Annotated in this window: 54 protein-coding genes (1 of these 54 running past the window's edge); 23 read left to right on the plus strand and 31 right to left on the minus strand. The window is 41.8% G+C overall.

Going from position 1 to position 57,671, the window contains the following annotated elements; all coding sequences use genetic code 11:
• From VIM89_RS00695 to VIM89_RS00715, 5 genes are all read right to left on the minus strand, one after another.
• Positions 1-483: DUF5684 domain-containing protein (locus VIM89_RS00695; protein WP_488154191.1), on the minus strand; the 483-nt coding region annotated here is incomplete at its 3' end.
• 18 nt (positions 484-501) lie between these two features.
• Positions 502-1,254, minus strand: a complete 753-nt coding sequence (gene dapB / locus VIM89_RS00700) for a 4-hydroxy-tetrahydrodipicolinate reductase (RefSeq protein ID WP_488154192.1) — start codon at positions 1,252-1,254, stop codon at positions 502-504.
• An 82-nt stretch (positions 1,255-1,336) separates the two neighbouring features.
• On the minus strand, positions 1,337-1,999 hold the full coding sequence (locus VIM89_RS00705) for a DUF5683 domain-containing protein (protein WP_488154193.1): 663 nt from the start codon (positions 1,997-1,999) through the stop codon (positions 1,337-1,339).
• A 2-nt stretch (positions 2,000-2,001) separates the two neighbouring features.
• Positions 2,002-2,904, minus strand: a complete 903-nt coding sequence (locus tag VIM89_RS00710; RefSeq protein ID WP_488154194.1) for a ParB/RepB/Spo0J family partition protein — start codon at positions 2,902-2,904, stop codon at positions 2,002-2,004.
• A gap of 4 nt (positions 2,905-2,908) precedes the next feature.
• Positions 2,909-3,712 (minus strand): ParA family protein, encoded by an 804-nt coding sequence (locus VIM89_RS00715; protein ID WP_488154195.1) that lies wholly within the window; start codon positions 3,710-3,712, stop codon positions 2,909-2,911.
• A 281-nt stretch (positions 3,713-3,993) separates the two neighbouring features.
• On the opposite strand from VIM89_RS00715, the gene VIM89_RS00720 reads away from it, so the two are divergent.
• The gene (locus tag VIM89_RS00720) at positions 3,994-4,515 is read left to right on the plus strand and encodes an NADPH-dependent FMN reductase (RefSeq protein WP_488154196.1); all 522 of its coding nucleotides are present in this window, start codon (positions 3,994-3,996) and stop codon (positions 4,513-4,515) included.
• A 109-nt stretch (positions 4,516-4,624) separates the two neighbouring features.
• On the opposite strand, the gene VIM89_RS00725 is transcribed toward VIM89_RS00720, so the two are convergent.
• Positions 4,625-5,314 carry a VIT1/CCC1 transporter family protein gene (locus tag VIM89_RS00725; protein WP_488154197.1) on the minus strand — a complete coding sequence of 230 codons (690 nt, stop codon included), beginning with the start codon at positions 5,312-5,314 and terminating at the stop codon, positions 4,625-4,627.
• Between the two features lie 139 nt (positions 5,315-5,453).
• Between VIM89_RS00725 and VIM89_RS00730 the strand changes: the two genes are divergently transcribed.
• Positions 5,454-6,731 carry a hypothetical protein gene (locus VIM89_RS00730; RefSeq protein WP_488154198.1) on the plus strand — a complete coding sequence of 426 codons (1,278 nt, stop codon included), beginning with the start codon at positions 5,454-5,456 and terminating at the stop codon, positions 6,729-6,731.
• Positions 6,732-6,776: 45 nt separating this feature from the next.
• Entirely contained in the window at positions 6,777-8,033 is a 1,257-nt protein-coding gene (locus VIM89_RS00735) for a hypothetical protein (RefSeq protein ID WP_488154199.1), read from the plus strand.
• Between the two features lies 1 nt (position 8,034).
• Here VIM89_RS00735 and VIM89_RS00740 read toward each other — a convergent pair whose 3' ends face one another.
• Positions 8,035-9,933, minus strand: a complete 1,899-nt coding sequence (locus tag VIM89_RS00740) for a T9SS type B sorting domain-containing protein (protein ID WP_488154200.1) — start codon at positions 9,931-9,933, stop codon at positions 8,035-8,037.
• 177 nt (positions 9,934-10,110) lie between these two features.
• On the opposite strand from VIM89_RS00740, the gene VIM89_RS00745 reads away from it, so the two are divergent.
• Complete coding sequence (locus tag VIM89_RS00745; protein ID WP_488154201.1) at positions 10,111-12,171, plus strand: TonB-dependent receptor; 2,061 nt, start codon at positions 10,111-10,113, stop codon at positions 12,169-12,171.
• Between the two features lie 56 nt (positions 12,172-12,227).
• Here the strand turns inward: VIM89_RS00745 and VIM89_RS00750 are convergent, their stop codons facing one another.
• Both VIM89_RS00750 and VIM89_RS00755 read right to left on the minus strand, forming a co-directional pair.
• Positions 12,228-14,765: a family 20 glycosylhydrolase gene (locus VIM89_RS00750; RefSeq protein WP_488154202.1), complete on the minus strand. Its 2,538-nt coding sequence runs from the start codon at positions 14,763-14,765 to the stop codon at positions 12,228-12,230.
• 123 nt (positions 14,766-14,888) lie between these two features.
• A complete protein-coding gene (locus VIM89_RS00755; protein ID WP_488154203.1) occupies positions 14,889-15,812 on the minus strand; it encodes a cobalamin-binding protein in 924 nt (307 codons plus the stop codon).
• Positions 15,813-16,012: 200 nt separating this feature from the next.
• Here VIM89_RS00755 and VIM89_RS00760 point away from each other — a divergent pair, with 200 nt between their 5' ends.
• A complete protein-coding gene (locus VIM89_RS00760) occupies positions 16,013-16,639 on the plus strand; it encodes a LysE family translocator (RefSeq protein WP_488154204.1) in 627 nt (208 codons plus the stop codon).
• Positions 16,640-16,858: 219 nt separating this feature from the next.
• Here VIM89_RS00760 and ribF read toward each other — a convergent pair whose 3' ends face one another.
• From ribF to VIM89_RS00785, 5 genes are all read right to left on the minus strand, one after another.
• On the minus strand, positions 16,859-17,785 hold the full coding sequence (gene ribF / locus VIM89_RS00765) for a riboflavin biosynthesis protein RibF (protein WP_488154205.1): 927 nt from the start codon (positions 17,783-17,785) through the stop codon (positions 16,859-16,861).
• Between the two features lie 78 nt (positions 17,786-17,863).
• Complete coding sequence (gene truB, locus VIM89_RS00770) at positions 17,864-18,574, minus strand: tRNA pseudouridine(55) synthase TruB (protein WP_488154206.1); 711 nt, start codon at positions 18,572-18,574, stop codon at positions 17,864-17,866.
• A 105-nt stretch (positions 18,575-18,679) separates the two neighbouring features.
• Complete coding sequence (locus VIM89_RS00775) at positions 18,680-19,483, minus strand: undecaprenyl-diphosphate phosphatase (RefSeq protein WP_488154207.1); 804 nt, start codon at positions 19,481-19,483, stop codon at positions 18,680-18,682.
• Between the two features lie 103 nt (positions 19,484-19,586).
• Positions 19,587-19,853, minus strand: a complete 267-nt coding sequence (locus tag VIM89_RS00780) for a DUF3098 domain-containing protein (protein ID WP_488154208.1) — start codon at positions 19,851-19,853, stop codon at positions 19,587-19,589.
• Positions 19,854-19,985: 132 nt separating this feature from the next.
• Positions 19,986-20,864 carry a cell division protein FtsX gene (locus tag VIM89_RS00785; RefSeq protein WP_488154209.1) on the minus strand — a complete coding sequence of 293 codons (879 nt, stop codon included), beginning with the start codon at positions 20,862-20,864 and terminating at the stop codon, positions 19,986-19,988.
• Positions 20,865-21,094: 230 nt separating this feature from the next.
• On the opposite strand from VIM89_RS00785, the gene VIM89_RS00790 reads away from it, so the two are divergent.
• From VIM89_RS00790 to VIM89_RS00800, 3 genes are all read left to right on the plus strand, one after another.
• Positions 21,095-21,328: a hypothetical protein gene (locus tag VIM89_RS00790; RefSeq protein WP_488154210.1), complete on the plus strand. Its 234-nt coding sequence runs from the start codon at positions 21,095-21,097 to the stop codon at positions 21,326-21,328.
• A gap of 145 nt (positions 21,329-21,473) precedes the next feature.
• Entirely contained in the window at positions 21,474-22,769 is a 1,296-nt protein-coding gene (locus tag VIM89_RS00795; protein ID WP_488154211.1) for a serine hydrolase domain-containing protein, read from the plus strand.
• A 72-nt stretch (positions 22,770-22,841) separates the two neighbouring features.
• Entirely contained in the window at positions 22,842-23,120 is a 279-nt protein-coding gene (locus tag VIM89_RS00800; protein WP_488154212.1) for a hypothetical protein, read from the plus strand.
• Between the two features lie 163 nt (positions 23,121-23,283).
• Here the strand turns inward: VIM89_RS00800 and VIM89_RS00805 are convergent, their stop codons facing one another.
• On the minus strand, positions 23,284-25,086 hold the full coding sequence (locus VIM89_RS00805) for an ABC transporter ATP-binding protein (RefSeq protein ID WP_488154213.1): 1,803 nt from the start codon (positions 25,084-25,086) through the stop codon (positions 23,284-23,286).
• 115 nt (positions 25,087-25,201) lie between these two features.
• Positions 25,202-25,987, minus strand: coding sequence for a tRNA pseudouridine(38-40) synthase TruA (truA, locus tag VIM89_RS00810; protein ID WP_488154214.1), 786 nt, complete (start codon positions 25,985-25,987; stop codon positions 25,202-25,204).
• A 271-nt stretch (positions 25,988-26,258) separates the two neighbouring features.
• On the opposite strand from truA, the gene VIM89_RS00815 reads away from it, so the two are divergent.
• Both VIM89_RS00815 and lspA read left to right on the plus strand, forming a co-directional pair.
• A complete protein-coding gene (locus tag VIM89_RS00815) occupies positions 26,259-26,726 on the plus strand; it encodes a DUF4293 domain-containing protein (RefSeq protein WP_488154215.1) in 468 nt (155 codons plus the stop codon).
• Between the two features lie 28 nt (positions 26,727-26,754).
• A complete protein-coding gene (gene lspA, locus VIM89_RS00820; protein ID WP_488154216.1) occupies positions 26,755-27,285 on the plus strand; it encodes a signal peptidase II in 531 nt (176 codons plus the stop codon).
• Between the two features lie 8 nt (positions 27,286-27,293).
• Here lspA and VIM89_RS00825 read toward each other — a convergent pair whose 3' ends face one another.
• The 4 genes from VIM89_RS00825 to VIM89_RS00840 form a co-directional block, all read right to left on the minus strand.
• A complete protein-coding gene (locus VIM89_RS00825; protein ID WP_488154217.1) occupies positions 27,294-28,235 on the minus strand; it encodes an NAD(+)/NADH kinase in 942 nt (313 codons plus the stop codon).
• A 2-nt stretch (positions 28,236-28,237) separates the two neighbouring features.
• Positions 28,238-29,254 carry an SPFH domain-containing protein gene (locus tag VIM89_RS00830; protein WP_488154218.1) on the minus strand — a complete coding sequence of 339 codons (1,017 nt, stop codon included), beginning with the start codon at positions 29,252-29,254 and terminating at the stop codon, positions 28,238-28,240.
• Positions 29,255-29,369: 115 nt separating this feature from the next.
• A complete protein-coding gene (locus VIM89_RS00835; RefSeq protein ID WP_488154219.1) occupies positions 29,370-29,666 on the minus strand; it encodes a type II toxin-antitoxin system RelE/ParE family toxin in 297 nt (98 codons plus the stop codon).
• Positions 29,651-29,884 carry a hypothetical protein gene (locus tag VIM89_RS00840; protein WP_488154220.1) on the minus strand — a complete coding sequence of 78 codons (234 nt, stop codon included), beginning with the start codon at positions 29,882-29,884 and terminating at the stop codon, positions 29,651-29,653. The genes VIM89_RS00835 and VIM89_RS00840 overlap by 16 nt, the downstream gene beginning before the upstream one ends.
• A gap of 192 nt (positions 29,885-30,076) precedes the next feature.
• Here VIM89_RS00840 and VIM89_RS00845 point away from each other — a divergent pair, with 192 nt between their 5' ends.
• Positions 30,077-31,912 (plus strand): DEAD/DEAH box helicase, encoded by a 1,836-nt coding sequence (locus tag VIM89_RS00845; protein WP_488154221.1) that lies wholly within the window; start codon positions 30,077-30,079, stop codon positions 31,910-31,912.
• A gap of 143 nt (positions 31,913-32,055) precedes the next feature.
• On the opposite strand, the gene VIM89_RS00850 is transcribed toward VIM89_RS00845, so the two are convergent.
• The 5 genes from VIM89_RS00850 to VIM89_RS00870 all read right to left on the minus strand — a co-directional run bounded on the left by VIM89_RS00850 (position 32,056) and on the right by VIM89_RS00870 (position 36,957).
• Positions 32,056-32,409: a hypothetical protein gene (locus tag VIM89_RS00850; protein ID WP_488154222.1), complete on the minus strand. Its 354-nt coding sequence runs from the start codon at positions 32,407-32,409 to the stop codon at positions 32,056-32,058.
• Between the two features lie 61 nt (positions 32,410-32,470).
• On the minus strand, positions 32,471-32,818 hold the full coding sequence (locus tag VIM89_RS00855) for a hypothetical protein (protein ID WP_488154223.1): 348 nt from the start codon (positions 32,816-32,818) through the stop codon (positions 32,471-32,473).
• 29 nt (positions 32,819-32,847) lie between these two features.
• Entirely contained in the window at positions 32,848-33,846 is a 999-nt protein-coding gene (locus VIM89_RS00860) for an NAD(P)H-dependent glycerol-3-phosphate dehydrogenase (protein WP_488154224.1), read from the minus strand.
• A gap of 201 nt (positions 33,847-34,047) precedes the next feature.
• Complete coding sequence (locus VIM89_RS00865; protein WP_488154225.1) at positions 34,048-35,397, minus strand: efflux RND transporter periplasmic adaptor subunit; 1,350 nt, start codon at positions 35,395-35,397, stop codon at positions 34,048-34,050.
• A 111-nt stretch (positions 35,398-35,508) separates the two neighbouring features.
• Complete coding sequence (locus VIM89_RS00870) at positions 35,509-36,957, minus strand: TolC family protein (RefSeq protein WP_488154226.1); 1,449 nt, start codon at positions 36,955-36,957, stop codon at positions 35,509-35,511.
• A gap of 133 nt (positions 36,958-37,090) precedes the next feature.
• Here VIM89_RS00870 and VIM89_RS00875 point away from each other — a divergent pair, with 133 nt between their 5' ends.
• Both VIM89_RS00875 and VIM89_RS00880 read left to right on the plus strand, forming a co-directional pair.
• Complete coding sequence (locus VIM89_RS00875; protein ID WP_488154227.1) at positions 37,091-37,714, plus strand: polysaccharide deacetylase family protein; 624 nt, start codon at positions 37,091-37,093, stop codon at positions 37,712-37,714.
• 41 nt (positions 37,715-37,755) lie between these two features.
• Positions 37,756-39,252 (plus strand): hypothetical protein, encoded by a 1,497-nt coding sequence (locus tag VIM89_RS00880; protein WP_488154228.1) that lies wholly within the window; start codon positions 37,756-37,758, stop codon positions 39,250-39,252.
• 99 nt (positions 39,253-39,351) lie between these two features.
• Here the strand turns inward: VIM89_RS00880 and VIM89_RS00885 are convergent, their stop codons facing one another.
• From VIM89_RS00885 to VIM89_RS00895, 3 genes are all read right to left on the minus strand, one after another.
• The gene (locus VIM89_RS00885; protein WP_488154229.1) at positions 39,352-41,010 is read right to left on the minus strand and encodes an IPT/TIG domain-containing protein; all 1,659 of its coding nucleotides are present in this window, start codon (positions 41,008-41,010) and stop codon (positions 39,352-39,354) included.
• A gap of 19 nt (positions 41,011-41,029) precedes the next feature.
• Positions 41,030-41,776 carry a hypothetical protein gene (locus tag VIM89_RS00890; protein WP_488154230.1) on the minus strand — a complete coding sequence of 249 codons (747 nt, stop codon included), beginning with the start codon at positions 41,774-41,776 and terminating at the stop codon, positions 41,030-41,032.
• A gap of 118 nt (positions 41,777-41,894) precedes the next feature.
• Complete coding sequence (locus VIM89_RS00895) at positions 41,895-42,497, minus strand: GIN domain-containing protein (protein WP_488154231.1); 603 nt, start codon at positions 42,495-42,497, stop codon at positions 41,895-41,897.
• A 408-nt stretch (positions 42,498-42,905) separates the two neighbouring features.
• Between VIM89_RS00895 and VIM89_RS00900 the strand changes: the two genes are divergently transcribed.
• From VIM89_RS00900 to VIM89_RS00915, 4 genes are all read left to right on the plus strand, one after another.
• Entirely contained in the window at positions 42,906-45,173 is a 2,268-nt protein-coding gene (locus VIM89_RS00900; protein WP_488154232.1) for an aconitate hydratase, read from the plus strand.
• A gap of 231 nt (positions 45,174-45,404) precedes the next feature.
• Positions 45,405-46,067: an outer membrane beta-barrel protein gene (locus VIM89_RS00905; protein WP_488154233.1), complete on the plus strand. Its 663-nt coding sequence runs from the start codon at positions 45,405-45,407 to the stop codon at positions 46,065-46,067.
• Positions 46,068-46,150: 83 nt separating this feature from the next.
• Entirely contained in the window at positions 46,151-46,474 is a 324-nt protein-coding gene (locus VIM89_RS00910; RefSeq protein WP_488154234.1) for a hypothetical protein, read from the plus strand.
• A gap of 325 nt (positions 46,475-46,799) precedes the next feature.
• A complete protein-coding gene (locus VIM89_RS00915; RefSeq protein WP_488154235.1) occupies positions 46,800-47,402 on the plus strand; it encodes a hypothetical protein in 603 nt (200 codons plus the stop codon).
• Positions 47,403-47,495: 93 nt separating this feature from the next.
• Here VIM89_RS00915 and VIM89_RS00920 read toward each other — a convergent pair whose 3' ends face one another.
• On the minus strand, positions 47,496-49,184 hold the full coding sequence (locus VIM89_RS00920; protein WP_488154236.1) for an ABC transporter substrate-binding protein: 1,689 nt from the start codon (positions 49,182-49,184) through the stop codon (positions 47,496-47,498).
• A 146-nt stretch (positions 49,185-49,330) separates the two neighbouring features.
• On the opposite strand from VIM89_RS00920, the gene VIM89_RS00925 reads away from it, so the two are divergent.
• Both VIM89_RS00925 and VIM89_RS00930 read left to right on the plus strand, forming a co-directional pair.
• Positions 49,331-50,482: an NHL repeat-containing protein gene (locus tag VIM89_RS00925; protein ID WP_488154237.1), complete on the plus strand. Its 1,152-nt coding sequence runs from the start codon at positions 49,331-49,333 to the stop codon at positions 50,480-50,482.
• A gap of 169 nt (positions 50,483-50,651) precedes the next feature.
• Positions 50,652-51,200, plus strand: a complete 549-nt coding sequence (locus VIM89_RS00930; RefSeq protein ID WP_488154238.1) for a hypothetical protein — start codon at positions 50,652-50,654, stop codon at positions 51,198-51,200.
• A gap of 466 nt (positions 51,201-51,666) precedes the next feature.
• On the opposite strand, the gene VIM89_RS00935 is transcribed toward VIM89_RS00930, so the two are convergent.
• Both VIM89_RS00935 and VIM89_RS00940 read right to left on the minus strand, forming a co-directional pair.
• Entirely contained in the window at positions 51,667-53,151 is a 1,485-nt protein-coding gene (locus tag VIM89_RS00935) for an MBOAT family O-acyltransferase (protein ID WP_488154239.1), read from the minus strand.
• The gene (locus VIM89_RS00940) at positions 53,141-54,217 is read right to left on the minus strand and encodes a hypothetical protein (RefSeq protein ID WP_488154240.1); all 1,077 of its coding nucleotides are present in this window, start codon (positions 54,215-54,217) and stop codon (positions 53,141-53,143) included. Before VIM89_RS00940 ends, VIM89_RS00935 begins: the two co-directional genes overlap by 11 nt.
• A gap of 321 nt (positions 54,218-54,538) precedes the next feature.
• Between VIM89_RS00940 and VIM89_RS00945 the strand changes: the two genes are divergently transcribed.
• The 4 genes from VIM89_RS00945 to hutU all read left to right on the plus strand — a co-directional run.
• On the plus strand, positions 54,539-54,865 hold the full coding sequence (locus VIM89_RS00945; RefSeq protein ID WP_488154241.1) for a hypothetical protein: 327 nt from the start codon (positions 54,539-54,541) through the stop codon (positions 54,863-54,865).
• Positions 54,866-55,028: 163 nt separating this feature from the next.
• Positions 55,029-55,544, plus strand: a complete 516-nt coding sequence (locus VIM89_RS00950) for a MarR family winged helix-turn-helix transcriptional regulator (protein ID WP_488154242.1) — start codon at positions 55,029-55,031, stop codon at positions 55,542-55,544.
• Positions 55,528-57,090 (plus strand): histidine ammonia-lyase, encoded by a 1,563-nt coding sequence (gene hutH / locus VIM89_RS00955; RefSeq protein ID WP_488154243.1) that lies wholly within the window; start codon positions 55,528-55,530, stop codon positions 57,088-57,090. Before VIM89_RS00950 ends, hutH begins: the two co-directional genes overlap by 17 nt.
• Positions 57,068-57,671 carry the beginning of a urocanate hydratase gene (gene hutU, locus VIM89_RS00960; protein ID WP_488154244.1) on the plus strand. It continues 1,067 nt past the right edge of the window, so the window shows 604 of its 1,671 coding nt (coding positions 1-604); the start codon lies at positions 57,068-57,070; its stop codon lies beyond the right edge, outside the window. The genes hutH and hutU overlap by 23 nt, the downstream gene beginning before the upstream one ends.

Raw genomic sequence — 57,671 nt, forward strand, 5'->3', positions numbered from 1 at the left:
GCTTGGAATAACATAGGCTTCAATAAAGAATGTACGGATTATGGTTGCTGCCAACACCGCAAAAACTATGGCTTCTGTCCACTCGCGGGTTGCTGATTTTTTTAACTGCTTGTTGTATTTTTCTTTGAATTCAGGTGTTTGCGATGGACCGAGGTATTTAGTTGTCTTATCGTTGCCCCATTTGATCAGATAGATAAATGGTAATATCACCCCGGCAAACCAGTCGCGCAGCGAGAACTTACCGAATGATTTTAACAAGTCGATGGTAAGCCCAATAATTGCCAGCACATTGATGCCGGGGATCAGTATTAAAATGATCCACCACTTTGGCTTGCCTGTGAGTTCTATGATTACGTAAGCGTTATAAATCGGGACATAACCCTGCCAACCGGGACGGCCCGCTTTTTCAAACAACTTCGCAAAGCCAACAAATGGTAGTATAATGTATAATACAAGGAAAATGATAAGCTCTATAACACTCACGCTGGTAATTTTTAATGATTAAATATCAAAATTGAACATCTCCTGAACAGAGAAAAAGCCTTTTTTATTGTGAACCCACTCAGCTGCTAATACAGCTCCAAGGGCAAATCCATTGCGGTTATGTGCAGTATGCTTAAACTCGATGGTGTCTACCTCCGAGTCATAGATCACCGTATGGGTACCCGGTACGCTGTCAATACGGAATGATTCGATTAGCACCTGCTCATTTTTCAGGCTGTTGTCGTCGGCGTCATTGCCTTCGGCTGTTAATACGTTTACCCAATCTTTTTTGCGGTCAAGGTTATCGATTATTCCTTCGGCAATGGTAATGGCTGTTCCGCTTGGCGAGTCCAGTTTTTGGGTGTGATGTATTTCCTCTACCTGTACATCATAATAAGGATAGTTATTCATCAGCTTTGCGAGCTTCCTGTTGATGTGGAAGAAAATGTTTACACCAACGCTAAAGTTGGATGCATATAATAAAGTGCTTTCGCTTTCAACGCAATTTTGTTTTACCTGTGCCAGGTGCTCATACCAACCAGTGGTGCCCACAACTACCGGTACGCCAGCGTCAAAGCAATGCTGTATATTGCTTAAAACGGACGCTGGCATGGTAAACTCAATCACAACATCTGCCTTTTTCAGATTTTCAGTAGTAAGCTCCTGTTTGTTATCGTGGTCGATCTTTAAAACGATATTATGTTTACGGTCGGTAGCGATCTTCTCAATGATCTTACCCATTTTACCGTATCCTAATAATGCAATGTTCATTACTTGTGGTTATTGTTAACAGCAGGCGTAAATATATATTTTATTCTATGTAAGTCTTGGTTCGGATAGGATATTTAGCGACTTATTTAAGTGTAAAGGTAATTTTTACAGCCGGAATAAATGCGGTATTGTTGTTTAATGTATACGAAGGCTGTCCTATTGTTCCCGGGCTTATTTTAAAAGATAAATTGTTATCCATTGTGTAACTCCTGATAAACTTGGCATCGATGTAGGCATCAATCATCTGTATGCCCCAGCCGCCGAGAAAACCCAATATGCCCAGGTCACGGTCGCGCCGGTAACTATTGGTGTAAGTAACCACGTCATCATTCGATACATTAACGAGCAGGGAATTATTCTGGCTGGTACCAACTATACCCTTTTCGCGAAGCAGGGCCTCGGTCAAAAAGATCTTGTACCAGTGTTGATTATATACAACCACATCACCCAGCAAACCTAAGCCTCCATAGATAAGCGGCACTTTCCACCAGCGGTGATTATACAATTGTCCCCAGCCGGGTATCATCAGCGAACGCATTACCGCCTTATGCGGATCATGCAAGCTATCAGGGTGATAGATTTTTTCCTTGGTGATTTTAGGATAGTAGCGTTTTGAGGTTACCGAATCCTTCACCCGTTGCAGACTGTCTTTCTTGTTTTTCACAGCAACGGTATCCGGCTGTTGAGCTTTTGCAGCAACAGCCAATCCCAACAGTAACCAGAAAATGAACAAACATTTATACATGCTTACCAATCCAGCATTTCGAGGATGCGGTTAAGATCATCCTCGGATAAGAAAGGGATTTCGATACTGCCCTTTCCCTGGCTGTTTAATTTTAGTTTAACATTTGTGCTGAATTTTGATGCAAGGTCGTCCTGTATCTTTTGTACCTGGAATGACAATGGTTCAGGTTGTTTGCCTTCCTTTTTTACAGGCGCCTTTTGCATTTCGCGCACCATTTCTTCCACCTTGCGAACAGATAGCTCCTGCTGAATGATCAGCTGATGGATATACAATTGCTTTGCAGGGTCTGCAACAGATATCAGCGCCTTAGCATGACCCATGCTGATCTGGTTATCGCGGATAGATGCCTGGATAGTTGGCGGCAATTTTAGCAGACGCAGGTAATTGGTTACTGTCGAACGGTTTTTGCTAACGCGTTCGCCCAATTCCTCCTGCTTCAGGCTGCACTCGTCGATCATCCGCTGAAAGCTCAGGGCAACTTCTATCGCATTCAGGTTTTCGCGCTGAATGTTCTCAATCAGGGCCATTTCCAGCATCTGCTGGTCGTTGGCTGTGCGTACGTAAGCAGGGATTTGTGTCAATCCGGCTAATTTTGACGCACGCAAACGGCGCTCGCCTGATATCAGCTGAAATTTATGGGCATTTACCTTTCTTACAGTAATAGGCTGAATTAAGCCCTGTAATTTTATGGAATCAGCCAGTTCGGTTAAAGCATCCTGGTCAAAATCAGTACGTGGCTGAAATGGATTAACTTCTATCTCGGCTATCTTTATTTCGTTGACAGAGCCCATTGCATTTGCTTCGGTGCTTGTGCCAATCTCATTTTTATTCGGAAGTACGTTTACAGAATCATTCAACAGGGCGCTTAATCCCTTACCCAAAGCATTTCTCTTCTCTGCACTCATTTACTTATATAGTTTCTGTTGTGGCGATGGTTTCGCCTTTTAACATTCCGTTTTTTCGCACAATTTCGCGGGCCAGGTTAAGGTAATTGATGGCGCCTTTGCTGTTGGCGTCGTGCATAATAACCGACATTCCAAAGCTGGGCGCTTCGCTTAAACGCGTATTGCGCTGAATAATTGTTTCAAAAACCATGTCTTCGAAATGATTTTTTACTTCTTCGACCACCTGGTTTGAAAGGCGTAACCTTACATCATACATGGTCAGCAATATGCCTTCAATTTCCAGTGTTGTATTTAAGCGGGTTTGGACAATCTTTATCGTATTCAGGAGTTTGCCTAATCCTTCAAGGGCGAAGTACTCGCATTGTACCGGTACGATCACAGAATCTGCTGCGGTCAGCGCATTAATGGTGATGAGGCCCAATGATGGCGAGCAATCGATAATGATGAAATCATACTCACTGCGCACACTGTCCAGTACTGCTTTCATTTTGTATTCCCGGTCAACCAGGTTGATCATTTCTATCTCGGCGCCTACCAGGTCGATGTGGGCCGGCAGCAGGTCGAGATTTGGTGTTTCGGTTTTCTGAATAGCATCATGCGGATCGATATCATTTATGATACATTCATAAATGCTATTCTTGATGGTGCGCGGGTCAAAGCCTATACCTGATGTTGAATTTGCCTGCGGATCGGCATCAACCAGTAGTGTTTTGTATTCCAGAACTGCCAAACTTGCAGCCAGGTTAATGGAGGATGTAGTTTTTCCTACGCCGCCTTTTTGGTTGGCTAAAGCAATAATTTTACTCATTCGTATGTTCCAATTTTTTTACAGGTGCAGGTTGATACCAACGCGAAATGAAAGCAGAAATTTCTACCTTCGCAAAGGTAATTTACCGGGCTAAAGATACATATTTTAACTATACAGAAATCCACAGCTTATGGCAAATTACAAACAAAAGCAATTAGTGAGTTAGTGAATTAGCGAATGGTTTGAATCGTGATTAGTATGGTTCTGTAAGTTCTTATAATTTAAGCTCGTAGGCATATTAAATCACTCATTCACTAACTCACACATTCACTAATTAAACAATGATCACCGTTATATCATCTACCAATCGCCCCGGAAGTTCAACGCTTAAGGTTGCCCAATATTACCAACGGAAATTAAAGGAGAAAGGCGCGGATGCCGAATTGTTTTCATTGGCGCAATTGCCGCCAAATATTATCGAAACTGACCTTTATGGCAAGCGTAGTAAGGAATTTGAACCTATCCAGGACATAATCGCCAAAACGGATAAATTTCTGTTCATCATCCCTGAATACAATGGCAGTTTTCCGGGTGTGCTTAAAGTATTTATAGATGCCTGTTCTTTTCCTGAAAGCTTTTATGAAAAGAAGGCTGCTCTGGTAGGCGTGTCATCCGGCAGATACGGCAACATCCGCGGGGTTGACCATTTTACCGGCATTTGCAACTATATTCATCTGCATATAATGCCTTTAAAGATCCATATCCCTTCAGTCCACAAAGAACTGGATGCCGAAGGCAATTTCTTTAAAGAAGATACCCTGAAGTTTACCAACGAACAGATTGATAAGTTTGTTCGGTTTTAGTTGTAAAAGTTGAAGTGGTTGTAAAGGTTGCAGTGGTTAATTACCTCAATGATTTTGCAAAAAACATTTTCAACCTTTACAACTATTACAACTTCTACAACCAATACAACTACTTCCCATTAATCACCTTAGCCATGCCAAATGCGGCGGCTGCGGCAAGTGCACCGATGATCAGCACCTTAAATGCTCCGGATAATGGCGGTTGTCCGGTTACTTTGCTTTTGAAGAACCCAAATACAAACAGGCAAACAGAGGTAATAGCACAGGAGTAATACAAAGCCTGCTGTGAATCTTTTATAAAGAAGTAGGGTGATAAAGGGATGATACCCCCAACTATATAAGATAGCCCGATAGTGATAGCGCTTTTAGTGGCCCGGTTTGCTTCGGGTTTCTCGAGGCCGAGTTCATAACGCATCATAAAATCAACCCAGGCATCTTTGTCTTTGGCCATTTCGTTGGCTATTTCGTGTTGTAAATGTTCTGATATACCAAATCCGGCAAATACTTCACGGACCTCCATTTTTTCCTGTTCCGGCACCCTTTCTACTTCATCATATTCTCTTTTCAGTTCAGAGTTATAATGGTCTGATTCTGTTTTCCCCGCCAGGAAACCACCCAAACCCATGGCTATTGATCCGGCTACAATTTCTGCTATGCCCGCGGTGACTACGATGCCCGACGAAGTAATGGCCCCGCTCAACCCTGCGGCCAGGGCAAAGGGCACGGTTAAACCGTCAGACATGCCGATCACAATGTCTTTTATCGTATCGGAGCTTTTTAAATGATGTTCGTGATGCATAGGTTAAAAGTACAAGTATGATTATCGTTTTGAGTATCAAATTGTTATTTATGATTAGTCTGAATTAGCTTTTTTCATGAAAATGATTATTTTTATCCAATAAATTTTTACCGATTAATCAACCTTACCACTTTATTACATGAAATGTTTTTACAAAGTACTGCTCAGTACTGTTCTGCTACCAATCCTGTCTTACGCGCAAAGCAATTACAAACCCGGTTATGTTATAAATCTTAAAGGCGACACGCTAAAGGGATTTATCGATTATCGTGAGTGGGGTACAAACCCTGATGCAATCAGTTTTAAAACAACTGTTTCAGACCGCGACCCGCAAAAATTTACAACTGCTGATATAAGCACATTTAGTATTACAGGGCTTGAAAAATATCAAAGTTACACTGGCGCAATAAGCATGGATAATCCTGACAAGGATCACCTTTCTTCCCAGAGGGATACCAGTTCGCGTGTTGCCACTGTTTTTTTGAGGATATTGCAAAACGGCAAAAATATATCGGTATATTCTTATACTGACGCGCTTAAGCTACGGTTATTCTTTGGAGAAACTCCCGGTTTTAAACCTCAGGAATTGGTTTACAGGTTGTATTACAACACCGGAGGGCAAAGTGGAACAACAGTAACTGAAAATACTTATATGAAGCAATTATACGCTTTAGCCAATAAGTACGGCATTTTGAATAGCAGTTTGCAATGGGATATTGAACACATGGGATATAATGAAAATGATGTACTGAAAATAGCGGGCCGTATCAATAATTTATCAAAGGATGATTTAAAAAAAGCAGGCGGTGATAAAGGCCCGATATTTAATATTTTTGTAGGGGCAGGATTTAATTCCAATCAAATAACTACCAATCAGGCAAGCGCTTTTTATGCGGGTGGTGGGCGGTCTTATACATCGGCGGGTTTTGCAGCAAATGCTGGTTTAAACTTTTTTGTCAACCCGTCTACGCGGCAATTTCAATTCCGTATTGAGGCAGGGGTTGCTCAAAGCCAGTTCAAATCAATGTATCAACTGAAGGTTTCTCCATATGTGCCATTTGAGGCATCATTTAATGAATTGGCCTTAACTATTTCTCCGCAGCTATTGTATAATTTTTATAATGCCGAAAATTTGAAAATATATGGCAGCGTGGGATTGGCATTCAATTTCTTTACATTTTCTAATCCATACCTTGGCTCTCAAAGCAGGCCAAATTCTGCTGCCGACATAGAGGCTAATGAGCCCTATTTATTTAATTCAACCGATAATGGGTTTGTTTTTAAAGTAGGAGCGCAATTCAATAAACATTGGGGTATCTACGGGCAATACCTAACGGGCGCATCATTAACTAACCAGGGTTATTTTATGTTATCATCAACATGCGAACAGGTGGGGGTGAACTATTATTTCTGGTAAAAGCTAATTATTCAATTTATTAATATCTAATCTATAATCCGATCAATGAAATCGATCTATCTTTTTTTGTTTGTTAGTTTGTTATTCCCATCATTAAGTTATTCTCAAAGTAATTACAAAGCCGGGTATGTTGTAAATTCAAAAGGTGATACTACCAAAGGGTATATCAATTATAAAGAGTGGGATAATAGCCCTAAAACCGTTGCTTTTAAAAAAGAGATAAAACAATCTGAAGAGGAGAACTTTTCTGTTAACGATATTACAGCTTTTGGAGTAACGGGGCAATTATATTATCAGCGGTATATTGTGACTGCAAGCCAAGACCCTGTAGAAATAAACAATATGAACACATACCTTGATACAAGTTCCCGTGTTGATACAGTGTTTTTGAGACTGCTGAACAAAGGCCGTTACTTGACTTTGTACTCACTCAAGGACAATTTAAAATCCCGGTATTACATATTGGAGAGTGGGGAAAGCGAACCATATGAACTGCTTTATCATGCCTATTCTGACTTAAATAAGGATAACGTTATACAGCGTGTCAGGAGGTATCGTACACAACTGCAAAATATATTGCAAAAAAATAATATTAATAGTGACCATATCAGCGCTGAAATAGCACAAAGTGACTATTCTGAAAGCGATATGACCAGGGTTGCACAGGATATTAATGGTAAATCTTCTAATGAATTCACTACACCTAATTTATTTGGTATAAGGTTTTTTGCCGGAGCAGGGATAAACTACACGCAATCGAAATTTACAGGAAATATAGATTTTGCAAAATCGCCGGCAAGCAGCAGTACGTCACCGGCTATAAATGCAGGGGTCGATTTTCTGATAAATAAGAATATTCAAAAATTTTATTTACGGGCCGGGGTATCTTTTTCAATTAATGGACAATATAAGTTTGTAACTACAGATATTGGCAACACTTCGGGAACCTCGACTTTGAAGTTTAAGCAATATAATATGTCAATTGCGCCACAGGCAGTTTATAACATATATAATGAAGATAAATTGAAGATATTTATTGATGCCGGTATTGCGTTTAACCTTGCAAGCTACGGAGATTATAAAACCGTAACAGTGTATAATTCGTTCCCTTCTCTTGTTCTGGACAAATCCCCGGAGCTTTCAAAAGCTTATTGGTCATTTCCGTTAAAGGCCGGCATAGTATTGAATAAAAGGATAGAGATTTATGGAGGCTTTACTCCATCTGCGCCGATCTCAGAACTTGTTTATGTAAAAAATGCAGTTACCACCTACCAGGCGGGTGTAAACTACTTATTTAAATAGTTTAACGCAAAATTACCACCCAGCCGGATAATTTAGGTGTATTGTTTTTCAGATCGATAATATAATAATATGTTCCGGCTGGCAGTGGGGTGCCCCCACGCGTGCCATCCCAAGGTTTGGGGTAGCCAATACTTTGATATACTTTTTGCCCGTTACGGTCGAATACGGAAACAAGGCAGGATGGGTAGGTGATCAGGGCATCAATGTCCCACAGGTCATTGATGCCATCATTGTTTGGGGTAAAGGCATTGGGGATGGTGATCTTTTTATAAACACGCACAGAAACCGAACTGGCTGAGGTTCCGCAAGTTTGCGATATGACATTAAAAGTGTAGGTTATATCATCCTTCGGACTGGCGTTTGGCGTGATGGAATTCGGATTGTCCAGCCCGGTTGTTGGCGTCCAGTAATAATTGGTGATATTGTCGCCTGTAATCGAGCCATTCAATTGTACTGACTGGCCTTCAAAAAGTACTTTATCACCACCGGCTTTGGCTACGGGGTTTTGGTTTACAGTTACTGTGACCGACTTTGTACCATCATAACAACCGTCATTACTAACCCTAACCGCATAAGTTGTGGTCTGCGCAGGACTGGCTACCGGGTTGGCAATATCATCATGATCTAATCCGTCTGATGGCGTCCATTTATAATAAAGGCCGCCCGATGCTGAAAGGCGGGTTGATTCGCCGGCACATATCGTCGGACTATTACCTACAACAGCTACTACTTTGGGTACAACCTTCACCATAGTCTGTACAGGAGCGCTTGTACAACCACTAGCCGATGTCGCTACAACAGTGTAAGCCCCTGCATTTGCGGTGCTGATATTATTAATTACAAGAGGGTTTTGATTACTTGCAGCAATGCCTGGTCCTGTCCAGGTGTAGCTCGCTCCTCCGGTAGCTGTGAGTGTTAGCACATCGCTTTCGCAAACAGTTTGTATCGCAACTGTTTGTACAACCGGTAACGGATTTACCATAATAGTAAGCGGTTCGGAACTTACATTGCAGGTGGGCGATAATATGTTTTCACCTTCGCCTACAGCAAGCCTGTATTGATAAATGCCGGTTTGGGCACTGGTGATATTTAAATTGAATGTAGTGCTGGTTTGTCCGGAAATGCTTGTCCAACCGGCGTTGTCTTTGTTTACCTGCCATTGTAAGAACGGGTTATTATACCCGGCGCCCACGCTAGCTTGTAACGTATATCTGGCATTACCTCCTTCGCATATATTTTGAGGGGCAGTTGATGTCAGATCGCCAAAGCCGGTCTGTACAATTGGTCCGCAAGCCCTGAATGCAATATCGTCCAGTATCAGGTCATTGCCGTTGCCGCCGGGGGCATTGTTAGTCATTTTTACTACTACGTCGGTTACTCCTGCAGGAGTGACGAAGTAAGTGCCATATTTGTTCCATTGTGGCGAGGCTGTAAACGGTATATCACCGGTATTATAGGTTTTCAACACTTGGCCTGAACTCGTTTCAACGGAAAAGGTAATATTGGGTTTAATTACGGTTGGATCGCTTGCTGCAAGTGTGACCAGATTAAGAATATAGGCCGAAAACTCATAGGTGGTGTTGGGACACAGGCCATTAGCCGTTTGCGTAAAAAAGATGCTGGGCTGAAAGCTGGCATTAACAATCATCATATAACCGTTGGGATTGCCTGTATGATCGCTTGTAACATTGTGCCAGGTGTTATAACAATTGCTTACAAGACTATTGGCGATGGTATAAAAGCCATCTTCAGGGCATTTGTCGGTTGTGTAAGACATGTTAGTTATGCCACCCGACAAAGCTGCGCCGGGATTTGAGCCTGAGCCAAAAGTTTGATTAATGACGGGATCGCCCAGACTGCCTGAACAGGTTTGAGCGACAGAAGTTGTCGTAAACAACATTAGCAGAAAAAATAAAAACAGATTAGTGCTTTTTGGTCGCATTAATTGGCCGGCAAAATGCCCAACTTCAAAAATAATATTTTAACCGGTGTATTTCTGTGCTTGCCAAATTCTTTGTTACACAGGGACTTTTTGCCGGATAAAGGGTTACATTTGTTGTAGCCCCAGTTGATGCTTATGACGAAAATCTACCTTCCAATTTTACTTTTTGTTGCCGTTCCTTTTATTAGCCTTTCTCAAAGCAGGACAGATACATTAAAGAAGGATACTACCAGGCATTTAACCGAGCTCACAGTGAAAGGCTACCTGATTGAACAACCTGTTTTAAGCGTTCCAGCTTCAGTCGCTGTATTAAGTCCATCACAACTGAGTTTACAACCCGAAAATTCACTGGTATCAGCAATGAATACGGTGCCGGGAGTTCGTATGGAGGAACGCTCGCCGGGAAGTTACCGGTTGTCCATCAGGGGGAGTTTATTACGATCACCATTCGGCGTACGCGATGTGAAGATCTATTATGATGAAATACCTTTAACCGATGCCGGGGGCAATACCTACCTGAATGCCATTGATGTAAATAGTGTACAAGGCATTGAAATACTAAAAGGGCCTGATGGCAGTTTGTTTGGGGCCAACTCAGGTGGTGTGGTGCTGATCAGTCCGGTTAACCGTTATAATAACAGCAACTACTTATCTGCAGAATTAAATGGCGGCTCCTATGGGCTTTTTCATGAGAATACTGCTCTGCAAAACATCTCAGGTAATAATCAATTAAACATTAGCCAGGCTTATGAAACTTATGGCGGCTATCGTCAGCATAGTTACATGGACCGCAATTATATTCAGGCAGTAGATAAAGTGACTTTTTCTAAAGCTGATCAGCTTAAATTCCTTGGTTTTTATTCTGATCTGGGTTACGAAACGCCGGGCGGATTAACACTGGCTCAGTTCCAGGCTGATCCGCAGCAGGCGCGATTGCCGACTAAAACCATCCCCGGCTCTGTTCAACAGAAAGCAGCTATTTACCAGAAAATGTGGATAGGCGGACTGGCAAACGAGTGGCACATCAGCAATAGTATCAAAAACGTCACTTCTATCTTTGGCAGTTATGTTGATTTTAAAAATCCGTTCATCACCAACTACGAGCAGCGATATGAGGGAACTTATGGCCTGAGAAGCTATTTTGAATTAAGCGGAAAACCAGACTCAGTTATTAACTGGAAAGTGAACCTGGGCGTAGAATGGCAGCAAACCAACTCGGATATTAATAACTACGGGAATGCGGCAGGCGCAAGAGATACTGCCCAAACGCTCGACAAGATCAATACCAATCAGCATTTCTTTTTTGCACGGTACCTGGCGGATATAAACCGGAAACTGCATATAGAGGCTGCACTAAGCCTCAATTTCTATGATTACAATTTCAGAAATGTGTATCCAAATGATGAGACGGATTTTACCAATCGACATTTTACACCTCAATTGATGCCGCGTTTGGCTGCATCGTATCAGCTGACTAACAATTTTATCTGGAGGGCATCGATAAGTCGCGGTTATTCTACACCAACTACTGCCGAGATAAGGCCGACGGATAATATTATCAATACCAGTTTACAGGCTGAAGATGGATGGAATTATGAGACAGGTTTCCGCCTGCGTAATGCCGATGAAAGCATGTTCCTGGATGCTTCGGTGTTTTATTACCGGCTTAATAATGCCATTGTTCAGCAAGAGAATGCTGACGGTACGCAGTATTACATCAACGAAGGTGGCACCAATCAACCCGGACTGGAACTATATTTCAGTGATTGGATCATCCGTCAAAACAATGTGAATTTTATTCGCGGATTACAATTTAATGAGTCAGTCACGCTGGACCGGTTTTCATTCAGGGGTACAGGCAAGCAATTAACAGGTGTACCTAACCAGGTTTTTATTACCAACATGCAGGTGAAGTTTCCTGAGCGGATATATGTATTTGCCCAATACAATTATACGGCACGTATGCCTTTGAATGATGCGAATACAGCTTATGCCGGACACTACGATTTGGTAGAAGCAAAAGTAGGATGGGAACCACTGACTCATAACAAAACAAGACTGTCTATCTATGCTGGTATCGATAATCTGTTGAACGAGAAATACAGTTTGGGAGACGACCTGAACGCGGTAGGAAACCGTTATTACAACGCTGCAGCGCCAAGAAATTACTACGTGGGGATAAAGCTGACGCTTTAGTTGGTTGAGCACTAAAAGCTCCCAGTTGCAGCGGGAGCTTTTAGTGCTGCGGTGCTTTATTGTTTAGCTACCTCAGTAACGTTACTACACCTGCCTTTGTTGTTAAAAGCTCTAAATTTTATTACAGAATTTCCCATTGTAACACCATCGTTATAAACGGAGCTTTTTGCGTCGGGATCTTTGCCGTTTGTGGTATACCGGATAGTCATTCCGGGGAATTGCTCATTGGCTATTAATTTGTCGTTTTGCTGTATTACGCCCGGTTTGGGAATGCGATAACCATAACCACCATTCAAATGATCCAATCTCGGTAACTCGCGTTTGCCTAAAACATTCAGGAAGTTCGACCATGCCTGTGCATAAAGCTGCTGGCTTTTGGTGGTATCGTTGGTGGTGGCCCATTCAGGGTCCTGCGCCCATGCACGTTCAGCAAAACCTAGCAATCTTGGAAGCAGCATGTATTCTTCGCGCTCCTGGGTTTTTACAGTTTCGCCCCATAGTGCGCATTGCAGGCCTACGATATTACTTTTGCCATAGTCAGTCAGCCGTTGCTTGCCGATAAATATGTTTTTATTGATTGGCATTCCGTTCTTATCAGCTTTGGTGTTTTTGAAGTAGTCGTATGGAATAAAAGAGAATGGTTTATCGATATCCGAAAATGATCCCCAGTAGTAACCAGGCTCATCAAATGATTTGTAATTTGCCATGTCAAAATACAGGTTGGTAACACAAGACAATACGGTCTTGTAGCCAGAGTTGGCTAGCTTATAAGCAAGGTCTTCATTGCCATCACCAATCGAATTGTTCCATACATCTACCTGTAAATGCTCGGGCATAAAATCAGGATTAGGCACATAAACCGGGTTACCATCCAGTTTGGTTTTGCGTAAGGCCATTTCTTCCCAGCCTGCCAGGCTAAGTCCTTTTGCTTTCACCATCTGGTTTACTTTTCCATAAAAATAATACCACAGGTCGCCTGTGTTTTGTATCTCAGGGTGGCTAGCCTGCAGGGCCAGATAAGCAGGGGATTTTTCCCAAACATGAGCCGGAACTTCATCTCCACCAAAATGGATCACTTTTAATGGCGCACCGGCCTCTTTATACATCGCCACGATATCATTGATCACCGTACCAATAAAGTTATAAGTTGATGGCAGCGACACATCCATGATATTGTCGTTCCATAACTGGTTTGAGCTGTATTGTGATTGGTCGTTCAAGTCATACAACAAATACTTTTCTGCTTCCGCCTTTTGGCCTTTTGCCATCAGTTTGGCATAACGTGCATTCATTGCTTTAATAGCAGCGCGGGCATGACCTGGTGTTTCGATTTCAGTGATTACAGTGATATGCCGTTCGGTGGCATATTTTAATATCTCGATATAATCAGCTTTGGTGTAGAAACCACTTCCCGCCAATTTACCAGTTTCCGGCCCTGACCCATGGCATGCAGGTAAAAATTGTTTGCTATCCAAAGTATGCCCGCGTTGCGAACCTACTTCAGTTAATTCCGGCAACGAAGGTATTTCCAGTCTCCAGCCTTCATCTTCGGTTAAGTGAAAATGGAAAACATTGATCTTATAAAGTGCAAGCAGATCAAGCAATCGTTCAACCTGCTTTTTGGTCTGAAAATTACGGCCTACATCCAGCATAAATGCACGGTAACCAAAACGTGGGGCATCCTGAATCTCTACGCATTGTATTTTTATCTCGCTTTGCGGCTTGGCATAAGCTGAAGGAGAGATCAGCGATAATAAAGATTGTATGCCATAAAAAATTCCGGTCGGGGTAGAAGCGACGATGAAGATAGCTTTTGGTTTCACCTCCATGGCATAGCCCTCGGGGTTCATGCCTTCCTTGTAAACCAGTTTGATTGTATTCTCACTTGCAGCGCTGCCGCCCTGTAACATGGCCTGGAATTTGCCGGTCAGCAACTCTGCCTCTTTTTCAAAACGGCTGTCGTTTACGATCTGTACACCTGAGTTCAGCCTGAAAACGCCTTTTATTTCTGAATAGCTTGATGGAGTAGGGAATACCTTAGTCAATTGTTTTTCAGGAATATCGGTGATGCTTGCGTTCTGGTTGTAAATGATCTCTGGCGTGATCAAGCCCTTATAGGTTGGCTTGAAAGGAGTTACGTTAACTGCTCCGAAAGAGTAGCCTTTATCAGCCTGAGTATTCCAAACAATGTAAAAACCTTCGGGTGCATCGGTAAAGTTGACGATGTTATCGGTATCAATAAACTCAATCCGGACAGATGCGCCGGGTTTTAATTCGGTAAATGAGCTTAGCGGAGTAAAGCTGAACAGGTCGCCATTAATATGATCTACCTTAACATTTCCAGTTGGACTTGCAGGTAAAAAATCATGCGGCGAGTTAAAGTAGATTTTCCAGCCGTTCGCCGGGAAAGTATTTTTACCTGTGTTGGTAATGGTAATCGCATTGAGTGATTGCGCCTTGTTCTGATAATCATCCTGAACCGCCTCCCATTTTATCTGCAGGTCGCCTGCATTAAAAGGTGGAGAATCAATTTTTGAGGCGTTTGCCTTCGTGCCGACAATAAAGATCAGCATTGCAATAAGTAACTGACGCATAGTTTAGTATTAGGTTATATTGAACCGTAAATATAAACTTTTCTGCAAATTGTCTGAATCAGAATTATCAGAATTGACCAATTTACAGAATTCTGTTCATCCTAAAATTCTGTAAATCCTGATTCAGACAGAGAACTTTATCCAGCCATTACCCTCATATCCGAAGATAAACTGCTTGGGATGAATGATCTCCGCTAATATCTCTATAAAATCCACTATGCGCGGACCTGGGCGGTTAAAATATTGATTGCCGTCAGCGATGTAAAGGCAGTCGTTTTTTACGGCCTTCATTTCAGAAAAACCGGGTAATTGAAGCAGTAGGTTCACTTCTTTCATTGTGCGCTCAATCGAGAATCCGCAGGGCATAACTATAATTATATCCGGATTTTGCTGTTGAATATCTTCCCATTTTACATAAGGAGAATGCTTGCCATTTTCAGCCAGTATTGGTATCCCTCCGGCAATGTTTACTAATTCAGGAACCCAATTGCCCGATACCATCATCGGTTCCAGCCATTCGATGCAAGCTACGGTGGGCTTATTCTCCACAAACTTCAGCTTATGACGGACAATGTCTACTCTTTCCTGCAAATCTTCTATTAATTGTTCGCCCCTCCCGGAAACATCCAAAACAGCAGCCACTTCGCGGATATTATTAAAGATCGCATTCAGACTATCAGGTTGTAAGGAGATGATAGTCGACTGTTTATCCAAATAATCTTCCAGCGCTTCCTCCACTTCTTTCAGCGAAACAGCACATACCTCGCATTGCGCCTGGGTGATCACCACATCTGGTGCCAGTTGTTTAATCACTTCCCGTTTTACAGTATAAACCGAAAGAGCATCAGTAAGTAATTCTTTTACTTTGATATCGATAGCCGCGCTGCTTAAGTTATCCGGAATATTGGCCTCGGAGCATATCGGCAATCGTTTTACCGATGCCGGGAAATCGCATTCATGCGAACGACCAACCAAGTTTTCTTCCAACCCTAAGGCACAAACAATTTCGGTGGCAGCCGGCAGTAACGAGACGATCTTTTTGGACATTATTAATGTGCAGATGTGCGAATGTGCAAATGTAAAATTAATGTGCAGATGTGCAGATGAGTAAATGTGCAAATTTTAAAGTGATCATCAAAAATCATATGCATATTTACTCATCTGTACATCTGCATATCCCCCTACGTGCAAATTTGCACATCTGCACATTCGCATATTTGCACATCAAAAACGTAATTTAGTCCCCAATGATCTTCTTAACCTTTTTCATTGGCCTTATCGCCAACTTTATTGGGTATATACCACCGGGTAATATCAACCTGGCGCTGGTGCAGATCACCATTAACCGGGGCATGAAGCAAGCGCTGCAGTTTATCACCGCTTTTTCATGCGTCGAGTTCTTTTTTACTTATTTTATCATGAATGCGGCCGATTGGCTATCGACGCAGGTACACCTGGATACAGCTATCGACTGGGTGATGGTAGTGTTGTTTGGTACACTGGGAACCATTACCTGGATGCATCGTAAGAAACCACCCAAAGAGTCAAAAAGACCCGGTCGTGATAGTATCACTTATGGCATCCTGCTTGGTTTCCTGAATCCGATGCAGATACCTTTCTGGATGATCACAGGCACTTACTTAATCACGCACGAGTGGATAGAGACGGGGAAATTAGCACTTTGCATTTTTAGTGTTGGTTCCGCTGCAGGTGCATTTCTATGCCTGTTTATTTATGCGGAGTTTGCCAAATTTGTTAGAGACAAGCTTGATCTGAGCAACAGGAAGATCAATACGGGTATCGCTATACTATTCTTTTCATTTTCTGCTTATCATATCGTGAAGCAGTTGTATTTGCATGTATTCAGGCATTAGTTTGGTGGATTAGTTAAGTAGTTGATTATGTTGACCGATTAATTCGTTGGCCCGGATTTATAATCCGGGACTAAAAGCAAACGGATTTGCAATCCGCGGATGGAATAATGGGCTTAGGTTACGGGGATTACAAATCCCCGGTTATGCGAGTCCGGGATTATAAATCCGGACTAACATTCTGAATGGTTAACCAATCCAACTACTTAACTATTCAACTATTTAACCCAACAACCCCAACACCGCTTCCTTATCTTTCCCCAACTGTGTGGTCAGGTCTTCTAATGAAGTAAACTTAATATCACCCCGTACAAAGTGCAGAAACTCCATACGGATAGATTGGGTATAAATATCCTGGTTAAAGTCGAAGATATTTACCTCGATATTCCTTGTGATACCATTAATGGTAGGGCGGTGGCCGATGTAACCCATGCCTTTATATTTCTGATCGCCGAGCCATACATGAACAGCAAATATTCCGTCACCGGGAATCAATTTATAGCTTTCTTCGATCAGGATATTAGCAGTAGGATAGCCAATAGTTCGCCCGATCTGGTCGCCACGATTTACTTTGCCGCTGATGAAGAATGGATAGCCCAAAAACTCGTTTGCCAATTCGATCTGATCGCCTAATAAAGCATTGCGGATACGTGTAGAACTTATTGCTACATCATGAATATCCTGTTCGGGTATCTCGATCACATTATAGCCATAAACCGGGGCCAATCGCTGCAGGTCGGCCAAGCTGCCCTGGCGGTCCTTACCAAAACGGTGGTCGTAGCCGATAACAATTGTCCTAGTACCTATTTTATTTACCAGTACGTCACGAATGTATTCCTCGGCAGTTTGATTAGAAAAGTCTCTTGAAAAAGGAGTGATGATCAGGTGATCAATACCTAGTTGTTCTAACAGAAATGCTTTCTCATCCATTGTATTGATCATCTTTAAATCCTGGTCTTCCGGATGTATAATCATTCGTGGGTGAGGGAAAAAGGTAAGTATTACCGTTTCACTACCTGACTCTTTCGCCTGCTGTTTTATCTGTTCAATGATTTTGCGATGACCCAGGTGCACGCCATCAAAAGTGCCAATGGTAACCACCGCATTTTTAACAGGTGTAAATTCGTCAATATGATGGTAGATCTTCATTAGACACGATTATATGATTACACTGATGCTTTTATAATTACACCTATTAGGATTAAAGGTTGCCTCGTTACTTAAAGTTTACTCAACGGTTGCTTTCAGTTCCCTTATAGTATTCACCAATTCCATCACTTCCCAGGCGTCACCGATTACAAAGCTGCCGCTTCGCGTACGTTTTAAGCGTGATAAGTAGGCGCCGTTATTTAAAGCTTTACCAAAATCGTTTACTAATGAACGAATGTAAGTGCCCTTGCTACATACCACACGGAAATCAACCTCTGGTAACTCGATCCTCGTTATTTCAAACTCGGTGATCGTTACATTACGCAGGCGAAGTTCCACCTCCTCGCCACGACGTGCTTTTTCATATAAACGCTCCCCGTCTATCTTTACTGCCGAATGTGCGGGTGGATATTGTTGAATGTCACCAATAAACCGCTGACAGGCGGCCTGTATTTGTTCTGGCGTGATATGATCGACGTTGAATAACTGTTCCGGTTCGCTTTCCAGATCGTAGGTTGGAGTAACAGAACCCAGTACCATAGTGCCGGTATACTCCTTTTCCTCAGCCTGGAAATTATCGATCTGCTTGGTCATTTTACCAGTACAAATGATGAGCAGGCCTGTAGCCAAAGGATCGAGCGTGCCAGCATGACCAACCTTTAACTTAAGCGGTTTAAAGGCATTGCGTATTTTGCCGACCACGTCAAAGCTGGTCCATTTGTAGGGTTTGTTTACCAGTAATAGCTGCCCCTCTGCAAATTCTCCTATGTTGGTGAAAGTCCGTTTCAAGTGTAAATTTTGCGCAAAGGTAGAAAAAGATTACACTGATTTTTAGGGGTGATTACACCGATGCTGCAAGAATATATCGGTGTAATCAAAATCTAATCAGTGTAATCATATTGTATGTAACGCATTTCCCGTAAAATACAGGATAATGATCACAGCGCCCGCCAGAATACGGTACCAGCCGAATACCTTGAAACCGCGCTTCTCTAAAAAGGTGATGAAAGTCTTAATAGCTAACATTGCCACAATAAAAGCAATTACACTGCCGATCAGCAAGAATTTAACGTCCTGGTGAAAGTCCGGAGTGTCAAAAAGGCCTTTCTTTTTAAAATCCCAGAGATCTTTTACCGTTGCACCGAACATGGTAGGCACAGCCAGAAAGAAAGAAAATTCAGCCGCTGCGGTACGGCTTAGCTTTTGCGTCATACCGCCTACAATAGAAGCTGCAGAACGCGAAACACCCGGTATCATAGCCAGGCACTGAAAGAAACCAATCTTCAGTGCGGTAATGTGGCTGATCTTCTTTTCTTCGTCGATGGTTGGCTTGTTGAACCAGTCGTCCACAAACAACAGAATGATACCACCCACCACAAACGAAACAGCTACAATCAACGGGTTTTCCAGCCATTTATCAATATGCTTTTTTAGAAGTAAGCCTAATATCACGGCAGGGATAACGCCTATAACAAGTTTGATATAGAAATCGACAGAGCGCACAAAGCGTTTAAAGTAAAGGATCACCACGGCCAGGATAGCGCCTAACTGGATAACCACTTCAAAAAGTTTGACAAATTCGTCTTTATTGATGCCCATTAATGAGCTGGCTACTACCATGTGCCCGGTAGACGATACCGGCAAAAATTCAGTCAGTCCTTCGATTATGGCGAGGATGATAACGTGGATGATGTTCATTGGGGTGATTATGTTGAATGGTTGATTATGTTGATTAGTTGAATGGTTGTTTAGGCTAACTACTTAACTAATCAACCATTTAACCACTTAACTAAACTATCAACTAAACGTTAGCAGAAGGTTTTTTCAATATCGCATAAAAACCTATGGCGAAGCCTGCCAATACTACTACCGGGGCTACAACGATTTTTGTAGTGCTGTAAATATCAGTGGTGCCCGACATCAGGATGAACCCGAAAATAACCACTGCAATAGCAATAATGAACCAGCGGTAATTGCTTTTATCAAAAACGAATTTTACCGGAACATGTCCTGTCTCTTTTGACGGTGTTTTGATGGAGCTGGTTGGCTTTGTTTGAACTTGTGCCATGTATTTTAATGATTGAATGACTGAATTAGTGAATTAGTGATTTTTAGCTTAAGGCTGAAAGCATAAAGCTAAAAGCCGTTTTTTGTTTGTTATTAAATAAAAGCTTTAAGCTTTGTTCTTTCTGCTTTCAGCTTATCTGTATAAGTTATAAATTTTTAAACGTAAATATTTATTTACCGCCAGGAAGGTGCTGAATCCTGATATAAAAATGCCCAAACCAACTACTATGGCGAACACGATACCAAACTCAGTGTAGTTTTGCAGGATTACCAGGTCAGGTATTTGTTTTTCGGCTAAGTAAAGTGCACCCATCAATATGATGATGGCGATCAGCGCACCTAAAATGCCATGCCAGATGCCGTACAATATAAACGGACGTCGGATGAAATTCTTAGTAGCGCCTACCAACTGCATCGACTTGATCAAAAACCGCTGAGAGTAAATTGCGAGGCGGATAGTGTTATTAATCAGTGCAACTGACAGCAACACAAATATAGCCGCAAAACCTAGTATGATCAGGCTGATGGAAGTCAGGTTCTGGTTCATCTGGTCGACAAGCGATTGCTGGTATTTTACTTCCTTGATGACCGGGTTCTTCATCAATTCGGTTTTAAACTTCTCGATATCGGTATTGTTGGCGTATTGTGCTTTCAGGTAAACATCCAGCGATCCTGAAAGTGGGTTGTAGCCGAGGAATTTTACAAAGTCTTCGCCCAAATCTTTCTGCAGGTTACGGGCAGCAAGCTCCTTGTTTACATACTGCGTCTGCTTCACCATCGGGTTGGCATCCAGTTGCTTTTGCAGTTGCAGCACATCGGTTTCGTGGGCGCTTTCGTCTACATAAATGTTTAGCACGATATTTTCTTTCACATAGCGCGAAAGGTTATTGGCATCAACCAGTAAAAGGCCCAGCAAACCGATCATCAGCAATACCATTGCAATACCGAAAACGGTTGATATGTAAATGGTTTTGGTCTTATTAGCTGATTCACTTGCTTCAAATTCTTCCATATAAAACAGATATGAGATGTTAGATTTGAGATGTGAGACAAATCTCAATGTCGCGAAAATAACAATCCTGCAATTAAAGGTAAAACTTTATCTGCGATTATTATTCGTAAGGCTTTGTCTTTAACACATTTTAACAAAACACGATTTAAGGACTGGATGGATTTTGATTGATAAATGCGTGTTGCCAACAAAACAGAGTCAGATTTTGTTATTCTTTGAAAAGCATCTCTATGACAAAGCCTGCAAACGCTACCAATAAACCATCGCCGTCAGATACTCCAACCCATCGTCCGCACGATGAAGGGGATAAAGCCGTACGGCATCAAAGTGATACGCATTATCATGCCGATAAACCTCATGGAGGTGATATCGCCAAAAAGCATGAGAAAGAAGAACAACCTGTAAGCCCGATAAAAAATCCTCCGAAAGAAAAGGGGATGGAGAAGGGGGAAGTGCAACCGTAGTTTGGAGTCTTAAGTCTGGAGTCAGAAGTCTAAAGTGAAGAAGGTAGCCGACTTAGAACTTAAGACTTTCGACTTAAAACTTCAATCCCTGCAACGTTTCTAAAAATTCAAGGTCTTATCTTCAGATTATTAAAAATTACTGATCATGAAGCTCTGCCTTACCTCATTATTGTTGCTGTTCGGCTTGTTTGCCTCGGCACAAAACAACCAATCCCAAATTGAAAAAAGTGTCGATTCAGTTTTTAAAAATTACGATACCAAAACCGGTCCGGGAGTAGCGGTATTGATTGTTAAAGATCAGCAGGTGATATTCAAAAAAGGGTATGGTATTGCCAATCTTGAATATGATGAGCCTATTACACCAACATCCGTTTTTGATATTGCTTCGGTATCCAAGCAGTTTACAGGCTACGCCATTTCGACATTGATACAACAGGGTAAAATCTTTGAGGATGATGATATTCATAAATACCTGCCTGATGTGCCGCAATATGCACATAAAATAACCATACATAACCTGATACATCATACCAGTGGCATACGCGACTGGCCGATGACGCTTAACGTGGCAGGCTGGCGCTGGGATGAGGATTTCCTGTTTGACGATATTATGCGGATGGTAAAGTATCAGAAAGACCTTGATTTTGAGCCGGGATCAAAATTCTCTTATTCTAACACAGGTTATAATTTACTGGCAGAGATTGTGGGTAAGGTAAGCGGTAAGCCATTCCCGCAATGGGTGAAGGAAAATATTTTTACTCCACTCAATATGAACTCATCAATAGTAATGAGCGATCATCAGAAAGTGATCAAGCACCTGGCTACTTCTTATTATGGTAATGGTAATGGAGCGGGAAAGATCAATGATGCGCTGATAGCTTATGGCTCAAGCTCGATATACACTAATACCGAAGATCTGGCTAAATGGGTGATCTTTTTTCAAAAGGGAATGCAATCAAAAGACCCGGTAATTGAGCGTATGCTGCAAACCGATGTACTTACCAGCCAGGCTAAGAATACTTATGCCTATGGTTTATTTATTGATGATATGGATCACGGCCTGCGCAGCATTTCGCATGATGGCGGCTGGGCAGGATACCGTACGCTGATTAAAAATTATCCTGATGAAAAGCTTTCTATTATTCTGCTAAGTAATGCTGCTGATTTTAATACTGATGCTGGTGGTTTGGATGTTGCCAAAGTGTTTTTGAAAGACAAGATAAAAGCCGGTTCGCAAAGAGAGAACCTGCAAAATGTGCCTACTGTAAAAGTGAATGAAAAGCAATTGCAAAAATATACAGGCAGCTACCAGTTGGGCACGGGCTGGTATGTAACATTTACTGTCGAAAATGGTAACCTGATGGTTCAGGCGAATGGCGAGGATAAATTCTCTACCGCTGCTAAATCCGACAGTGTTTTTTGGGTGCAGGGTTATGGCTAGTCATTTACTTTCCGGGATATAAAGGATAAAGCCTATACTACCAAGTACCGTAATATCATTGCAAAAAGAATAGTGCCGGTTTCGGTTACAATCAATCAACTGAACGATTATGTAGGCAGATATCGCAGCGAAGAGCTGGAAACCGATTACAGAATAACTCTCGATAACGGTAAGCTTTCCATTTACCAGATACGTTTAGGTGATGTTCCACTTGATCCTGATCTGGCCATTAGCGATCAGTTTAGTACCCGTATCGGTTCTATTAGTTTTACCAGGGACACCAACGGAAAAGTGAATGGTTTGAATATATCAGGTGGAAGGCCGAAGAATATTAGATTTGTGAAGTTGTGATCGCTAGTATTTGTTCCTAGACCACGTCATTGCGAGGAACGAAGCAATCCCAAACTATACAGAGCGAATAGAACAGCTTAGAACTTGCATAGCGGACCTGCTAATCGGGGATTGCTTCGTCGCTCACTCCTCGCAATGACGGTAAAATATAACTACTCAGTCTTCACGATTTCACAATCCCCGCAGAGTTAAACTGCAGATCATACAACTTCCGATAATAACCATGCTCAATTTTAAGTAATTCCTGGTGGGTGCCCATTTCCTTGATCTCACCATGATCCAGTACGATGATCTTATCAGCATTTTGGATAGTAGATAAACGGTGAGCGATGACAATGGCTGTGCGGCCCTGCATCAGTTTATTAATGGCGTTTTGGATCAGCAGTTCAGTTTCGGTATCTACAGATGAAGTAGCTTCGTCCAATACAAGTATAGCCGGATTGTAAACCAAAGCCCGGATAAAAGAAATCAATTGTGCTTGTCCGGATGATAGGGTAGAACCACGCTCCATTACATTGTAATCGTAACCGCCAGGTAAGCGTTCAATAAAATCATGTGCACCTACGCCTTTTGCTGCTGCGATGATCTGCTCGCGGGTGATTGCGGGGTTGTTCAGGCTGACATTGTTGGCGATGGTATCCGAAAACAGGAAAACATCCTGTATAACAGTTGCGATCTGTGAACGTAGATAGCTAACATCATATTCCCGAATATCAACGCCATCTACTTTTACTGCCCCCTGGCCAATTTCATAAAAGCGATTAAGAATGTTAATAGTAGACGATTTACCTGCACCTGTAGCGCCTACCAAAGCCAATGTTTCACCTGGGTTAACATGAAAGTTAATATTTTTCAGTACCCAGTTCTCATCATTATAGGCAAACCAAACATTTTTAAAATCGATCTCACCACGCAGGCTTGCTGGTTTCAGCGTGCCTGTGTTAACGGCTACTTCATCAGTATCCAGTACTTTAAAAATACGGTCGGCACCTACCATGCCCATTTGCAAGGTGTTGAATTTATCAGCTAACTGCCTTATCGGACGAAATAAAAGGTTGAGCAATACAATAAACTCCAGTATCATGCCGGGCGTAACCGGGTGATTGCCGCTGCCCAAAGCAGCAAATTGCTGATCGGTCAGAATTCGTTTACAGCCGTACCAAACCAGCAGGGCCATGCTACACGCAAAAAGTATTTCGACAACCGGGAAGAAAATCGAATAGTACCAGTTAGAGCGAATATTCGCATCGCGGTATTTCATGTTTACCGCTTTGAATTTGCGCATCTCCTGGTCCTCGCGCGAGAAGTATTGTATAATGCTGATGCCCGAAATGTGCTCAGCTAAAAATGTATTTAGATGTGCCACCTGTGTACGCACTTCCTGGAAGGATGACTTGATAGCTTCTTTAAAAACATAGGTGGACAACATCAGGAAAGGCATCGGGATCAGCGTTATGAGTGCCAATTTCCAATCGCGCACCATCATCAGGATGATGATAGCGATTACCAGCAGCAAGTCGCCGACTATGGAGATCAACCCTTCAGAGAAAATATCAGCAATAGTTTCCAGGTCAGATACCGTGCGGGTGATGAGCATGCCTATAGGCGTACGATCAAAATATTTTAATCGCAGGCTCATGATATGGTTGAACACATCTTTGCGCAAATCACGAATTACCGATTGGCCTAAAGCATTGGTAGAATAGGTTTGATAATACTGTACCGCAGTTTGTATGGCTAGCTGTGCAATCATCAGCACCACCATCAATACCAATCCATTGTAGTTGTTTGCGAGGATGTATTTATCCAGCGTCAGTTGCATCAGGATAGGCTGCACCAAAGCGCTGCCCGCCAAAAAGATAGTCAGGAAGGCTGCGATGACGAATGTAGACCTGTAAGGTTTTACATACTTCATCACCCGCCCCAGCAGGTTCCAATCAAGTGCTTTCCCGGTTACGTTAGACATTTTTTTTGAAAATTCTAAGCTCTAATTTCTAAACTCTAAATCGGACTCTTTACTTTTTAGATTTTAGAGATTAGGATTTAGAGTTTAACATTTAGAGTTTAGCATTTAGAGTTTATTACAAATATGGATATTTTATCTCCGTTAAATATAATCCGCAAGCTGGTACCGACGTTCCGGCATTGCTGCGGTTTTTGCTTTCTATGATCGCCCGCACATCTTCCGGTTGAATCTCTTTACGGCCCACTTGCATTAAAGTTCCCACAATCGCGCGAACCATATTACGTAAAAAGCGGTCGGCAGTGATATGGAATACCAGGCAATGTTCGCTGTAAATCCATTCGGCCCGTGTTATTTTACAATTGTTAGTATACGTTTGTGTGTTCGATTTGCTGAAACAACTGAAATCAGTATACTCCATAATAATACGCGCAGCAGCATTCATCAGCGCAATATCCGGTTTATCGCGTAACTGCCAAGAATGATTGATCTTGAATGGATCTTTATTAAAATGCACGTGATATTCATACGAACGTGAAGTAGCATCAAAGCGTGCATGAGCATCAGCATGAACAGCTATAATACGTTTTACTGCAATGGCATCAGGCAGAATGGCATTAACACTTGTAACCGTTTTTATAAGGTCGATGGATTGTTTATCGTTGACTATTGACGATTCACCATTCACCATTGACTCTACATCGAAATGCACATAGAAGTCCCGTGCATGTACCCCCGTATCTGTACGCCCGCACCCCGTAGTTTCAATAGGTTCGCGAAGAACGATGGTCAGGGCGTCGTTCAGCAGCTCCTGAACGGTGGTAGCGTTAGGCTGTATTTGCCAGCCATGAAATTCGGTACCATCGTAGGCCAGTTCAATAAAATAGCGTTGTTTTTCGGACACGTGGCAAAGTTAAATTTTGATTTATGATTTTTTCGTCTGTGATTTGTTTTTTTAAGGCACTCAAGAGGGCTTCGCCGTTGAGAATTAAGAATTACGATTTGAAAGTCATGTTTTTAACCCTATTTCGGGATTTTGGTTCAAACAATTTTATCTTTGCGCTAGGCGGAGGTTGAAATAGTTGTAAAAGTTGAAGTAGTTGTAATAATTGAGAGTACTCAATTACAACCTCTATAACCATTACAACCTCTACAACATTTTTAACTTCAAAAAAATGATCCAACGTATACAAAGCGTTTACTTATTACTGGCCAGCCTGGTCATTTTTGCGCTTTTCCTGTTCCCGCTTGTTCATAATGTATATGTGGGTGGGGTGCCTTCTACTATTAAAGTGACCGGCATTTATCAGGACGCAAACGGAGCACAAGCGCATACTGAAAGTTTTATAGCCCTGATTGCAGCGACGGCAGTGGTCGCCATTTTGCCGCTTGTCCTGATATTTTTATACAAAAACCGTAAGCAACAAATGATGTGGTGCTATGGTTATATTGTTGTGATATTCGGTTATAGTTTCTGGATGGCCGAAACTGTTAAATCTTATACAGGTGGCGTTAGTCTCACTACCAATAATTTCGGAATTGGGGCGTTATTAAGTTCAATAAGTATCATTTTCGCATTACTGGCAGCAAAGGCCATACAGCGCGATGAAAAATTAGTAAAATCGGCAGACAGGTTAAGATAAGACGCGACACGATTAAAGAATTTATAGGATGAAGAATTGGATTAAGGTAGTATTGTTTTGTCTTACCTCTGTGCTGTTTATTGGCTGCGACAGGATCACCAAAAACCTGGCAAAAGAGCACCTGATGTTCCATGAGCCGATTTCTTATTTGCACAATACTGTTCGCCTGGAGTATGTAGAGAACACCGGTGCTGCATTGAGCCTAGGCGACCAGCTTTCAAAACCGGTTAGCTTTTGGTTGCTGAGCGTTATACCGTTGGTTTGTTTGTTGGTACTTGCCGGATATGTGCTAACTAAAATCAATACGTATAATCCACTTAAACTATTTTCGTTCGCCCTCATCATCGCGGGCGGCTTAGGCAATATCATCGATCGCCTGATGTTCGATCGCCACGTAACTGACTTTATGAATGTTGGTATCAGCAATTTCCGTACAGGTATTTTTAATGTGGCTGATATGTGCGTTACTGCCGGGGTAATCGGCTTGTTGTTTTCTTTGAGGGAGAAGAAACCCAATCTTACTCTTAATACGGAACAGGATACAAATACTATTGAATAAATCCCCTTTTACTTTACGCGTATTGTAGCTTGATTGATAACTAAATTAGCTGTTTCATTTGCAATGCCAATCGTTACAATTGCACCGCTATTGAACCTTAAAAAATCAGCTTCTATACCATCGCTGAATATGATCCCATTCGATGGCATAAGCGATTCTATCTTCAATGCTTGTTTAGATGTTATCATACCCCTGGTTATTCCTGTTTGCGTCCTGATACTCTGAAAAGGTTCTCTTACCGCAAAAAGCAGTTCGTTATCTTTTATCCTGGGTTGTTTGGGTTTAAGATTTTTCTCAAACAGGCTGGTAATGCCATAAGCCATATTAAAAACCGAGCTTAACCAGCCTGTTGAACCTGCCAATGTTGAGACGATCAGTCCGCTGGATGATTGCTCTTCGGTCTTTGCTCCAAAACTGATCTTATAACGTGCTGAGACATGAGAGGATGCGCCAATAAACAAATCATTAAAAGCTAATAGCCGTTGATTATCATTTAACCGGGCCTCGGCAAACCGCATTGTTTTGGCCTGGAATTGCCTGCTGATCACCCCTTCCACACCGGTTACAAAATTCGAAGTATCAAAAGGTAGCAAAACGCCATCATAGCGCTGTTTGTCGGGGTTTACAGCTACAATTGGAATACCTTTTGAATATTTTGCTGTGTTGGCTACCAGCCCGTCTTGCCCGATGACGATGATAAGTTGCTTTTCTGAAAAAATGAAAGACGGAATAAAACTTCTTTCAATTATTTTATACTTTATTACTTTCGAAAGCTGGGTTTGAAGACTGTTTAACGATAAATAAAATGTCTCATGCTCTAATTCGTAATCTTCAAAATTGCCGTTAAGCCTTTCGATATAAAATTTAGCCTGTGCTTTGGTATTGAAACGTTCAATTAAAGATTCAAGCCTGGTTTTATTTTTTACGATGATTGCATATTCTACATCCATCTTTATTTTTCCTGCTTATCATTTAAAAGCGATTCTAATAACTCAGGGCTGATATTCAAATTGCCGATCTTATCTGCATTCTCTGCAAGTTGTCTGAATGCCAATGCAATATTGAATTTGGGGTCAGGGTTATTATTCAGAGCCGTGAGGATCTTCCAGTCAATGTCCTTATAAGGTTTCAATGTAGTTTCTGTTACGAAGCCTTGCGTTTCCGCTTCTTTCTTATCGTTAGCGGTCTTTTTTTCTATGAACAATTTCCTTTGATTTTCGACTGCGATATCTGCTTCAAGTTTCATTTCTCTGAGCTTTCTGTCGTTATCAGCTTTTTGCACATCAGACTCCATTCTTTTCTCGGCAATCTGTTTTTGCTTTTCTTCAACAGCAATTTCAGTATTTAGTTCTGACTCCTTGATCTTCCGCTCCTGTTCAACAGCGAAATTTCTGCGCTCATAAATAGCCTGATCGGCTTCTTGTTGCAGCTTTTCTCTTGTATCTGTTTCCAGCGCCCTCGCCATTTCTGGTGTAGCTGATACCGCTAAAATATTTGCGCCTAAAATCTCGATCCCTAACATACCCACAACTGACGACGAAGCAAGTCCTTCAACTATTTTTCCTTCAATAGCCTTTGCTGAGCGTATAGCATCTTTAAGTTTGATGCTATGGACATATGATGACGTGGCTGTTTGCGCCTCGTTTATAATGCGCTGATTTAATTTTTCGATATCATTCTTCTTATACTGTCCATAATCGTTTACGGTAAAATCAAGAACATCTGCCAACTCTTTAGGCTTGCTGATTTTATAGCTAATCTGGCCCTGGATACTTACAGCTTGATAGTCATTAGTGGATTCAGTGAAAATGAACGGTAAATCATTACTGCTCATGGGTATCGCAACAATAGAACTGTTAGGGGCGAAATAGAAAAAAGAAAGCCCTCGTCCCTCTCTTTTTATATTCCCGTTTTTAAAGTGCAGAACATACGTGGTAGAGTCGAATTTAATGTGTTTTAGTCCGAACATGATATGGATTGGAGTTTAGGTTATTCGCTTGGGTTACTGGTTGATTATTTCAAAAATAGTTATTTGCAGGTCTTTCGGAAAGTTATTTATTAATTTCGAAATTATAAATAAATGGTTAAGAAGATAACGGTTTTTGCCTCGCACCTCTGATATTGATTAATTGTATTTGCTTTAATTGGGGTTTAATGCGATAAGTTAGTATTGTTAGCCTGTTTATAGGGCCACGATAAACATTTTTATGTTTTGACGTTTTTTCCAGGATTTCCGGATGCTCTTTTAAAATCTCGAAGAAACTATCCGTTTCTGTTATAAAATTGATGATTTCCCGTTCTGTCCAATTTTCGGCCAGGTAATTAATTATCCGCTCATAACCAGTTACGGCTCTCTTGGTCCAGACTATTTGGAACGCCATTTTTGATATTTAGCCATTACTTCTTCGTGTGGTATGACTTCGCCGCTATCTGCTTGAGCTAACCCTTCTTCTATTTCTGTTTTCTCATCCATACTGATGTGATCCCACCAATCGCTTTGTTGCTTCTTTTTTAAAGCAATAAAGCGTTTGATGATTGACGGTTCATTAATGTCGGCCAACCACCTGATCAATTCTAATTTCTCAGCTTGAATATCCATAACGTCTAATTCTATATCAAAAATAAGGTTTATCCTCCACTAAAAAAAGCCTTGCCCTGGGTCTTAGTTGATGGATGAATTACTATCCAATTGTCATCTTTCCCATTTCCCAACCAGCTATTTGAATTGCAAAAAATAATACCTACCTTTGCGCCCGATTTGGCGATGTTGCCAGATACGTTATTTTAATTCATGAACCCATTTATTGAACTGGGAATCCGTCATGATATTGTTAATGCCATCTCTGAGTTAGGATTTGAGAATCCTACTCCAATCCAGGAACAGTCGATCCCGGTATTGCTTACAGGCAGCAACGATTTTGTCGGATTGGCCCAAACCGGGACCGGCAAAACTGCTGCTTTTGGACTTCCATTACTGGAACTTATCGATTTCGAAGCAAATCATCCGCAGGCGCTTGTACTATGCCCAACTCGCGAACTTTGTTTGCAGATCACTAATGATCTGAAAAATTATGCAAAAAACATGCGCAACGTACACGTTGTGGCTGTTTATGGCGGCGCAAGCATTTCTGATCAATTACACCAGATCCGTCGCGGTGTGCAGATCGTCGTAGCTACGCCGGGCCGTATGCTGGACATCATTAACCGTAAGGCTATTGATTTCAGCGGTGTAAACTACGTAGTATTGGATGAGGCTGACGAAATGCTCAACATGGGCTTTCAAGAGGATATTGACAGTATTTTGTCTACCACACCCGATGATAAAAAAACATGGCTGTTTTCAGCCACCATGCCTTCAGAAGTAAGAAGGATCGCCAAAAAATACATGACCGATCCTTATGAGCTTACCATGGGCGCAAAAAATACCGGTAACGAAAATATCGAGCACGAATATTATGTAGTACGTGCCCGTGATAAATATGCTGCCTTTAAACGTATCGTCGATTTTAATCCGGAAATCTTCGGTATTGTATTTTGCCGTACCAAGATCGAAACGCAGGAAATTGCTGAATCTTTAATCAAAGACGGTTACAATGCTGATTCATTGCATGGCGACCTATCTCAACAGCAACGCGATAAGGTAATGAAACGTTACCGTGAGCGCAGCCTGCAATTACTGATCGCAACGGATGTGGCTGCACGCGGTATCGACGTAAACGATGTTACTCACGTTATCAACTATTCTTTGCCTGATGAGATCGAAAACTATACCCACCGCAGCGGTCGTACTGCACGTGCCGGTAAAACCGGGGTTTCTATCTCTATCATCAATGCAAAAGAATTTGGCAAGATACGCCAGATAGAAAAAGTAATTGGCAAACGCTTTATCAAAGCTGAAATTCCTACTGGTTTTGACGTAGTTGAAAAGCAACTGTTTGCTTTAGTTCACAAAGTACATAATGTAGAGGTTAATGAGCAACAGATAGAGCAATACGTTCCGCGCATCATGGACGAGTTTAAGGACATGAGCAAGGAAGATATCATCAAGCGTTTTGCATCGCTGGAGTTTAATCGCTTCCTTGATTATTATAAAAACGCGCCTGATCTGAATGCCCAGGTTGACGAAAATCGTCGTGTTGAAGGTGGTGACCGCTTTAACCGCACAGGTATGCGTTCAGACTTCACCCGCCTGTTTATCAACTTAGGTTCTGTTGACGGCTTTGGTCGCGGAGAATTGTTAGGTTATATCTGTAACAGTACTAAGATCAGCGGTAAAACCGTAGGTAAGATTGATGTTAAAGGCGTTTATTCCTTCTTTGAAGTTCCGAACGACGACGTAGATAAGGTAATGAACGGCTTTAAAAGCGTTGATTTCCACGGCCGCGATGTAAGAATAGAAATTTCTGGTGATTCGCGTAACGAAAACAGAAATGGTGCGTCTAACTATAAAAGACGTGAAGGCGGCGACAGGAGAGAAGGTGGTTTCCGCAGAAATGGCTACAGCCACGAGGGCGGTAATAAGGAAAGAGCAGGAGCACCAAATGGTGGTGGTTTCCGCGATTTCTCAGGCAAACGCCGCGAAGACCGTTCAGGTAATAATGGCGGTGATCGTCGGAGAAGATACTAACTAGTTAACCAGTTACCGGTGACTAGTTATCAGGCAGATTCCTGGTAACTGATTAACAGGTTAACTGGTCACTCAAAAAATAAGTTTTAGGTTTAGTTTAGTTTGCAAGGCCTCTCACCTTCGGGATGAGGGGCTTTTGTGCTTTATTTGGTAAACTCCATCACAGTGGAGTCGGGGGAGAGAAGTTTAAGATTGTGCTCATCCAGCTTTTGTATCACAAACTTGCTGTAAGGTTGATTGCCCTGGAAAGACGAATATATCGTATCGCCCTTTACAAAATAGTCCTCTGCATACTGCAGATCGCTATCCATCGCAAACTTCTTCTTGGTGATCTTTAGTTTGGTATCGCCGTCTTTTAGCTTCCAGTCGCCCTGCAGCCTGCCATCACCTGAGCCGCCACCGGAGTTAGGGTTTGAACAAGCAGCTAATAAAAGCAGAGCCCACACAAGACTTAGCCCTATGCTTTGGCGGGATAATATAGAAGCAGATATTCTCATAGCATTAAAATAGAAAGCACCCCGTTAGGGTCCGGGATGCTTCGGTTTTTGTAATATAAAATTACATTTTTTTATCCTTCAATTCGGACTCTTTCAGATAAACTTTATGACCTTTTTTATCAACATAATAGTATTGAGAGTGACTGTTGATATAAACGGTTTCGCCATTTGGCCCGCATTTGCCTTTATATTGCTTATCGACGATTGTTGAAGCACCTTTTACCGCTAATTCCGAAGTTTTATTGCCAACTTTTGTGGCTGCGTCTCCAACCTGTCTGGTTGTTCTGTGTACCTTGGTCTTAAAGCTGGTAGTGTCTTTACGCTTTGTAGTATCTTTACTTTGTGCTTGTGCCTCGCCGGCTACAAATAATGCCGCAGCAAACAGTGCGGCTCCTATTACCTTTTTCATGGGGTTTGTAATATAAATTAATTAAGTAATTAACTAAGTTGGGCGGCTAAATGTTTCATCTCTAGAGCCGGGTTCCGTTTCTCGTACAAAATACTGTAAACAGCACTGCAAATAGGCATAAAAACTTTGTATTGTTTGTTTACCTGGTGTAAACAATTCACAGCATAATATCCTTCGGCAATCATATTCATTTCAAGCTGGGCGGACTTTACGGTATAACCTTTGCCTATCATATTACCAAATGTGCGGTTGCGGCTGAATTGCGAGTAGGCAGTCACCAATAAATCACCTAAATAGGCTGATTCTTTTATATCGCGGTCAATGGGGTGAACAGCCTTTACAAACCGTTCCAGTTCGCGGATGGCATTGGATATTAAAACCGATTGAAAGTTATCGCCATATCCCACGCCATGACAAATGCCGCTAGCAATGGCATACACATTTTTTAATACCGCGGCATATTCGGTTCCATAAATATCATCGGATACAATGGTACTGATGTAACGTGTACTGAGCATTCCTGCAAAGCATGCAGCAAGCTCGTTATCGCCTGACGCAATAGTAAGATAGGATAATTTCTCAAGCGCCACTTCCTCAGCATGGCAAGGCCCGCTGATCACCATAAAATTATCGAAGGAAATATTATACCGTTGATTAAGAAACTCCCCAATAATCTGGTTCTCATCCGGTACAATGCCTTTTATTGCTGATACTACTTTCTTGCCTGCAAAATCTTCCGGAGTGATGCCTTCCAATGCTTCTTTCAAAAATGCAGCTGGAACATTGAGCAGAATAATATCTGCCTTTTCAATTAATGACTTCAGATCGGTAGAGATATTCTGAGCAGGAACTTTGATTTCGACGGAACTTAAGTAGTTGGGATTATGCCTGAACTGACGAATATCTTCGGCTGCTTTCTCGTTACGCATCCACCAAAAAATCTCTTTCTCCACGGGATTATCCGTTAACATTTTAATATTAGCTGTTGCCCAGCTCCCCCCGCCGACGATTAATATTTTGTTATGCATTGAGTTTGGTGTGGTATTAATGTGCAGATATGCAGATGTGCAAATGTGCGAATTTGATTTTTAGATGTCAACTATGCGATGTGCAAAAGGATAACAAATAAAAAAGGCCTATGTTAATTACATAGACCCTCCCGTATTTAACAATCAAAATAATCTAATCAATAAAAGTTAATTTCATCTGCACATCTGCACATCTGCATATTATTTTCCTTCCCCGCTGAACAGCTTGGATTTATCTACTTTTTCAACTTCCATCTTATCGTTCAATGTTTTGGAAATGGCGGTGTATGGCGCTGATACTACTTCATCGCCTGCTTTCAATCCTGACAATATCTGGATATAAGAATCATCCTGTATGCCTGTAGTTACCGTTACCTGCTTTACTTTACCGGCGCTATATACAAACACATATTCTTTTGCAGCGGTAGTGATCTTCGCTTTGTTATCGCTGTTGTCGTCAGGCTTATTATTGTCATTAGTTGAAGTAATAGCCGTTTTGGTATCCTGGCGCGTAGTTACCGATTGGATTGGCACTGACAGCGTTTTGGCGTGATTAGTTAAAATTTCAACCGTTGCTGTTAATCCCGGACGGAAAGGCGATGGATTAGCTGCTGTTTTATTCAGTAAAGCAACGTACGATTTTGGATCAATCCTTACTTTCACTGTAAAGTTGGTTACCTGGTCGGCAGTAGTACCTACCACATTGGCTGCACTGCCTATTTCGGTTACTTTACCGCTGAATAATTTATCCTGGAAAGCATCTACCTGTATTTTTGATGAATCGCCAAGCTTAATACGGTTAATATCGTTCTCGTTCACATCAACATTTACGTCCAACTGGTTCAGATCGGATATAGTCATGATCTCAGTACCTGCAAACTGCTGGGTACCTAAAACACGCTCGCCTTTTTGGATTGACAATTTTGATATCACACCATCCACCGGAGAATAAATAGTGGTCTTATTCAAATTAGCTTGTGATTCTTTAACCGATGCGGCTGATTGAGCCAGTCCGTAATTTGATCCTGCTAAATTCTGCTTAGCAGCTTCCAATTGTGCTTTAGCACCTTCATAGCTGGCTTTTGCTGCATCAAATTCGGCAGCAGTCAGCACTTTATTATCATACAACACCTTATCACGTTTGTAAATAGCCGCCTGGTTTTCGTAGGTAGCTTGTGCCTGTTTCAGCATCTGGGTAGTGTTGCCTACACTGGCTTTTTGCGAATTGTAGGCAGCTACCGAACGGTCATAATCAGATTGCAAAATATCAGGACGAATCCGGCAGATCAACTGGCCTTTTTTCACCACGTCGCCTTCCTTTACCGGCAACTCAACCACTTCGCCCGATACTTCCGGACTGATCTTAACTTCGACGTGGGCCTTTATTTTACCGCTGGCAGATACCGACTCGTTAATAAAACGTGTGTCCGCTTTTTCGGTAGCAACCTGTGTTTTTGGTGGTTTGCCCCAAACGCCGGCCGCTTTGCCAACAATATAAATGACAACCAAGGACCCAAGGCCTATTAAAACATATTTAGTAGTTTTTCCCATTTTTATAAATTCTAAATACTAATGTCTATCAAGTTAAATTCTAATATCTAAATCCTAAACTCTAAAGTTTGGATGCTAATTACTGATAACTGGTTAACCGATCACTGATAACTATAACTCAATCTTATTACCCAGATAATAATCGATCACTTTGCTTCTGAATATCATCGAATACTGCGCATTGATCATATCATTCTGCGCCTTATTATAATTGGTAACTGCCGTATTATAATCCAATGTGTTTACAAAACCTGCATCGTAACGCTGTTTGGTTACATTCAAAGCTTCCTTGGTCGACTCATAAGTGCGTCGTGCCGATTGGTAATTCTTTACTGCGGCCTGCAAATCTGCAAGGGCTTGTATAATAGTTTTGCTCAATGTGTTTTTCGCAAGCTGAGTAGTTACCTGTGCGTATTCATAATTCAACTTTGCTTTACGGACACCTGTACGAGCACTAAAATGATTGAATATGGGTATCTGTACACTTACTCCTATAGACTGGTTAAAGTTATTGCTAAACTGATCGAAGAAAGGATACTTAGAAGCATAAATAGGTGATGTAAACTGACCAACTACAGGTGTGTTTGTTCCCTGCACAGTTCCGATTTGTTGATCTACAGTAGCTACTCCGGTAACGTTTTGTGAGATACTGGAATAATTAGAACCCACTCCGCCAAATAATGATACAGTTGGATAATAGGCACCTTTAGCTACTTTAATAGCCTGCGCATAGCCTTCTTGTTGTAGTTCTGCCAGTCGAACATCCGGGTTAACACTTATAGACGTTTTAATTACCTCAGCAGCATCGTAAATAGTTTTTACATCGGTTAGTTTACTGATATCCGGTTTTTCAACGGTGATTTCAGTAGTTGGATCCATCTCCATGTATTGTTTCAGCACGATGATGGCTATATCTACCTGGTTTTGTGCAGTAGTCAAATTCAATTCAGCGGTCGATAATTGTGCTTGCGCCTGGGCCAAATCAGCACGGGTGGCATTGCCTTGGTCGAAGTTTTTCTGAGCTCTGTCCAAAGTGATCTTTGCCAGGTCTATTTGTTGTTTGGCGGCTATCACCAAATCCTGGTCGCTTAATATGGTCAGATAATCTGTCACCACGTTTAACAGTAAATCATTTTTGACCTTTGCTGTGCTGGTCTTATCTACATCAAGGGCAATTTTATTTTGCAGGATTTGATTGCGCAATTGTCCACCCTGGAAAAGCGTAAGCGATAAAGAAGCCTGCCCGTTAATATAAAGGAATGACTGGCTGGTATACGAATAAGTGGTAAGGTTTGGGCTGCGGCCAAAATTGTATGATCCCTGCGGATTAACCGACAAAGATGGCAACTGGTTATATTTTGATTGCTTGTAATCCTCAGTAGCAATAGCTGTTGTGATCTGCGATTGTTTTACCGACAGGTTATTGGCCAACGCCAAATCAATCGCTTTTTGCAGACTGATCACTTGCTGTGCATTAGCAGTTGTAAAGCTAAAAGCAGAAAGGCCAAGGGTAAAAGTTAATATGAGTCCTTTTTTTAATCTGAATATTAATTTCGTCATAAGGTTATATCCGAATATTTTTTAGATATGAGATTTGAGATGTTAGATTTGAGAATTATTAAAGATTATCATTATATTTTATTTATAGGTTACCTGTCTCAAATCTCAAATCTAGAATCTCACGTCTCAGCTAATGTATCTGGTTAAAACGCCCTGGCTGCTTAAACAATTCTATTCCAATATGATATGGAATAAGAGCCGCAAGCGCCGTAGCATTTTTGTCACTTTTGACGACGGCCCTATACCGATTGTTACACCATATGTTTTAAATATTTTAAAGCAATATAATGCAAAGGCTACATTTTTCTGCATCGGCGACAATGTAAGGAAACATCCGGATGTGTTTGAACAGGTAAAAAATGCAGGTCACAGTATCGGAAATCACACCTTTAATCACCTTAAAGGCTGGAAAACGGATAACAAAACCTACATCGAAAATTTTCTGAAAGCAGATGAACTGCTTCATGCCGATCTGTTCCGTCCGCCATATGGCCGCATCAGAAAGTCGCAGGCAAAACTGATCAAAAAAACAAAATCCGGCACCAAGATCATTATGTGGGATGTGCTAAGCGGCGACTTTGATACCGAGCTAAAACCCGAAACCTGCCTTGAGCATGTATTGCGGTATACCAGGAATGGATCAATCATTGTATTTCACGACAGCCTGAAAGCTTATGACCGATTGGAATATGTGCTGCCGAGGGCGATGGAAGAGTGGAGTAAGAAGGGGTACAGTTTTGATGCAATAGAACCTTAGGTTTTCATAAAATCACCGACACGAATTATATAACTGATAAAATGCCAGCTAAACCTAAATTATTAAGCCTTGTCTTTCTTTTAATTATCTTAAATAGTAAAGCTTTCGGTCAAGCTACTTTCTTCAAGCCTAATGCCATAAAAGATTCCATTAGCATTTCAGAATCACTAATAACCGCTAATAAAATTCATCCCATTTTACTGGATAGCAGTGGGAGTCTGCGGGGTAAATGGGTAGCCGGGAAAGTTATGTATAGTCCTGATGGATTATTGAAGGCTACTCAGTTGATCGGAGACCATAATTTTTACACCACAACAATAGAATATATCTATCATCAAAAAGTATTTAAGCAAGATCTGAATTACAAATCTGATTTTTCGAACTACCCGCTGACGAAAATTTATAGGTTGCCCGGTAAAGACCCTGCTTATCTTTTTTTACTTTCAGAAAGAGAGGCTTTACCGAATTATGAGCACGACCCGGTAACTGACTTCCTTAAGATAACCGCGTTCCCAAACGAAGCAGAGTTTAAACATATACAAAAAATCACCAATGTGGCATTGGTTCTCAGTATGAACAAAGATTCGTTATCTGAGGTGGCATTCCCTCCGACCAGTGATGACGATGACGACAATCAATTGGGCGAGCCTCAAAGCACCGAAGACACTGTAAGAAAAGATAGCTCCCAATCATTGGGTTTCATTTCGGATGTTAAGCAATCCCGCAAATATCCCAAGCCGTTTTTAAAATACGACACGTTGACGCATACGCTTAACTTTTTAGATATTTATTATAAAACTAATGTCGCCGGCGAAGTCGAAAGTGTCGATTTTTTACGTGTGCATTCGGGATCTTTTGACTATAAAGATTCTTTATTCGTATTGACAAAGGATACATTTTATTATCATCCTTCTTTGGAAACGCGTAAATTATTTGCGCGGAAAAATTACAAAGCGGGCAAATTCATCATTAAAACCGAAGCCTTTGAAAACTATCATGATTACGGAGAAGCGGGGATATTTCCGGAGTTAGAAATAAAATATAAAATAGGAAATCAGACACTAACCACTATAAACAATGCCGAGTTTGATGAAAAAGATAAAGACTTAAAACCTGATTATAAGCTACAAAATAACTCTGCGCTTATTTTATTATTAACAGATGAAACAAATGGTCACCGTTCAGGCATGTGTGGGGCTGCTACGTCCTCTGATTCCGATTTTTGGCTAATTAATAGTATCAGTAAACCGCCACAGAAGCTGTTCTCATTTTCGTATAGCACTTGTTACTCGAATGTGACCTATTCCTTTATAAGGAATGGGAAAAAAGTTACGGGCAGCCTCTATATCGATACTGAGTCAGAGGAAGGCAATAAGTATTTGGAAAATTCTTACTGGAAAAATAACTCAACTTACGTTTTTCTAATTAGTAATCCAGATGCAACTTTCTCACGTAATTTTTATCTGCATTTTAATTCTTCAAATAAAAAGATTCCCGTAACATTAACAGCAGGCAAATTATATGAAACAAAACGCTGAGCATCTCATATTCTGGCCAAATAAACTATCATAAACAAAAAGCGGTCGTCAGAATATATGACGACCGCTTTTTGTTTTAATTACCGTGGATTAGAATGCCTAATTTGTTACAGTAAAGTTGCTTGGGCTGGATATTGTCTGTCCGCCGGTATTAACATTGATCTTCATGGCGCCATTACCTGTATTTGATGGAACCGTTACAGTTATTGCAGTAGTGGTAATACTTAAAATATTGGCATTTACCGTTCCGAAGCTGACACTGGTGCCATAATAACCATTATTAAACCCGGTACCTGTAATTGTTACAATGGTACCTGCCACACCAGATGTAGGAGAAAAAGAGGTGATGGTAGGAACTGTGATTGTAAATGACCCGGGAGCTGTTATGGTCTGTCCGCCAGCTACTAAGGAGATTTTTAACGCCCCGGCCGGTATCCCTGAAGGAACATTTACGGTTAGCGTAGTTGATGATGAGGCATAGCCTGATGTACTATATGAACCGAAATTTACAGTGTAGTACTGCCCTGCTAAAAAAGTTCCCGTCAAAGTGACCTGGCTGCCAACAGGCCCGGATGAAGGAGAAAAGCTTGATATTGATGGAGCTGTAACTGTAAACTTCTGCGAAGCGGTAACGCTGTTAGGGCCAGAGGTTAAAACAAATGAATAACTACCCGGAGCCAGGCTTGCAGGTACCGTAAATTCAATCTGGTTGCCGTAATAGGTGTTTGCGTAAATATTAACACCTCCTAAAGTAGCGGTAACGCCGCTATATCCTACCGGGAAATTTGTACCGGAAACGGTAAATACAGTACCGGGAAGACCGGATGAAGGGGAAATAGAAGTGATCGCCGGAGCAGTGATGTTAAAAGTTCCCGGTAAATTAAATGTTTTTGAGTTATCAGTAACTGATATCGAAAAATTGTTGGTTGTGATATTGGAGGGCACCGTTGCTTGCGCAGAATTGTAGCTTAAACTTTGCGTAACCCCGCCAAATGATACGGTGGCTGAATTATAATAGTAAGAGCTTGGAAGATTATCGCCTGTAAATGTTATTGTCGTGCCCACAGGGCCTGATTTTGGCGAATAATCTTTGAAATTGGCCTGAATAGTAAAATAAGGCGAGCTTACATTTTGTCCGTCTATTGATATCTGGACAGGGATCTGGCTATTGTCGGACGCATTAATGCCTGATGGTACCGTAACAACAATCTGAGTTGATGATGCTGATACCACTGTTGCCTGGGCGCCACCAAATGTCACTTTAACATCAGCAGCTGCAGTCGAATAAAATTGCCCGTTTATAGTGATTTGGTCCCCCGATCTGCCGCTTGCCGGAGAGAGGCCGCTGGTTGAAAGAGCAGGCAAAGACACGGAAGTTAATGCTCCAAAAGCTGTTCCTTTTTCATTAGTTAAATAAGCTCTTACATATATCATAGGCGAGTAAGCGTTGGTTACGATTATGCCATCCACTTGTTTACTGTATGGCCCTGCCTGAGGATTTTGTCCCAAAGATACTTTTGTACCTACCGTTTCATTAATTTCCGAGGTTGTTGTACTATAAACAAATCCATAATCCAGGACTTTGAAACTGCCGGTGCTGACAATGTTCCCTTTAAGCATAACACTACCCGGAGCAAGTGCAGTTACTGAAATTGTTTGTACCTGGGGATCTGCACTTTTATCCTTTTTACAACTTTGAAATTGAGTTGACGCCAAAAGCAATATTACTATGCTAAGGCAAGCTTTGAGCTTTTTCATTTAAGTTTAGGTTTTTAAATTAAAATGAGTATCCCAATCTGATGCCATTTATCAGGCTTGGGCCAAATGTTGTGTTTGTGTTTTTTACAGAAGCATTACCGGTATTAATCCCTGTTGATGGCGTGGTGACAACGCTAACTTCTTTCCAGTTAGTTTTAGAAATATTGTAATCAAATTCATAGCCAAAAAAGAAATGCCTGGCTATGTAAAAATCAAAACCTGTAAATAAGTTCAGACCATATCGTGTGTACCCTGGCTGTTCCACATTAGTGATGGTTGTGCCGTTGCTATAGTAGGTGTAATACCATGCATTGGTAACAGTTGTAGTTGATTGATTGTTACTGGTAACCTCGCTGGATGATTTTTCTGTTATTGAAAAATCAGCTCCGATATAAGGAGATAATCTTTTTGTGCCTTTAAAATGCTTTTCAACACCGAAGTTAGCTCCAACTGTAGTTGATTTTTTTTGATCGTTATCAAAATAACTATTGGTGCCGTAAGGGTTGTTTACGTTATTAGAAGAATCAATCCGGGTGACATTAAACCCGAGCCTCAATGCAACAGAGGGCGAAACAAAATACCGGAATTTGATCTGGTTAAGTGAATTGTTCAGGCTGATCTGTCCGTTAAACGGATTAACATTGAGCTCAGTAGTTAAACTTTTGGTAGTTGGCTTTAAGTTATTTGAGCTGTCAGTTTTTGTGGTTTGAGCGAAAGCTCCGAGGGTGGCAAATATACTTGCCATGATAAGTATAGTTCTTTTCATTGTTATGTAATAAGATTCGGGCGCAAATATATGATTAGGATCGAATTATATTACAATGAAATTTATTTTATAAATATTAAAATATGGTTTAGTTATTAACCACCCTTCGGAATTAGGATTATAATATTACTGTTGCATTGTTTTCGCCGGTGTAAGGCTCAGCAACTACTTTCTTAACCATGTGTTCGCTGTTCAGATTGCTGATGTTCAGGAAAGCTGAATAATCGCTGTTCAGGTTAGCTTCTGCGGTAGTACCTCCAATATCTGCCTTAGCGCGGTCATTTACTTTAACATTTACAGCATAAGCATCTAAACTTAATTGTGCTGATGCATTGTTGTACAGGCTTACGTTAAGCTCAAGAGCAGAAAGTTTACCAAATGATTTTACCTGTGCATTGTCATAAACAGATAAGTTGAACAGGTTGCTTACTGTAACCCAAACTACCAGTTTTTCGGCTTTGTAAGATGAGATGGTAAGTACGCCGTTTTTGTTTTGCACCAAAGCATTTTCTGAATAATACTTGTTGTAAACTTTTACCTGGTCGGTAGTGCCATCTGATAAGTAAAGCTCTACGTTGCCATGAACTTCGATTTTACTGATGTTACTGATCTCAGTTAAAACGGTAACGGCTTCACGGTCTTTGTTACCGGCAAATGCTGACTGGCTGATGCCAAGTACAGTTACTATTGCTATTGCGAGGGTTAAAATTGACTTCTTCATTGTGTTGATATTTAATGTTTTACTAATTGTTGTTCTTTTTTGACAGGGGTATGCCAAAATGGATGCCCATTAAATAACTATCTGATCATCAATAAAATAAAATTTTAAGTATTTGCCACATGTACGCTATCGTACAGTTTTTGTACGCAAGCGGACGGTCTTGGTTAGTTAATCGGTTAACCGGTGACCAGTGATTAGGTGCTTTTCGGGTGTTAAATTAATAGCTGATTAACTAGTCACTGATTAACCGATCACTGATTAACTAACCCCCTATTTAGAACATCTCCAAATTACATTTAAACAAAATACTGACACCATTTAGCTGCAATTTTTATAAATTCGCTGCTCGACTGAATATAGTAGGTCAGCTGACACCGAATTCGTTTATTTTACTAAAAAATCAATACCATGGCTTTTGATTTAGATATGATCAAAAAGGTTTATGATCGCTACAGCACCCGCGTGGCTGCTGCCCGTAAAGCGACCGGTAAACCACTTACCCTGACTGAAAAAATTTTATATGCCCACTTATCCGAAGGCGACGCACACAAGGCTTTTGCCCGTGGAGTGGATTATGTTGACTTTGCACCTGACCGCGTGGCGATGCAGGATGCAACTGCACAAATGGCGCTGCTGCAATTTATGCAGGCTGGCCGTCCAAAAGTTGCAGTCCCGTCTACCGTGCATTGTGATCACCTGATCCAGGCTAAAGTAGGTGCTGAAGCGGATTTGACCACAGCAAAAGATACCAACAAGGAAGTATATGATTTCCTGGCATCGGTATCCGATAAATATGGCATCGGTTTCTGGAAACCAGGTGCTGGTATCATTCACCAGGTGGTGTTAGAGAACTACGCTTTCCCGGGTGGTATGATGATCGGTACCGACTCGCACACACCTAATGCAGGTGGTTTGGGTATGATCGCTATCGGTGTTGGTGGCGCTGATGCTTGCGACGTGATGGCTGGTCTTCCATGGGAGCTAAAATTCCCTAAGCTGATCGGTGTAAAACTGACCGGCAAATTATCCGGCTGGACCTCAGCAAAAGACGTGATCCTGAAAGTTGCCGGTATCCTTACTGTAAAAGGTGGTACAGGCGCTATCGTTGAGTACTTTGGCGAAGGTGCACGTTCATTATCAGCAACCGGTAAAGGCACTATCTGTAATATGGGTGCCGAAATTGGTGCTACTACTTCAGTATTCGGTTATGACGAGAAAGCTGCCATTTACCTGAGAGGAACAAAACGTGAAGAAATTGCTGCATTGGCAGACGCTATAAAAGAACATTTAACAGGAGATGCAGAAGTTTATGCTAATCCAGAGCAATATTTTGACCAGGTGATCGAGATCAACCTGAGCGAACTGGAACCACATGTAAACGGTCCGTTCACACCAGACCTGGCATGGCCGATCTCAAAATTTGCTGCAGCAGTTAAAGAAAACAATTGGCCTGCAGCTTTAGAAGTTGGTTTGATAGGTTCATGCACTAACTCATCTTATGAAGATATCACCCGTGCAGCGTCTATCGCTCAACAGGCGGTTGATAAACACCTGAAAACCAAAGCTGAATTTACCATTACTCCGGGTTCTGAACAGGTACGTTATACAGTTGACCGTGATGGCTACCTGGATACTTTTGCAGAAATGGGTGGTGTGGTATTGGCAAATGCCTGTGGCCCTTGTATCGGCCAGTGGGCTCGTCATACAAACGATCCTAACCGTAAGAATTCTATTATTACCTCGTTCAACCGCAACTTTGCAAAACGTAACGATGGTAACCCTAATACCCATGCTTTCGTGGCATCACCAGAAATTGTAACTGCATTTGCAATATCAGGCGATCTGACCTTCAATCCATTGACAGACACCCTGACCAACGACAAAGGCGAGCAAGTAAAACTGGACGAGCCGCAAGGTATCGAAATGCCGATAAAAAGCTATGCAGTAGAAGATGCAGGCTATCAGGCACCAGCCGAAGACGGCAGCAAGGTAGAAGTGAAGGTTGATCCTAACTCATCACGTTTGCAATTGCTCGATCCGTTTGCTGCATGGGAAGGCACAGACCTTAGCGGTTTGAAACTCCTGATCAAAGCAAAAGGCAAATGTACTACTGACCATATTTCTATGGCTGGCCCATGGTTGAAATTCCGCGGGCATTTGGACAATATTTCCAACAATATGCTGATCGGCGCGATTAACTATTATAATGGTTTGGCTGATAGTGTTAAAAATGAATTGACAGGCGAATATGGTCCTGTACCTGCTACTCAGCGCGATTATAAAGCGCATGGTATCGGAACAATAGTAGTAGGCGACGAAAACTATGGTGAAGGCTCATCACGCGAGCATGCTGCAATGGAACCACGCCACCTGGGAGTGCGCGTTATATTGGTAAAATCATTTGCACGTATCCACGAAACTAACCTGAAGAAACAAGGTATGCTGGGCATCACTTTTGCCGATCCGGCAGACTATGATAAAGTTCAGGAAGATGACAGCATCGATATCCAGGGCTTAACCAGCTTTGCTCCGGGCAAGCAGTTAACTGTAGTGCTGCACCATAAAGATGGGTCTTCTGATTCATTTGCTGTAAACCATACCTACAATGCTCAGCAGATAGAATGGTTTAAGGCTGGTGGTGCACTGAATATCATCCGCAAGCAAATGGCAAATTAAAATTTCGGAATTCGGAATTTCGATTTCAGATTTATGATCTTATACAAGCCTCTCCTAAATGGGAGAGGCTTTTTTGTTATCTGACCCCGACACAATTAAAAGGCTAATCATAATTTTTCAAATCCTGATAATCCCTCAATCGTGTTCTTAATTATCCTTAACGTATGTTAAACGGCGAAATATGGATGAACTTAAGCCGTTCATACAGCTCAACTAAAACACAAAAACACAATGAAAAAAGCACTTCTTTTAATCGCAGTATTATTTTTAACAGCATTAGCTTCTTATGCACAAACTGAAAAAGGCAGCCAGACGCTGGGGGTCGATTTAGGATTTACCTACCTTAACTCTACTGGCATAACTGTTAATCCTTATGATAATTCAAATTATAATTCAAGCAATAAGTCGACAAGATTTAATATAGGACCTTCTTATAGTTATTTCATTGGAGATAAACTGGATTTGGGTACATCGCTATCTTATAGTCAAAATACATATAGCTATCCTCCGGGCAATAATTTAGAAAAGCAGTCGGAACGAGATTTCGGTGGAGCCATTTATTTGAGAAAATACTTTATGTTTCAGGAAAAGATAGGTCTGCGTGCCGGGCCACGAGTTGGTTATTATCACGATGTAAATAAAACAACTTATGGGCCATCCATGGCTATTTATAATGAGAATACTACAACTGACAATTTTGTTGGTGGCCTTAATCTCGATCTGGTGTACTATCCGTCAAAACATCTTGGCTTTACAGCGTCTCTGGCCAACCTGTATTACACACATTATAAATCAAATTCCGGTACTCAGGGTAATGCAAAGGGCGATAATTTTAATGCTTCGTTTATCAATGACGGATTATCATTGTCGATATTTTATGCATTTGGCAGATAAAAACGTGTAATAATATTATTACTTATTATTCACTAAACCTTCTGATTATAAAGCAATCATAGCTTTTATAAAAATATTCAGCCATGAAAAACTTATTGCTTATCTTCAGTATAGCACTGTTTACCGCTTGTGGTACGATACAGCCACATTATTTTGGCGATAAATTGCCACCAACTACTTCGGTTGACCTGTTTTATTCGGCCCATGATGTTAAACAACCTTACAAGGTAATAGGTCATTTAACGATGGACAACTTAGGACAGGAAGCCGTTAAATCCAAGATGTTGGACTATGCTAAAACAATTGGTGCGGACGCTATTGTCATCACGGGAAATACAATAGACGATGGTGGAAAAACCGGATCGGATATAGTAAATGCTGATGCATTAAAATACGAAAAGCAGTAGATTTTTCTCCGGATACGACTCAGGCCTTCCATTTGGAAGGCCTTTTTTGTTTCTAAGCAGCCCGCGTGAATATTAAAAATCAGTTATGATTTTTAATCAAAACATATCTTTTTCTCTCCCATATTTTCGCCTGTTTTAAGTGTTAAAACACACATAAGCAGCGAGTTAAATCAATAGAAATATTGACGAAAAATACTCTTTAGATAGTGCTTGTAACTTATTAATCCTTAACCTGTAATTAGGAAATTTCCAGCTGAAAAATTTATTTAAACAATTGTGAAATTCAGATTATTCTTTACTATATTTATGCGTCAACCTTATTAATATGTTTAACCGGACTTTGCTACTCATTTTGCTCGTTTTGAGCAGTACCATAAGTTTTTGCCAGGTTAAGGAAATTGTGGAGCGGGATGTACGGCACATCAGATATTTGCCTTATGGGCAATTTGGCTCCGGCCAATGGCAAAAAGAAGAACGCATCAATGCCAGGTACCGGAAAGAGAACCCAGCTTACCACGAAGTTTTAGCATTAGACACAGCAGCTATCCCTTACCTGATCGACATGATCAGCGATAGCACAGAGGCCAACATACGCGTACCCTGCGCAGCTCATAATCTAAAAGTGGGGGATGTTGCTTTTGCCTTATTAAATGATATTATCGTAATCCCATGGCATACAGTAACCGGCGAGGACTGGAACTCCTACAGCTGCGATGCCCTGCCTGATGGCGGATGGGGATATCTGTATTATCAGCGCGTAAAGTTTAAGAACCAGTTGAAGATGTTTTTTGCGAGCCAGCAGGGGAGAGTATGGCTGAGCATGTTTAAAGACAAAACTCTGGACAGGGAAACGAAAGCCCGTATGGCTAAAAGATTTAAAAGCCTCTCACTTGCTCCTACAGAAGTTGCGTCAACAACGGGAGAATGAGGATAATTATCTGAATTAATTGGGTGTCATGCTGAGGCACTCGAAGCATGGTGCGCAAAGACCCCTGCAAACTGCCAACTCGTAACTGCAAACTTATTGTCCCTTCCTCAACCTCTTCAACACCAGCAAATTCAACGCATTCTTACTATACCCCGTAATATTTTTCTGATACAAATTCACCAGCTTATCATAGTATAATATCACCACCGGCGATTGCTCCATTACCAGGTTATCCATTTGTTGGTACAGGGCATAACGTTTGGCTTTATCCGGTTCATGGTACGATTCATCAAAAAGGTGATCGAATTTTTTATTGTTAAAGCCGGTATAATTCGGTCCCCATGGTATTTTGTTTTTGGAGTAGAAAACGGAGAGATAATTTTCGCCATCCGGGTAATCAGCTATCCACGAGCCATAGAAAAAATTAACCCCATTTTTTGATACCAGTTCGCGCAGGCTTGCTCCCTGGGTTATTTCCACGCGGGTGTGTATGCCTACCTGGTCCAGTTGCCCTTGCACATATTCAATCAGGTCGCGGTAACCAACTGTAGTGGTAAGCAATATATCGGGCAGATTTTTACCATTAGGGAAACCCGCCTCTGCCAATAGTTCACGGGATTTTTCCGGATTGTAGATATATCCTTTTACCTTTTGTGCATCAAAACCAGGCATACCCGCGGGGATAAATCCTGCGCTACCGGCCGTGGCCATGCTGTTGCGCAGGTATTTGATCATCTTTTGCTTATCAATAGCATAATTAATGGCCTGTCGTATCTTTAAAATCTTCAACGGACTACCTTTAACTATCGGTAACGTGGTATCCACCAGCATACCCAGGTACATGGTATTAAGATATGGCCCCGAATTAAGGGTGAACTTACCTTTATACTTTTGTGTCATTTGCCCCGACTTGGTAAGAATATCGTCGCGGTAGCTGCCGTCAATATCATTTAGGAAATCGATCTTACCGGTCACAAACTCCATAAAGGCCGTTTGTTTGTCCCCTATAAATGTAGCGCGAATAGCATTCAGGTGGGGCATAGGGCTGCCATCTTTATCCTTTTCCCAATATTTTTCATTTTTCAGGAGAACCATCACTTCACCCTCTTTCCAGTATTTAAACTTAAAAGGGCCTGTCCCAACCGGATGGTTCCGGAAATCCTTGCCATAATAATCTACCACTTCATGAGGAACGACATCAGCGTACTGGGCAGTAAGCAGGCTCAGCAATGGCGGAAAAGGTTGTTTTAGTTTGATGATAAATGTGCTGTCATTTGGTGCACTAAAGGATTGTTTGCCCTCAACCTTATCGCTGAATATCCAAGATCCTGATGAAGCCACTTTTGGATCGATAAGTCTGCCGAAGCTATACACAAAGTCCGAGGCCACCGCCTGGCGTCCTTTACCATCTTTAAATAAAGGATCATCATGAAAATACACATCATTGCGGAGGTGGAAAATGTAAGTCAGCCCATTTTCTGATACCTGCCAGCTTTTGGCAACACAGGGTTGAATATTAAGACTGTCATCCACCTGAACCAACCCGTTGTAAATCTGGTTATCCATCCAGGTAGTGTTCTGGTTGCGGCAAAAGGCGGGATCGAGTGAGGTGAGCCCTTCATCCAGGTTGATGTTAAAAACTGTTTTTCCTTTAGACGGATCATTGCTATGGCAAGAAAATAAGAAAAGGAGAAAGGTGAAAGGTAAAAGGTAAAAGTTCAACCTCGAAAGTCGCTTTCTGCTTTGCGCTTCCTGCTTTACGCTTGAGATCAGTTTATTCATCACGACTAAGATAGTTTTTTGAGGTGAAAGCTTAAAGGAGAAAGGTAAAAGGGTGCTTTTGAATGAAAAGACCTTTCGCCCTTCACCTTTTCCCTTTCACCTTACCAAGAAAACTTTAAATTTGAAGCACGCGTTTAAATACCCCAATGGTAAGATTTACACTAAATCTGTTTATTATCCTTCTGTGTATCGTTTTTGTGAGCGGCATGTACGGCTGCAAGCATGAACTGATATCGCCAACAAATGTGGTGGATAGCTCGGTAGTAGCAGGCAGCGATACAGCAGGTTTAGTAAACGGAACCGGGAAAGCGGTAAAATTCAATCATCCTTTTGGCTTGGCAGTTGATGCTAATGGCAACTTATACATTGCAGATGAAGGCAACAACGTCATCCGCAAAATGGATAGTACGGGTTTGGTCAGCACTTTTGCCGGTATAGGCGGAGTGAAAGGATCGGCTAATGGGGTGGATAGCCTGGCGACTTTTAATAAGCCGTTTGGCGTAGCAACTGATGTAGCAGGAAACGTGTACGTAGCCGATGCAGGTAATAACCAGATCAGGATGATTGGTACTGCAGGCATGGTAAGCACTTTTGCAGGTACAGGGATTGCCGGTGCATCTGATGTTGCAGATTCTGTTTCCTTTAATTCACCTTTGGGTGTAGCTGTTGACGGCACCGGAAATGTGTATGTGGCCGATTATGAGAATAACCTGATACGCAAGATTACACAGGCAGGCGTGGTAAGTACGCTGGCAGGTTCAGGCGCCCAGGGTGCTGACGACGGTCTGGATACTGCAGCTACCTTTAACTTACCCGAAGCGTTAGCTGTTGATGCCGCAGGTAATGTGTATGTAGCTGATAACGGCAATAATTTAATACGAAAAGTTACTCCGATTGGTCAGGTAAGTACGTTTGCCGGCAGCGGCCAGCCTGGTAGCGGTGACGGCACAGGCAACGCAGCAAGTTTTAACTCACCATTTGGAATAGCCATCGATGCTAACGGCAATTTGTATGTAGCCGATTCGGGTAATAATCTGATCCGTAAGATAACACCCGGGGGAGTGGTTACTACCATTGCAGGCAGCGGCTCAAAAGGCGCAAATGACGGAACGGGCAAGGCTGCAAGCTTCAATACCCCATCAGGTATTGCAATTGATAAATCGGGTAATATCTATGTAGCTGATGAAAACAACAATCTTATCAGGAAAATAACACAGGCAGGCGCAGTAACCACTATCTCAAAAGCTCACATTAATAGTCAGTTAAAAACTGTTGTCAGACCCCAAAAAATCAGATAAATATCTGAGGTTCTCGTTCTCTGTTTTTCGCCTAATTATTAATTTGTTTCTCTATGGTTAACAAAAGTTGAAAACTCTACAGAAATTATAGATTAATTAGGAAAATTAGAGTGTAAAGTTTACATTTGATATAATACCGACAATTATAAACTAAATCGCCTGATTTTCAATGGTTTCAAAAGATGAATTAAAGGGCATTTACGCCATGCTTCCGACTGAGAAGCTCATGGAAATTATTGATAATAAGTTCGGTTACACGGAGTTAGCTGTTTCTGTAGCTTTTGAAGAATTGGCAAGCAGGAGTATTTCGGAAGAAGAAATAAAAAACTATAAGTTTAAACAGTTAGAGAAGCTCAATAAATACATCAAAAATAACATTTCGCACGACCTGGCATTTGCCGAGAAAAACCTGTTCTATTTCCTTTTCATTCCATTATTTACTTTTCCTTTTAAGCACGGTTTTAAGGAAAAAGGTTATTCGTTAAAAGTGAGACAGGCAAACTATTATACGATTTTCGGATTTATCTTTTTCGCGATGGCCTCATGGTTTCTATACCGGGGGATGTCCAACCTATTTGTAATGGCTTTCTGGCTTGGGGGATTCATCCCGGCTTATATGATGGATGAATTATTTAACCGCCAGCGTCAGATACGCAAGCTTCAAAAACTGTTCGGTTCGCTTCAGCCCGAAGAATCACGCGGAGAGCAGGACGCCTGACCCCTTTTCCTTTCAAAATAAGAACGATGTCATTTCGATGAGCTGCTCGGGCTGAGTAGTGGAGCGAAGAGAAATCTTATACACCCTGCGAAGTCTGCGAGTCGCTGGTATAAGTTTTCTCCTCACCCCAAGGATCAATTCCAACCCTGTTCGTTCGTATGACATTGGTTTTGTTAGTTGGTAAAAATTGTTTTTATTCCTGATAATTCCCCCTGAACGGGGGATTAGCAGATCGTTTAGCAGAAGTATCTTTGATCAGGCTAATGTAGATGCATGCTAATAAGATCAGTTAATTTAATTGTCTTTACATTATTCTTTAGCGGAGCTGTCGCCCAGGTGTCATACCCCGGTGGGCAGCTCCCTTCTGATACACCTCAACTCTTCGCGAAAAGCTGACACGATTTTAGGATTAAAATGATTTTCATGAGGAAGGAATCATTTTAATCCTAAAAATCCTTTAATCGTGTCAGAATTGAAAGTATATAAACGCCTTACTGGTTCCCTGGCTTAAAATAATCAGTATCAGCATCCCTGCCCATATGATACTCACCGCCCACGGTGGCATCTTTGATACAGATTTCAGGAAAGTCGTATTCCGCATAGACCAGTGAACGATCAGCATAATGCCGATTACTACAAATACCTTGATAATATCCATGGTTGTCAATAAAGGAGGTCCGACAGGGGCTAGTCTGCCCGACATGGAAGCCAGGAGCAATCCGGCGCTGCTGAATGTTGTGGAACGGAAAAATACCCAGGTTATGCAGATCAATATAAAAGTGAGCAGCGCATAAACAAAACTGGCAGATTTTTTACCGATCAATGGCGGACCGAAAGAAGCGGTAACGACCACGGGTTGGGGCGTATCCTCAGCTGGGGCATTCGATACTTTAGAACGACTGTCGCGAATGGCTTTTTCAATCCACAGATATACACCGTGCAAACCGCCCCATGCTACAAATGTCCAGTTGGCACCATGCCACAAACCGCCGATGAGCATGGTGATCATCAGATTGATGTAAGTACGAAATTTCCCTTTACGATTGCCGCCAAGTGGAATATACAGGTAATCGCGTAACCAGGAAGAAAGGGTGATATGCCATCTGCGCCAGAAATCGGAAAAGCCGACTGCGCCGTACGGGCATAAAAAGTTCTGCGGCAGAATAAAACCAAGACACATCGCAACACCAATTGCGGAAGTTGAATATCCTGCAAAATCAAAAAATATCTGTCCGGAAAAGGCCAGTACTCCTGCCCAGGCATCAAGCGGTCCAATTGGTATCCCGGCGCCAAAAACCGTATCAGCGGTAGATGAAAGCAGCGTGTCGGCGCATACTACCTTCATGAATAAACCTAGCGTTAAAAGCATCAGCCCATCTAACAGTTGCTGTTTGGTTGCTTTGCGTGGTGTTTCAAACTGTGGTACCAGTTGCGGCGGACGAACAATTGGCCCCGCCACCAGGTGAGGGAAGAAGGTAACAAACAAGGCAAAATCAAGCATGGATTTTACCGGTTCACTTTTCTTTTTATACATATCCACAGTGTAGCAAAGCGTAGTAAATGTGTAGAATGAAATACCGGCCGGAAGGATAATATTCGGTTTAGCCGGGTGGAAATCGATACCTAATAAGTTCGTCAGCTGAACAAAGTTTTCGAGGATAAAGCCGCCATATTTAAAGAAGCACAGCATGCCAAGGTTACCGATCAGACTGATTACCAGCAATAGTCTTCGCTTGTAAATGTTAGGCTGGGTATATAACGCCCGGCCAACAAAGAAATCTACAACAGTTGATAGCCACAATAATAATATAAATGGTGGGTTCCAGGCCGCATAGAACATGTAACTGGCTATTAGCAGGTTGATCTTTTTTGCCCTCCATGATATAGGAAGATTATGCAATAGCAGCATAATAGCAAAAAATGCGATGAAGGTATATGAGTTAAAAACCATGGTGCAGGGAGTTTTTATTAGTTAGGTTAGAAACTGTTTTGGCAGGTTGGTTAAAACTCCAGCCTTTTTCTTTTTCGAGTATGTTGATGAGGTTTTCAGTGTAGATCACTGCACCGGCCTGACTCAAATGCGAAAGTTCAGGGCAATCAAGCTTAGCCATAGCAGGATAATCAGCAAAAAAGATTCCTTTACAGCCGGTTTCTGCTATAAGCCTGTCCCAATACACTTTTCGCGGGTAATGTTTCTGTTCCCATGCCCATAGGAAGCCGGTAGACGGTGGCCGTACAAACAGCACATCGCCGCCCCTGGCCCTGATCTTATTTACATCATTTTTTACAGATAATATGGTAGAGTCAAGGTCTTTTCCGTTCATAGGTGGCGTAGGGTCTCCCAGTAACATTGCCCAGATTGCTTTGACCTGGTTGTGCTGATTGGTGTCGGCTACAAATTCAGGCGTCATAATATTCTGCCGGTCGTACACTGTGCGGCTAAAACCCGAAGGGAAATCCAAGAATGGGTAAACTCCCGGCCGGTCTTTTACGTGGAGCCGCCCCAGTAATGCATTCAGGGCATAGCGGCCTTCATTCAAAAATACCAGGTGGGATTCTAAGGGTTTATCCAGCACAAAGCTTACTTTTTGCGCAGGGGTCCGTTTTTTATAATAGGATACAAAGGCGTCGGGGTAGCTATTGCCACGGTGACTGAAGAATAGAAATTCCACAACATCTACAATTAACTTGCCCTTAAAATTGGTGTCATTAGCAAGATCGGTCAAAAAATGGCGGGGAGAAGAGGCCACCATTGCTAACTGCACAGCATGAGTGCCCGTTTGCTTTTCCCATGTGGAAATGTCGAGGTCATATTTCATGCGCGAAGAGCCGGTGAATACGGTAGCTTTGTCAGAAGGTTCGTAAGCCATTGCCCGGCTATGTGCCCATAACTCAGGTCCGTCATCATAATCTGCAACTCCGCCTGCATTTCTGAGATAAAGCTCGAGGGAAACAAAAAAAGCGAGAGCAATAATTACAGCTGCTACAGCTGTTTTAACAGTAATATGGGTTTGCATAGTCGAAAAATTTAAAGTCCGGAAAAAGTATCAGCACAATAAAAATTCCATCACATGCTATTGCATCAATAGCATAACATCAACTAGGGGTAATAAAAGTGTTAGCGTTATATAAGATATAATAAGGTTCTCTAAATTAGGTATTTAAATATAAAAAACAAATATATTTTATACCAAATAATATTTATTATTACAATATTCATAGAGTTGATTGTGTGAGTAGTTGATTATGTTGAATAAATAATAAATTAAACCATCAACTGCTCAACTACTTAACCAATCAACAAATTTCCTATCTTGGTCTTCATAAAACCTGTCACAATGAAAAGAATATTCCTTATAGCTGTCGTTTTAATTTGTTCCTGCAGCCATTTCGATCACCGCTCAAACCAACAGAAAGCAGAAGATTTGGCCAGGCATTATCTTGATTCAGCATTAAAAGGTCAAGGCGATTTTAAAGCCATCAAGTTCGGTAAAGTGGATTCTCTTTTAGAAGCTACCTCAAAAAGCAAGCGCCAGATCGGCTGGTCGCTTTATGCTTCTTACCAGGGTAATGATGCCTATGGCGCTTATGAGGTGCATAGAGTGATCTTGAAGATTGACTCAGGCTTTTCTAAGGTGTTGACGGTAAGTGATTATAGGCCTTAGGTTAAGGTTGTATTGGTTGTAGCGGTTGTATTGGTTGAAGTAGTAGAGTTTACAACATTTACACATTAAAAATTAATACAACCAGTACAACCAATACAACTTCTACAACCAATAATTCCACTCAAAAACTTGCAATTATATAAGTACTTATATAAATTGCACAATGAATTTCTATGAGAGCCTTGGCTATCTTGTTTTGGGTAGCCGGTTAAGGCGTTTGAGCGAATCCTTTTTGTCCGAAATAAACAAAACTTACCAGGCTGCAGGCATTGAGTTTGATGCCAGTTGGTTTCCTGTGTTTTATCTTTTACTGAATAATGGTACCCTATCTATCAAAGAGCTAAGCGATACGATAGGCGTATCCCATCCGGCAGCAAGTCAACTTGTGGCCAACCTCAAGAACAGGAAACTCATAAAAACTACAACCGCTGCTGATGATGGTCGCAGGCAACTGGTGCAGCTAACAAAAGCCGGTCATGCTTTGCTTGATCGTATCCTGCCAATTTGGGAAGCCATGAGTCAGGCTATGGAAGATCTTACTGATGCCGAGCCTGAATGCCAGCACCTGTTGCCTGCTATAACCGCTCTTGAGAATAAGTTCCGTTCGGTAAGCCTGTCAGAGAAGATAAGCGAAAAATTGTCCACCCTAAAACATGCCGATCATGGAAAAGTCCTTTAATTATGGCACCGGGCATTTAACCATTGGCACCTGCCTGGATATTGCTTCGGGTAAGGTAAAGGGAATTATTGGATCCGCTGCACATGCTAATATCCGTGCATCATGGCTGGAAGTAGGGAAGATTGTAGAAAGAGAGATACCTGTCTATGGTATCAATACAGGCTTTGGCCCTTTATGCAATACGCACATCCCTGAAGAAGATACCTGTACGCTGCAATATAATCTGCTCAAAAGTCACAGCGTTGGTGTAGGTAAACCTATCCCAACAGAAATTGCCAAGCTGATGCTGATCACTAAAGTGCATGCATTGGCGCAAGGCTATTCAGGTATATCAATGCCAACCATTGAGCGTATCATCTGGCATATTGATAATGATGTCATCCCGGTTGTTCCTGAAAAAGGATCAGTGGGCGCTTCCGGCGATTTGGCTCCTTTAGCTCACCTGTTTTTACCCTTGATTGGTCTTGGTGAAGTAGAGGAAAACGGCAAGATGGTACCGACATCCGAAATGCTGAAAAAAAATGGACTGCAACCTATAAAGCTTGGCCCGAAAGAAGGTTTAGCGTTGATCAATGGCACTCAATTCATCTTGTCGTTTGCTATAAAAGCAGTTCAACGCCTGCACCGGGTTTTGCAAACGGCGGATATTATAGGAGCGATGTCATTGGAAGGACTGATGGGTTCAGCTCGGCCATTTGATCCGCGCCTGCATAATATCCGTCCTTTTAAAGGAACCCGGTTTGTAGCCCATCGTTTATTCACTTTACTGGAGCATTCAGAAATATTAAACTCTCATGTGGATTGCGACCGCGTGCAAGACCCTTATTCGCTGCGTTGTATCCCGCAAGTGCATGGCGCCTCAAGAAATGCCTGGTTACATTTAAAGGAGTTGACAGAGATCGAGCTAAACTCAGTGACCGATAATCCAATTGTTTTTAATGCCGACGATACTATCAGCGGTGGAAACTTCCACGGTCAGCCGTTGGCTTTGCCTTTGGATTATGCTACCGTCGCTGCTGCCGAGATAGGCAATATAGCCGATCGCCGCTGTTACCTGATGAGTGAAGGTCGGTATGGTTTACCAAAATTATTGGTTCCCGATGCTGGTTTAAATTCTGGCTTGATGATTCCGCAATACACCACCGCTGCATTAGTGACTGAGAATAAAACCCTGTGCTTTCCTGCAAGTGCCGACAGCGTACCAACCTCATTAGGTCAGGAGGACCACGTATCAATGGGTTCTGTAAGCGGACGGAAACTGCATCAGGTATTAGATAACATTGAATACATTCAGGCTATCGAACTGTTGTATGCGGTGCAGGCCATGGATTTCCGGCGACCATTAAAATCGACCCCGGTATTGGAAGCCTGTCATAATTATGTGCGCGAGCATGTGCCCTTTATTAACGACGACCGCATTTTTGCCGACGACATCAAACAATTGCATAAAATTATTTGTGATGGTTCATTACTCAGGATAGTGAACTCCATTGCTGAGAAAAACGATATAAAACTGGATAACGATGACGAGTTCAGAATTTATTAAGACTTACGCCAACCACCCGGTTTACAAAGCGCCAAGAGGGATGCAACTGCACGCCAAAAGCTGGCAAACGGAAGCGCCCTTACGCATGCTGCTGAACAACCTCGACGGCCAGGTGGCTGAAAATCCGGATGAACTGGTAGTGTATGGCGGCATTGGTCAGGCTGCGCGTAACCAGGAATCATTGCGAAAGATCATTGAGTTATTGTTGGAACTAGATGAAGATCATTCATTACTGATCCAGTCAGGTAAGCCGGTGGGTATCATCCGCAGTCACCCTGAAGCACCGCGTGTGCTGATCGCCAATAGTAACCTGGTACCTGCATGGGCCACATGGGAGCATTTTAATGAACTGCGCGCCAAAGGCCTGATGATGTTTGGGCAGATGACTGCCGGTAGCTGGATATACATCGGTACGCAAGGCATTTTGCAGGGTACTTATGAGACTTTTGTAGAATGCGGTCGCCAGCATTTTAATAATGATCTTAAAGGCAAGCTCATCGTCAGTGCCGGATTAGGCGGAATGGGTGGCGCTCAACCGTTAGCGGCTACTATGGCGGGCGCTGTGTTTTTAGGTGCTGATG

It is taken from the genome of Mucilaginibacter sp. (assembly GCF_036568825.1).
In the GTDB taxonomy this organism is placed as follows: Bacteria; Bacteroidota; Bacteroidia; order Sphingobacteriales; family Sphingobacteriaceae; genus Mucilaginibacter.

What these genes read in the sequence shown, in the direction of transcription:
- dapB (WP_488154192.1), bottom strand. Translation starts at nt 1,254, where the DNA reads ATGAACATTGCATTATTAGGATACGGTAAAATGGGTAAGATCATTGAG.
- VIM89_RS00705 (WP_488154193.1), bottom strand. Translation starts at nt 1,999, where the DNA reads ATGTATAAATGTTTGTTCATTTTCTGGTTACTGTTGGGATTGGCTGTT.
- VIM89_RS00710 (WP_488154194.1), bottom strand. Translation starts at nt 2,904, where the DNA reads ATGAGTGCAGAGAAGAGAAATGCTTTGGGTAAGGGATTAAGCGCCCTG.
- VIM89_RS00715 (WP_488154195.1), bottom strand. Translation starts at nt 3,712, where the DNA reads ATGAGTAAAATTATTGCTTTAGCCAACCAAAAAGGCGGCGTAGGAAAA.
- VIM89_RS00720 (WP_488154196.1), top strand. Translation starts at nt 3,994, where the DNA reads ATGATCACCGTTATATCATCTACCAATCGCCCCGGAAGTTCAACGCTT.
- VIM89_RS00725 (WP_488154197.1), bottom strand. Translation starts at nt 5,314, where the DNA reads ATGCATCACGAACATCATTTAAAAAGCTCCGATACGATAAAAGACATT.
- VIM89_RS00730 (WP_488154198.1), top strand. Translation starts at nt 5,454, where the DNA reads ATGAAATGTTTTTACAAAGTACTGCTCAGTACTGTTCTGCTACCAATC.
- VIM89_RS00735 (WP_488154199.1), top strand. Translation starts at nt 6,777, where the DNA reads ATGAAATCGATCTATCTTTTTTTGTTTGTTAGTTTGTTATTCCCATCA.
- VIM89_RS00740 (WP_488154200.1), bottom strand. Translation starts at nt 9,933, where the DNA reads ATGTTGTTTACGACAACTTCTGTCGCTCAAACCTGTTCAGGCAGTCTG.
- VIM89_RS00745 (WP_488154201.1), top strand. Translation starts at nt 10,111, where the DNA reads ATGACGAAAATCTACCTTCCAATTTTACTTTTTGTTGCCGTTCCTTTT.
- VIM89_RS00750 (WP_488154202.1), bottom strand. Translation starts at nt 14,765, where the DNA reads ATGCGTCAGTTACTTATTGCAATGCTGATCTTTATTGTCGGCACGAAG.
- VIM89_RS00755 (WP_488154203.1), bottom strand. Translation starts at nt 15,812, where the DNA reads ATGTCCAAAAAGATCGTCTCGTTACTGCCGGCTGCCACCGAAATTGTT.
- VIM89_RS00760 (WP_488154204.1), top strand. Translation starts at nt 16,013, where the DNA reads ATGATCTTCTTAACCTTTTTCATTGGCCTTATCGCCAACTTTATTGGG.
- ribF (WP_488154205.1), bottom strand. Translation starts at nt 17,785, where the DNA reads ATGAAGATCTACCATCATATTGACGAATTTACACCTGTTAAAAATGCG.
- VIM89_RS00775 (WP_488154207.1), bottom strand. Translation starts at nt 19,483, where the DNA reads ATGAACATCATCCACGTTATCATCCTCGCCATAATCGAAGGACTGACT.
- VIM89_RS00780 (WP_488154208.1), bottom strand. Translation starts at nt 19,853, where the DNA reads ATGGCACAAGTTCAAACAAAGCCAACCAGCTCCATCAAAACACCGTCA.
- VIM89_RS00785 (WP_488154209.1), bottom strand. Translation starts at nt 20,864, where the DNA reads ATGGAAGAATTTGAAGCAAGTGAATCAGCTAATAAGACCAAAACCATT.
- VIM89_RS00790 (WP_488154210.1), top strand. Translation starts at nt 21,095, where the DNA reads ATGACAAAGCCTGCAAACGCTACCAATAAACCATCGCCGTCAGATACT.
- VIM89_RS00795 (WP_488154211.1), top strand. Translation starts at nt 21,474, where the DNA reads ATGAAGCTCTGCCTTACCTCATTATTGTTGCTGTTCGGCTTGTTTGCC.
- VIM89_RS00805 (WP_488154213.1), bottom strand. Translation starts at nt 25,086, where the DNA reads ATGTCTAACGTAACCGGGAAAGCACTTGATTGGAACCTGCTGGGGCGG.
- VIM89_RS00815 (WP_488154215.1), top strand. Translation starts at nt 26,259, where the DNA reads ATGATCCAACGTATACAAAGCGTTTACTTATTACTGGCCAGCCTGGTC.
- lspA (WP_488154216.1), top strand. Translation starts at nt 26,755, where the DNA reads ATGAAGAATTGGATTAAGGTAGTATTGTTTTGTCTTACCTCTGTGCTG.
- VIM89_RS00825 (WP_488154217.1), bottom strand. Translation starts at nt 28,235, where the DNA reads ATGGATGTAGAATATGCAATCATCGTAAAAAATAAAACCAGGCTTGAA.
- VIM89_RS00830 (WP_488154218.1), bottom strand. Translation starts at nt 29,254, where the DNA reads ATGTTCGGACTAAAACACATTAAATTCGACTCTACCACGTATGTTCTG.
- VIM89_RS00835 (WP_488154219.1), bottom strand. Translation starts at nt 29,666, where the DNA reads ATGGCGTTCCAAATAGTCTGGACCAAGAGAGCCGTAACTGGTTATGAG.
- VIM89_RS00840 (WP_488154220.1), bottom strand. Translation starts at nt 29,884, where the DNA reads ATGGATATTCAAGCTGAGAAATTAGAATTGATCAGGTGGTTGGCCGAC.
- VIM89_RS00845 (WP_488154221.1), top strand. Translation starts at nt 30,077, where the DNA reads ATGAACCCATTTATTGAACTGGGAATCCGTCATGATATTGTTAATGCC.
- VIM89_RS00850 (WP_488154222.1), bottom strand. Translation starts at nt 32,409, where the DNA reads ATGAGAATATCTGCTTCTATATTATCCCGCCAAAGCATAGGGCTAAGT.
- VIM89_RS00855 (WP_488154223.1), bottom strand. Translation starts at nt 32,818, where the DNA reads ATGAAAAAGGTAATAGGAGCCGCACTGTTTGCTGCGGCATTATTTGTA.
- VIM89_RS00860 (WP_488154224.1), bottom strand. Translation starts at nt 33,846, where the DNA reads ATGCATAACAAAATATTAATCGTCGGCGGGGGGAGCTGGGCAACAGCT.
- VIM89_RS00865 (WP_488154225.1), bottom strand. Translation starts at nt 35,397, where the DNA reads ATGGGAAAAACTACTAAATATGTTTTAATAGGCCTTGGGTCCTTGGTT.
- VIM89_RS00870 (WP_488154226.1), bottom strand. Translation starts at nt 36,957, where the DNA reads ATGACGAAATTAATATTCAGATTAAAAAAAGGACTCATATTAACTTTT.
- VIM89_RS00875 (WP_488154227.1), top strand. Translation starts at nt 37,091, where the DNA reads ATGTATCTGGTTAAAACGCCCTGGCTGCTTAAACAATTCTATTCCAAT.
- VIM89_RS00880 (WP_488154228.1), top strand. Translation starts at nt 37,756, where the DNA reads ATGCCAGCTAAACCTAAATTATTAAGCCTTGTCTTTCTTTTAATTATC.
- VIM89_RS00885 (WP_488154229.1), bottom strand. Translation starts at nt 41,010, where the DNA reads ATGAAAAAGCTCAAAGCTTGCCTTAGCATAGTAATATTGCTTTTGGCG.
- VIM89_RS00890 (WP_488154230.1), bottom strand. Translation starts at nt 41,776, where the DNA reads ATGAAAAGAACTATACTTATCATGGCAAGTATATTTGCCACCCTCGGA.
- VIM89_RS00895 (WP_488154231.1), bottom strand. Translation starts at nt 42,497, where the DNA reads ATGAAGAAGTCAATTTTAACCCTCGCAATAGCAATAGTAACTGTACTT.
- VIM89_RS00900 (WP_488154232.1), top strand. Translation starts at nt 42,906, where the DNA reads ATGGCTTTTGATTTAGATATGATCAAAAAGGTTTATGATCGCTACAGC.
- VIM89_RS00905 (WP_488154233.1), top strand. Translation starts at nt 45,405, where the DNA reads ATGAAAAAAGCACTTCTTTTAATCGCAGTATTATTTTTAACAGCATTA.
- VIM89_RS00910 (WP_488154234.1), top strand. Translation starts at nt 46,151, where the DNA reads ATGAAAAACTTATTGCTTATCTTCAGTATAGCACTGTTTACCGCTTGT.
- VIM89_RS00915 (WP_488154235.1), top strand. Translation starts at nt 46,800, where the DNA reads ATGTTTAACCGGACTTTGCTACTCATTTTGCTCGTTTTGAGCAGTACC.
- VIM89_RS00920 (WP_488154236.1), bottom strand. Translation starts at nt 49,184, where the DNA reads ATGAATAAACTGATCTCAAGCGTAAAGCAGGAAGCGCAAAGCAGAAAG.
- VIM89_RS00925 (WP_488154237.1), top strand. Translation starts at nt 49,331, where the DNA reads ATGGTAAGATTTACACTAAATCTGTTTATTATCCTTCTGTGTATCGTT.
- VIM89_RS00930 (WP_488154238.1), top strand. Translation starts at nt 50,652, where the DNA reads ATGGTTTCAAAAGATGAATTAAAGGGCATTTACGCCATGCTTCCGACT.
- VIM89_RS00935 (WP_488154239.1), bottom strand. Translation starts at nt 53,151, where the DNA reads ATGGTTTTTAACTCATATACCTTCATCGCATTTTTTGCTATTATGCTG.
- VIM89_RS00940 (WP_488154240.1), bottom strand. Translation starts at nt 54,217, where the DNA reads ATGCAAACCCATATTACTGTTAAAACAGCTGTAGCAGCTGTAATTATT.
- VIM89_RS00945 (WP_488154241.1), top strand. Translation starts at nt 54,539, where the DNA reads ATGAAAAGAATATTCCTTATAGCTGTCGTTTTAATTTGTTCCTGCAGC.
- VIM89_RS00950 (WP_488154242.1), top strand. Translation starts at nt 55,029, where the DNA reads ATGAATTTCTATGAGAGCCTTGGCTATCTTGTTTTGGGTAGCCGGTTA.
- hutH (WP_488154243.1), top strand. Translation starts at nt 55,528, where the DNA reads ATGGAAAAGTCCTTTAATTATGGCACCGGGCATTTAACCATTGGCACC.